Annotated in this window: 52 protein-coding genes and 1 pseudogene (2 of these 53 running past the window's edge); 42 read left to right on the top strand and 11 right to left on the bottom strand. The window is 65.1% G+C overall.

Going from position 1 to position 57,671, the window contains the following annotated elements:
• A protein-coding gene (locus tag FJV43_RS07810) for a hydantoinase B/oxoprolinase family protein (protein ID WP_239625924.1) crosses the window boundary here: on the top strand, window positions 1-153 show its 3' end. Its footprint begins 1,485 nt before the window's first position; the window shows 153 of its 1,638 coding nt (coding positions 1,486-1,638); its start codon lies off the left edge, out of view; its stop codon occupies window positions 151-153.
• A complete protein-coding gene (locus FJV43_RS07805) occupies window positions 150-1,136 on the top strand; it encodes a tripartite tricarboxylate transporter substrate binding protein (protein WP_239625922.1) in 987 nt (328 codons plus the stop codon). The genes FJV43_RS07810 and FJV43_RS07805 overlap by 4 nt, the downstream gene beginning before the upstream one ends.
• Window positions 1,137-1,704: 568 nt before the next feature.
• Here FJV43_RS07805 and FJV43_RS07800 read toward each other — a convergent pair.
• Window positions 1,705-1,842: a transposase gene (locus tag FJV43_RS07800; RefSeq protein WP_239625921.1), complete on the bottom strand. Its 138-nt coding sequence runs from the start codon at window positions 1,840-1,842 to the stop codon at window positions 1,705-1,707.
• Window positions 1,843-2,312: 470 nt separating this feature from the next.
• On the opposite strand from FJV43_RS07800, the gene FJV43_RS07795 reads away from it, so the two are divergent.
• The 24 genes and pseudogenes from FJV43_RS07795 (at window position 2,313) to FJV43_RS07680 (ending at window position 26,237) form a co-directional block, all read left to right on the top strand.
• Window positions 2,313-3,359, top strand: a complete 1,047-nt coding sequence (locus FJV43_RS07795; RefSeq protein ID WP_239625919.1) for a HoxN/HupN/NixA family nickel/cobalt transporter — start codon at window positions 2,313-2,315, stop codon at window positions 3,357-3,359.
• 90 nt (window positions 3,360-3,449) lie between these two features.
• Window positions 3,450-3,771: pseudogene (locus FJV43_RS07790) on the top strand (TonB-dependent receptor); the annotation flags it as partial.
• Window positions 3,772-3,778: 7 nt separating this feature from the next.
• On the top strand, window positions 3,779-5,098 hold the full coding sequence (locus FJV43_RS07785) for a DUF3422 domain-containing protein (protein WP_239625917.1): 1,320 nt from the start codon (window positions 3,779-3,781) through the stop codon (window positions 5,096-5,098).
• A 67-nt stretch (window positions 5,099-5,165) separates the two neighbouring features.
• Window positions 5,166-6,182, top strand: coding sequence for a HupU protein (locus FJV43_RS07780; protein WP_239625915.1), 1,017 nt, complete (start codon window positions 5,166-5,168; stop codon window positions 6,180-6,182).
• Window positions 6,179-7,618, top strand: a complete 1,440-nt coding sequence (locus FJV43_RS07775; RefSeq protein WP_239625913.1) for a nickel-dependent hydrogenase large subunit — start codon at window positions 6,179-6,181, stop codon at window positions 7,616-7,618. The genes FJV43_RS07780 and FJV43_RS07775 overlap by 4 nt, the downstream gene beginning before the upstream one ends.
• Window positions 7,619-7,816: 198 nt before the next feature.
• A complete protein-coding gene (locus FJV43_RS07770; protein ID WP_194392650.1) occupies window positions 7,817-8,908 on the top strand; it encodes a hydrogenase small subunit in 1,092 nt (363 codons plus the stop codon).
• A gap of 29 nt (window positions 8,909-8,937) precedes the next feature.
• On the top strand, window positions 8,938-10,728 hold the full coding sequence (locus FJV43_RS07765; RefSeq protein WP_239625911.1) for a nickel-dependent hydrogenase large subunit: 1,791 nt from the start codon (window positions 8,938-8,940) through the stop codon (window positions 10,726-10,728).
• Window positions 10,729-10,737: 9 nt separating this feature from the next.
• A complete protein-coding gene (cybH, locus tag FJV43_RS07760; RefSeq protein ID WP_239625909.1) occupies window positions 10,738-11,481 on the top strand; it encodes a Ni/Fe-hydrogenase, b-type cytochrome subunit in 744 nt (247 codons plus the stop codon).
• Window positions 11,482-11,498: 17 nt separating this feature from the next.
• Window positions 11,499-12,077, top strand: coding sequence for a HyaD/HybD family hydrogenase maturation endopeptidase (locus FJV43_RS07755; protein ID WP_239625907.1), 579 nt, complete (start codon window positions 11,499-11,501; stop codon window positions 12,075-12,077).
• Between the two features lie 27 nt (window positions 12,078-12,104).
• A complete protein-coding gene (locus tag FJV43_RS07750; RefSeq protein WP_194392654.1) occupies window positions 12,105-12,401 on the top strand; it encodes a HypC/HybG/HupF family hydrogenase formation chaperone in 297 nt (98 codons plus the stop codon).
• 276 nt (window positions 12,402-12,677) lie between these two features.
• Window positions 12,678-13,124, top strand: coding sequence for a hydrogenase accessory protein (locus tag FJV43_RS07745; protein ID WP_239625905.1), 447 nt, complete (start codon window positions 12,678-12,680; stop codon window positions 13,122-13,124).
• The gene (locus FJV43_RS07740; RefSeq protein WP_239625903.1) at window positions 13,121-13,984 is read left to right on the top strand and encodes a hydrogenase expression/formation protein; all 864 of its coding nucleotides are present in this window, start codon (window positions 13,121-13,123) and stop codon (window positions 13,982-13,984) included. Before FJV43_RS07745 ends, FJV43_RS07740 begins: the two co-directional genes overlap by 4 nt.
• Complete coding sequence (locus FJV43_RS07735) at window positions 13,981-14,190, top strand: rubredoxin (RefSeq protein ID WP_239625902.1); 210 nt, start codon at window positions 13,981-13,983, stop codon at window positions 14,188-14,190. Before FJV43_RS07740 ends, FJV43_RS07735 begins: the two co-directional genes overlap by 4 nt.
• Entirely contained in the window at window positions 14,187-14,714 is a 528-nt protein-coding gene (gene hybE / locus FJV43_RS07730; protein ID WP_239625900.1) for a [NiFe]-hydrogenase assembly chaperone HybE, read from the top strand. Before FJV43_RS07735 ends, hybE begins: the two co-directional genes overlap by 4 nt.
• Complete coding sequence (locus FJV43_RS07725) at window positions 14,711-15,805, top strand: nickel-dependent hydrogenase large subunit (protein WP_239625898.1); 1,095 nt, start codon at window positions 14,711-14,713, stop codon at window positions 15,803-15,805. The genes hybE and FJV43_RS07725 overlap by 4 nt, the downstream gene beginning before the upstream one ends.
• On the top strand, window positions 15,798-16,139 hold the full coding sequence (gene hypA / locus FJV43_RS07720) for a hydrogenase maturation nickel metallochaperone HypA (protein WP_239625896.1): 342 nt from the start codon (window positions 15,798-15,800) through the stop codon (window positions 16,137-16,139). The genes FJV43_RS07725 and hypA overlap by 8 nt, the downstream gene beginning before the upstream one ends.
• Window positions 16,139-17,065 carry a hydrogenase nickel incorporation protein HypB gene (hypB, locus tag FJV43_RS07715; RefSeq protein WP_239625895.1) on the top strand — a complete coding sequence of 309 codons (927 nt, stop codon included), beginning with the start codon at window positions 16,139-16,141 and terminating at the stop codon, window positions 17,063-17,065. The genes hypA and hypB overlap by 1 nt, the downstream gene beginning before the upstream one ends.
• A 2-nt stretch (window positions 17,066-17,067) precedes the next feature.
• The gene (gene hypF, locus FJV43_RS07710) at window positions 17,068-19,320 is read left to right on the top strand and encodes a carbamoyltransferase HypF (RefSeq protein ID WP_239625893.1); all 2,253 of its coding nucleotides are present in this window, start codon (window positions 17,068-17,070) and stop codon (window positions 19,318-19,320) included.
• Window positions 19,320-19,556, top strand: a complete 237-nt coding sequence (locus tag FJV43_RS07705) for a HypC/HybG/HupF family hydrogenase formation chaperone (RefSeq protein ID WP_239625891.1) — start codon at window positions 19,320-19,322, stop codon at window positions 19,554-19,556. Before hypF ends, FJV43_RS07705 begins: the two co-directional genes overlap by 1 nt.
• Complete coding sequence (gene hypD, locus FJV43_RS07700; protein WP_239625889.1) at window positions 19,553-20,695, top strand: hydrogenase formation protein HypD; 1,143 nt, start codon at window positions 19,553-19,555, stop codon at window positions 20,693-20,695. The genes FJV43_RS07705 and hypD overlap by 4 nt, the downstream gene beginning before the upstream one ends.
• On the top strand, window positions 20,692-21,732 hold the full coding sequence (hypE, locus tag FJV43_RS07695) for a hydrogenase expression/formation protein HypE (RefSeq protein ID WP_239625887.1): 1,041 nt from the start codon (window positions 20,692-20,694) through the stop codon (window positions 21,730-21,732). The genes hypD and hypE overlap by 4 nt, the downstream gene beginning before the upstream one ends.
• 8 nt (window positions 21,733-21,740) lie before the next feature.
• A complete protein-coding gene (locus tag FJV43_RS07690) occupies window positions 21,741-23,441 on the top strand; it encodes a hydrogenase maturation protein (RefSeq protein ID WP_239625885.1) in 1,701 nt (566 codons plus the stop codon).
• On the top strand, window positions 23,438-24,895 hold the full coding sequence (locus tag FJV43_RS07685) for a sigma-54 dependent transcriptional regulator (protein ID WP_239625883.1): 1,458 nt from the start codon (window positions 23,438-23,440) through the stop codon (window positions 24,893-24,895). The genes FJV43_RS07690 and FJV43_RS07685 overlap by 4 nt, the downstream gene beginning before the upstream one ends.
• On the top strand, window positions 24,870-26,237 hold the full coding sequence (locus FJV43_RS07680; protein WP_239625881.1) for an ATP-binding protein: 1,368 nt from the start codon (window positions 24,870-24,872) through the stop codon (window positions 26,235-26,237). Before FJV43_RS07685 ends, FJV43_RS07680 begins: the two co-directional genes overlap by 26 nt.
• An 84-nt stretch (window positions 26,238-26,321) precedes the next feature.
• Here the strand turns inward: FJV43_RS07680 and FJV43_RS07675 are convergent, their stop codons facing one another.
• From FJV43_RS07675 to FJV43_RS07650, 6 genes are all read right to left on the bottom strand, one after another.
• The gene (locus FJV43_RS07675) at window positions 26,322-27,638 is read right to left on the bottom strand and encodes an ATP-binding protein (RefSeq protein WP_239625879.1); all 1,317 of its coding nucleotides are present in this window, start codon (window positions 27,636-27,638) and stop codon (window positions 26,322-26,324) included.
• On the bottom strand, window positions 27,635-28,348 hold the full coding sequence (locus FJV43_RS07670) for a response regulator (protein WP_239625877.1): 714 nt from the start codon (window positions 28,346-28,348) through the stop codon (window positions 27,635-27,637). The genes FJV43_RS07675 and FJV43_RS07670 overlap by 4 nt, the downstream gene beginning before the upstream one ends.
• 91 nt (window positions 28,349-28,439) lie before the next feature.
• Window positions 28,440-30,401, bottom strand: coding sequence for a MacB family efflux pump subunit (locus FJV43_RS07665; RefSeq protein WP_239625875.1), 1,962 nt, complete (start codon window positions 30,399-30,401; stop codon window positions 28,440-28,442).
• A gap of 1 nt (window position 30,402) precedes the next feature.
• Entirely contained in the window at window positions 30,403-31,635 is a 1,233-nt protein-coding gene (locus tag FJV43_RS07660) for an efflux RND transporter periplasmic adaptor subunit (RefSeq protein WP_239625873.1), read from the bottom strand.
• The gene (locus FJV43_RS07655; RefSeq protein ID WP_239625871.1) at window positions 31,632-33,179 is read right to left on the bottom strand and encodes an efflux transporter outer membrane subunit; all 1,548 of its coding nucleotides are present in this window, start codon (window positions 33,177-33,179) and stop codon (window positions 31,632-31,634) included. The genes FJV43_RS07660 and FJV43_RS07655 overlap by 4 nt, the downstream gene beginning before the upstream one ends.
• Before the next feature lie 1,160 nt (window positions 33,180-34,339).
• Window positions 34,340-34,708, bottom strand: coding sequence for a hypothetical protein (locus FJV43_RS07650; protein WP_239625869.1), 369 nt, complete (start codon window positions 34,706-34,708; stop codon window positions 34,340-34,342).
• A 293-nt stretch (window positions 34,709-35,001) separates the two neighbouring features.
• Between FJV43_RS07650 and bamA the strand changes: the two genes are divergently transcribed.
• Window positions 35,002-37,515, top strand: a complete 2,514-nt coding sequence (bamA, locus tag FJV43_RS07645; protein WP_239625866.1) for an outer membrane protein assembly factor BamA — start codon at window positions 35,002-35,004, stop codon at window positions 37,513-37,515.
• Window positions 37,516-37,635: 120 nt separating this feature from the next.
• On the opposite strand, the gene FJV43_RS07640 is transcribed toward bamA, so the two are convergent.
• Genes FJV43_RS07640 through FJV43_RS07630 form a run of 3 tightly spaced genes read right to left on the bottom strand, consistent with a single transcriptional unit; the run spans window position 37,636 to window position 41,734 of the window.
• Entirely contained in the window at window positions 37,636-38,172 is a 537-nt protein-coding gene (locus tag FJV43_RS07640) for a hypothetical protein (RefSeq protein WP_239625864.1), read from the bottom strand.
• 13 nt (window positions 38,173-38,185) lie between these two features.
• A complete protein-coding gene (locus tag FJV43_RS07635) occupies window positions 38,186-39,493 on the bottom strand; it encodes a hypothetical protein (protein WP_239625862.1) in 1,308 nt (435 codons plus the stop codon).
• Window positions 39,494-39,553: 60 nt separating this feature from the next.
• On the bottom strand, window positions 39,554-41,734 hold the full coding sequence (locus FJV43_RS07630; RefSeq protein WP_345946180.1) for a hypothetical protein: 2,181 nt from the start codon (window positions 41,732-41,734) through the stop codon (window positions 39,554-39,556).
• A 747-nt stretch (window positions 41,735-42,481) separates the two neighbouring features.
• Between FJV43_RS07630 and FJV43_RS07625 the strand changes: the two genes are divergently transcribed.
• The 11 genes from FJV43_RS07625 (at window position 42,482) to FJV43_RS07575 (ending at window position 52,775) form a co-directional block, all read left to right on the top strand.
• Window positions 42,482-43,180 (top strand): RNA polymerase sigma factor, encoded by a 699-nt coding sequence (locus tag FJV43_RS07625; protein WP_239625858.1) that lies wholly within the window; start codon window positions 42,482-42,484, stop codon window positions 43,178-43,180.
• 143 nt (window positions 43,181-43,323) lie between these two features.
• The gene (locus FJV43_RS07620) at window positions 43,324-44,148 is read left to right on the top strand and encodes a flagellin (RefSeq protein WP_239625856.1); all 825 of its coding nucleotides are present in this window, start codon (window positions 43,324-43,326) and stop codon (window positions 44,146-44,148) included.
• A 61-nt stretch (window positions 44,149-44,209) separates the two neighbouring features.
• A complete protein-coding gene (gene fliD, locus FJV43_RS07615) occupies window positions 44,210-45,889 on the top strand; it encodes a flagellar filament capping protein FliD (RefSeq protein WP_239625854.1) in 1,680 nt (559 codons plus the stop codon).
• Entirely contained in the window at window positions 45,889-46,317 is a 429-nt protein-coding gene (locus FJV43_RS07610) for a flagellar export chaperone FliS (RefSeq protein WP_239625852.1), read from the top strand. The genes fliD and FJV43_RS07610 overlap by 1 nt, the downstream gene beginning before the upstream one ends.
• A gap of 170 nt (window positions 46,318-46,487) precedes the next feature.
• Window positions 46,488-46,760 (top strand): hypothetical protein, encoded by a 273-nt coding sequence (locus FJV43_RS07605; RefSeq protein ID WP_239625850.1) that lies wholly within the window; start codon window positions 46,488-46,490, stop codon window positions 46,758-46,760.
• A 579-nt stretch (window positions 46,761-47,339) separates the two neighbouring features.
• Entirely contained in the window at window positions 47,340-48,008 is a 669-nt protein-coding gene (locus tag FJV43_RS07600) for a FlgD immunoglobulin-like domain containing protein (RefSeq protein WP_239625848.1), read from the top strand.
• 31 nt (window positions 48,009-48,039) lie between these two features.
• A complete protein-coding gene (flgE, locus tag FJV43_RS07595; RefSeq protein WP_239625846.1) occupies window positions 48,040-49,305 on the top strand; it encodes a flagellar hook protein FlgE in 1,266 nt (421 codons plus the stop codon).
• Window positions 49,306-49,308: 3 nt separating this feature from the next.
• Window positions 49,309-49,569: a hypothetical protein gene (locus FJV43_RS07590; protein WP_239625844.1), complete on the top strand. Its 261-nt coding sequence runs from the start codon at window positions 49,309-49,311 to the stop codon at window positions 49,567-49,569.
• A 9-nt stretch (window positions 49,570-49,578) separates the two neighbouring features.
• On the top strand, window positions 49,579-50,055 hold the full coding sequence (locus FJV43_RS07585) for a flagellar protein FlgN (RefSeq protein WP_239625842.1): 477 nt from the start codon (window positions 49,579-49,581) through the stop codon (window positions 50,053-50,055).
• 19 nt (window positions 50,056-50,074) lie between these two features.
• Window positions 50,075-51,850 (top strand): flagellar hook-associated protein FlgK, encoded by a 1,776-nt coding sequence (flgK, locus tag FJV43_RS07580; RefSeq protein ID WP_239625840.1) that lies wholly within the window; start codon window positions 50,075-50,077, stop codon window positions 51,848-51,850.
• A 13-nt stretch (window positions 51,851-51,863) separates the two neighbouring features.
• Window positions 51,864-52,775 carry a flagellin gene (locus FJV43_RS07575; protein ID WP_239625838.1) on the top strand — a complete coding sequence of 304 codons (912 nt, stop codon included), beginning with the start codon at window positions 51,864-51,866 and terminating at the stop codon, window positions 52,773-52,775.
• A gap of 153 nt (window positions 52,776-52,928) precedes the next feature.
• Here the strand turns inward: FJV43_RS07575 and FJV43_RS07570 are convergent, their stop codons facing one another.
• Window positions 52,929-53,867 (bottom strand): LysR family transcriptional regulator, encoded by a 939-nt coding sequence (locus FJV43_RS07570; RefSeq protein ID WP_239625836.1) that lies wholly within the window; start codon window positions 53,865-53,867, stop codon window positions 52,929-52,931.
• 210 nt (window positions 53,868-54,077) lie between these two features.
• Here FJV43_RS07570 and FJV43_RS07565 point away from each other — a divergent pair, with 210 nt between their 5' ends.
• The 4 genes in view from FJV43_RS07565 to FJV43_RS07550 are tightly spaced (at most 34 nt apart) and all read left to right on the top strand, a layout consistent with a single transcriptional unit that may run on beyond the window.
• The gene (locus FJV43_RS07565) at window positions 54,078-55,157 is read left to right on the top strand and encodes an ABC transporter ATP-binding protein (protein WP_239625835.1); all 1,080 of its coding nucleotides are present in this window, start codon (window positions 54,078-54,080) and stop codon (window positions 55,155-55,157) included.
• A 34-nt stretch (window positions 55,158-55,191) separates the two neighbouring features.
• On the top strand, window positions 55,192-55,908 hold the full coding sequence (locus FJV43_RS07560) for an HAD family hydrolase (RefSeq protein ID WP_239625833.1): 717 nt from the start codon (window positions 55,192-55,194) through the stop codon (window positions 55,906-55,908).
• A 16-nt stretch (window positions 55,909-55,924) separates the two neighbouring features.
• Window positions 55,925-57,232: an FAD-binding oxidoreductase gene (locus FJV43_RS07555; protein WP_239625831.1), complete on the top strand. Its 1,308-nt coding sequence runs from the start codon at window positions 55,925-55,927 to the stop codon at window positions 57,230-57,232.
• A 28-nt stretch (window positions 57,233-57,260) separates the two neighbouring features.
• Window positions 57,261-57,671: the 5' end (the start) of an ABC transporter substrate-binding protein gene (locus tag FJV43_RS07550; RefSeq protein WP_239625829.1), read on the top strand. It continues 639 nt past the right edge of the window; the window shows 411 of its 1,050 coding nt (coding positions 1-411); its start codon is at window positions 57,261-57,263; the stop codon falls past the right edge of the window.

Below are 57,671 nucleotides of genomic sequence, written 5' to 3'. Positions count from 1 at the left end.
CGTGTGGACGGAGCGGTCGAGCTCTTGCCTGCGCGCGCCCGCATCGCGTGGTCCGCCGGCGACCGCCTGATTATCGAAACCGCTGGCGGCGGCGGCTGGGGATCCCTGGCTTCAGCCGAAGCCGCCAATCCACCCACAAGGAGTTGCCCATGATCCGCTTCCTGATTTCGCGCCGCGCGATGCTGGCGTTGACCGGCCTCGCGATGCTGATGCCCGCGCCGGGTCATTCGCAAGCCAACTACCCGAACAAGGCGATCCACATCGTCGTGCCTTTCGCACCGGGCGGCAGCACCGACGTGCTCGCGCGTCGTGTGGGCGACAAGCTCGCCGCGGCCTTGGGCCAGCCGGTCGTGGTCGACAATCGACCCGGCGCCGGCGGCGCGCTGGGCGCCGACTTCGTGGCCAAATCCGCACCCGACGGCTACACCTTGCTGGCCGGCGTCACCGGCAGCAACGCCATCGCGCAGGCGCTGTACGCCAAATTGCCCTACGACGTGATCAAGGACTTCGCGCCGCTGTCGACGCTGGTGACTGCGCCGCTGGTGCTGGCCGTCAACCCCGACGTGAAGGCGAACACGGCAGCCGAGTTTCTCGCCCTCGCCAAGTCGAAACCGGGCGAGTTGAGTTTCGGCTCGGCCGGCAACGGCACGTCGATGCATCTCACTGGCGAGATGTACAAGCAGGCGGCCGATGTCTCGATGGTGCACGTTCCCTACCGCGGCAGCGCCGCCATGCTTACCGACCTGATGAGCGGTCAGATCCAGGTTACGTTCGGCGACGTCCTGGTGCTGATGCCGCAGCTTCAGGCCGGAAAGATTCGCGCACTGGCCGTCACCTCGAAAACCAGGCATCCCCTGCTGCCGGACGTGCCGACGCTGGATGAAGCGGGACTGAAGGGTTTCGAGGCGCTGTCATGGCAAGGCTTGTTTGCGCCGGCCGGCACGCCGCCCGAGGTGGTCGAAAAGCTGAGCGCGGAAGTGAACAAGGCGCTGCAATCTCCTGACGTCAAGGACTACTTTGCGGCGCAGGGCTTCATCGTCCAGGGCTCGACCCCTGAGGCCTTCAAGGCCTTTATCGCGAGCGAGGTGAAGAAGTGGACGCCGATTGTGAAGTACTCGGGTGCCCAGGTGAATTGAGCTGGCGCCGCCGGCGCGGTGCCAATTGGAATTCGCCTGCGGCAAAGGACTTTCGACCCTGTCCCTTCGCTTGCTGAGGTCGGTGCAACGGGTCGTCCGGCGGCATCAGCCTGCGGGGCGCACCATTGCCTCGCGGGAATGCCGTCGGGCAAAACACCCGCCAACCCCTCCCTGCGAAAATATTCTCCGTTACCGAAATGCGGATTTCTCGTATGTGTCGCCCATCCCGGCTCATCCTTGAGGGGCGATCGTGTGGTCGTCATTGTCGCGAGCCGGGCTTGCGGTGGACGCGGCAGCGTCGTGCACGAGAGGTGAAGGGCCGGGCGGATTGCTCTCCGTGAGCCCGAAACTGCGTGCGGACGAGCGGCGCTGCTAGGCTTCGTCTCGCCTGTAAGTTTCCGGCTCCGTCGACAGGGCTGGGAAAACTGCGGCGAAATGGCGAACCGCGCGTACGGCAAAACCGTGTGGTCCTGGCCGTCGTTGCTACGGTCAAGCTCTTGCGGAGGCGGCAGTCGCGTCAACCGGCGCGGGCGCCGCAGCGCCGCCGCCGGCTGCCACCGCCGCTCCTTCACCATCGGCTGAGCACGGAGCCATCAAGCCCGAGTTCCTTCGAGATCGACTTCGCCGAGCGGCCGCTCGACAAAACCAGATCAACTGCCTGCCGCTTGTATTCGTCCGAATAGGACCGACGCTGCCGTTTCGTCATCTGACACCTCTCAATGCCTAAGCTATAGGTGTCCACCGATTTAGGGGAAGCTCAACTCTCTCCCAGTCTTTCCAAAGTGCTGGCGAAGAAGCTGAGGCGCCGCCGGTCGCATCGCCCGTTGCGCCGACCGACGATCCGCGTTTTCCGATGGCCTGATGCAAGCGCGCGAGCCGTCGTGCTGGCTAGCTATGATGACAGCATTTCGCGACCAAGCATCAAACTATGTTTGCGCTTTTGGTTAGTTGGTTTCCAGGGCTGCGCATCGTGAGCTCAGAGCTTCAAAAGTGCCAGCAAGGGCAATTCTTCTCGTAAGACAAAAACTTGGGTCCGGAAACCAGGCGCCTCGGAACGGCGGTTGCCGTCTGGCCCAAATATTGCCCCTTGGTATGACGGGTTGATGCAAAGATCATACGAGAGGAGCTCAGGTCTTGGCTAGAGTGCATCGCGCGAGGAAAGGCTCTCGACGCGCGTTGGCTGCCAATCCCATTTTGCTGTTCGGTGGGCTTGTCACGGCCAACATCGCCGCATGGACCTGGGCTTTCGCGCTGTTCGGCGACCGGCCGACGGTGATGGCGACCGCGTTGCTTGCCTGGGTGTTCGGGTTGCGCCATGCTGTTGATGCCGACCACATCGCTGCCATCGACAACGTCGTGCGAAAGCTGATGCAGGCGGGACAGGCGCCCCGGTCCGCGGGCCTATATTTCGCACTGGGCCATGCCAGCGTCGTCGTGGTTGCGACGATGTTGCTTGCGCTCGGCATGGTGAGCCTTGGCGGCGACAGTCTGCTCAAGGAGGTTGGCGGCCTGATCGGAACCTCGGTGTCGGCGCTGTTCTTGCTGGTGGTCGCAGTCGTCAATCTGGTGCTCTTCGCAGGCCTGTGGCGAACGCTGCGCGAGGTGCGCGAGCAAGGGATCCATGACGCCGCACGGCTCGATGCGCAGCTCGCGGCCCGCGGACTTCTAGCGCGATGTCTCGGTCCGATGTTCCGCCTGGTGACGAGATCCTGGCACATGTACCCGCTCGGCCTGCTGTTCGGGCTCGGCTTCGACACGGCGACCGAGATCGGCTTGCTCGGCATCGCCGCCACGGAAGCTGCGCGCAGCGTCTCTCTCGTGCACGTGCTGGTCTTTCCGGTGCTGTTTGCCGCCGGCATGGCGCTGGTCGACACCGCCGATTCGGCGCTGATGGTCAGCGCCTATCGCTGGGCCTACGTCGATCCCCTGCGAAAGCTCTGGTACAACCTGACGATCACCGGCGCCTCCGTGGCGGTCGCGCTGTTCATCGGCGGCATCGAGGCGCTCGGGTTGGTCGGCGACCGCTTCGGCCTTTCCGGCGGCGCATGGGCGCTGGTCGACGGCCTCAACGAGTCGCTTGCGAACGTCGGTTTCGCCGTTGTCGCCCTGTTCGCGATCGCCTGGCTCGTCTCGGTCGTGACCTATCGCCGGATGTTTGCCGATGACGCGCGCGCTGCGGCGCCAGAAGTGCTGGAATGCGTCGATGCGACCGAGGCGGCCTGAGTTTGGCCGGCGCCGACGTCGCGCGTATGCCGAACGGTTCATTCGCGGGCCTGCCGGCGCAGACCACCCGGCAGCTACATTCCGAATGCGCCGCTGACCGAGGACAATGCGTTCCGTTCATCCGCGACCAGAGTCGTCAACGGGCGCGTCAGCTACCGCGCCGACAGCGGCTTGCGCGTCCAGCTCGACGGGCTCAATCTCTTCAACAGCAGAGCGAACCAGATCACTTTGTGCCTATGGTTCCCTGCTCAGGACCGATACGCTCTACAATCTCTGCTCCGGTGGCGTCGCGCCGACGGCGGTCTGCCAGAACGGCGTGATGGACTATGTGATGCATCCGGTCGGGCCGCTGACGTTCCGCTTGAACTGGTACGGTCTAGGAGAAACAAGCTGTGCAGCGAAAAGCAGATGATCCGTCGATGAGCCCTGGTCTGGACCTCGCCTGCTTTCAGTTGCATCCGCAGCGGGGCGCGGTGTTGAGTGAGGTCCATGCGCGCCCGTTCACTCGGCTGACCGGGCCGCTCGCCGTGCTGCGCTTTGCATTTCTCAGCCAGGGCGATACGGCGACCGCTGATCGGCAGAGCTTTGCGTCCTTTTGCGCCGCACATGGACTGGCAGCGCCGGATGCATCCGCAAAACACCATCACGTGACGGTCGGCACCGTCACTTTGCGCTGGGAGCAACATTCCGAGTTCACGACCTTCACCTGGATCAGAAGGCGTGCGGGCGCCTCGCGTCCGTTTGGTGATGTGGACGACGAGCTTGCTGCGCTGATCGGGTCGCTTCCTCAGGCCGGACAATTGCTGGTCGCACTCAAACTCGAGGTCGAGGAGACATCTGCTGCGGTTGATCGCGCCGAACAGTTGTTCGAGAAAGGCAGCCTTGCCATGGTCAACGTTCGAAGCGGCCAGGCTGTGGTCGCTTCCGACTTCCGGGTGGACGAGCAGGGCTTCGTGCGGATCCTGGTCTGCAACAACGGTCTTTCTTCAGGCCGTCTGGGTGCTCTGGTGCAGCGCGTGCTCGAGATCGAGACCTATCGCACGCTGGCGCTGCTCGGTTTACCGGCTGCGCTTGCGCTCGCACCATCTGCTGATCACATCGGGCGACGGCTGGTCGAGGTGCTCGAGGAGATGCAGGGCGCGGCAGACTTCAAGCTCAACAATCATCTGTTGACCGAGCTGACCGCGCTCGCCGCCTCGCTCGAGCGCGGCGCCGCCGGCAGCCTCTTCAGATTTGGGGCCAGCCGGGCCTATTACGATATCGTGCAGGCTCGGCTCGGGGTGGTCGAAGGCGGCGAGATCGCGGGCTATCCGACCTGGTCGTCGTTTCTCGCCCGCCGGATGGCGCCGGCGATGCGGACCTGCGCCGCTCTGGAGGAGCGTCAGGCCAATTTGTCGATCAAGCTTGCGCGCGCCGCCGACCTCCTGCGCACCCGCGTCGACGTCGAACTGGAGGAGCAGAACCGCGACCTCTTGCGCTCGATGAACGAGCGTACCAAGCTGCAGCTGCGCCTGCAAAGTACGGTCGAGGGGCTGTCGGTGGCAGCGATCGGCTATTACGTTGTCAGCCTGTTCGGCTATGTTGCCAAGGGCGCGCATGACGGCGGCGTGCATGTCGAGCCGTCGCTCGCGACTGCGCTCTTCGTGCCGGTCGCCATCGGCGTTACCTGGATTGTCACGCACCGGATTCGCAGGCGGCACTTGAAGCATGACGGCGGGACGTCGGCCAGGCAAGATTGAGTTACTTGAAGCCAAAGCCGTGCTCGTGTGCTACGAGCGGCCGATGCTTGGAGGCTGAGGAGGAGCCATGAGCGGATCGGGTGGAATGACCAACGTGCTCTGGCTGCAGGGTGCCAGTTGCGGCGGCTGCACGATGTCGATCCTCGAAAGCGGTGCCTCCGGCTGGTTCGACGAGCTCAGGCAGTTCGGCATCAACTTGCTATGGCATCCGTCGGTCAGCGAAGAGACCGGCGAGGAGGCGGTCGAGGTGCTGCAGTCCGTGCTCGACGGCAAGGTGCGGCTCGACCTGCTCCTGCTGGAAGGATCAGTGGCGCGGGGGCCGAACGACACCGGCCGCTTCAACATGCTCGCCGGCACCAACCGTTCGGTCTATCGCTGGATGCTCGATCTTGCGCCGCGCGCCGACTATGTCGTCGCGGTCGGAAGCTGTGCGGCCTATGGCGGCGTGCCGGCCGCCGGGTCGAACCCGACCGATGCGGTCGGCTTGCAATTCGAAGGGTCCGACAGCGGCGGTGCGCTGGGCGCGGGCTTCCGCTCCCGGCTCGGTCTTCCCGTCATCAACGTTGCGGGTTGCGCGCCGCATCCGGGCTGGATGATGGAAACCATCCTGGCACTGACCACCAAGGACCTGACCGCCACCGACCTCGATTCCTACGGGCGGCCCAAATTCGTCGCCAATCACCTTGCCCATCACGGCTGCTCGCGCAACGAGTTCTACGAGTTCAAGGCCAGCGCCGAGACCATGTCGGAGCGTGGCTGCCTCATGGAGCATCTCGGCTGCAAGGCGACGCAGGCGGTAGGCGACTGCAACCAGCGCTCCTGGAACGGCGGCGGATCCTGCACCAAGGGCGGCTATGCTTGCATCGCCTGCACGTCGCCGGGCTTCGAAGGGGCGCAGAACTTTCTGGAGACCGCCAAGCTCGCGGGCATTCCGGTCGGGCTCCCGACCGACATGCCGAAGGCGTGGTTCGTCGCACTCGCCGCGTTGTCGAAGTCCGCGACGCCGCGCCGCGTGCGGCTGAACGCGACCGCCGACCATGTGGTCGTGCCGCCGGGTCGCGCGACGACGAAGAACAAGCCATGACGCGGATCACGATCGGCCCGTTCAACCGCGTCGAGGGCGATCTCGAAGTCCGCCTCGATGTCGAGAGCGGCCGCGTCGTGCGTGCCGAGGTGACGGCACCGCTCTACCGAGGTTTCGAGCAGATCCTGGAAGGTCGGCCGCCGCTTGATGCGCTGGCGCTGGCACCGCGCATCTGCGGCATCTGTTCGGTCTCGCAATCGGTCGCGGCTGCGGCCGCCCTGCGCGCCGCCATGTCGATCGAGGCGGCACCCAACGGGCTGCTCGCCACCAACATCGCCCATGCCGCGGAGAACGCGGCCGACCATCTGACCCATTTCTACATCTTCTTCATGCCGGACTTTGCCCGCGAGGCCTATGCCGCCCATGGCTGGCACGAGGAGGCGCGCGAGCGCTTTGCCGCCACCCGCGGCAGCGCGGCGCGCGATGCCTTGCCGGCGCGGGCGCGGCTGCTCGAGACCATGGGCATCATTGCCGGAAAATGGCCGCACAGCCTGGCGTTCCAGCCCGGCGGCACCACGCGCGCCATCGATCTCGGCGAGCGGATCCGGCTCTTGTCGATTGTGACGGCGTTTCGAGCCTTCCTTGAGCGCGTCGTCTTCGCGGATTCGCTGGAGAACGTGCTGGCGATCGCAACCGCCGACGAGCTGGACGGCTGGCGCGATGGCCGTGGCGGCGACTTCGCGCATTTCCTGCGGCTGGCGGACAGTCTGGCATTGACCGGGCTCGGCCGGGGGGCGGGGCTGATGATGAGCTACGGCGCCTATCATGGTGTCGACGGCGAGTTGTTTCCGCGCGGCCTGTTCGGCCCGCGCGCAATCGTCGAACCCCTGCCGCTGACGCAAATCACCGAGGACGTCTCGCATGCCTGGATGCGGAATTCCTCCGCGGATCCCGCCCATAGCAGCACAGTCCCGGATCCCGACAAGCCGGCGGCCTACAGTTGGTGCAAGGCGCCGCGTTTGTCGGGCCAGCCGATCGAGGTCGGCGCGATCGCGCGGCAGACGGTGGCGGGCCAGGCATTGATCACGGATCTGGTCGCGCGGGACGGCACCAACGTGCGCAGCCGCGTGATCGCGCGGCTGATCGAGACCGCGCGCATCGCGCTTGCCATGGAGCAGTGGACGCGCGCGCTGCGGCTGTCGGAGCCGTTCTGCCACAATTCGCGCGAGTTCCCGGACGGAAGCTGTGTCGGGTTGGTCGAGGCCGCCCGCGGCAGTCTCGGGCACTGGATGGCGGTGCGCGACGGCAAGATCGAGCGCTACCAGATCATCGCGCCGACCACCTGGAATTTCTCGCCGCGCGATTCCTTCGACGTCGGCGGCCCGCTGGAGCAGGCGCTGGTCGGCACCGATGTCGGCGAGGCCGGGCCGCGTGCGGTTGCGATCCAGCACATCGTGCGCTCGTTCGATCCCTGCATGGTGTGCACCGCGCATTGACCGGAAACTTCGTTGCCGGCTGCAAATCGAATTGTTTCCGCTTCTCGTGTTGGCAGCGTCCTCACGTACCGTTCATGACGGTGGTTCAAAGCCGCAACGTTCTGGAATCTCTCCAGTTTTGAATCGCTCCAGGCTGTTGGCCTGCTTCTTGCTGTCCTTTGCGTCATCGAAAAGTCAAAGCCGAAGGCGGGAGGATTCATGGGCGCGGCGACGGAAACGTTCTACAGCGTGATCAGGCGGCAAGGCATCACGCGTCGGAGCTTTCATAAATTCTGCAGCCTGACGGCGACGAGCCTCGGCCTCGGACCGCTGGCGGCGAGCCGCATTGCTAACGCGCTCGAGACCAAACCGCGCGTGCCCGTGATCTGGATGCACGGTCTCGAATGCACCTGTTGCTCGGAGAGCTTCATCCGCTCCGCGCATCCGCTGGTCAAGGATGCGGTGCTGTCGATGATCTCGCTCGACTACGACGACACCATCATGGCAGCTGCGGGCCATCAGGCCGAAGCCATCCTCGAGGAGACCCGCGCCAAGCACAAAGGCCAGTATATCCTCGCGGTCGAAGGCAATCCGCCGCTGAACGAGGGCGGGATGTTTTGCATCGACGGCGGCAAGCCGTTCGTCGAGAAGCTGAAGATGATGGCCGAGGACGCGATGGCGATCATCGCCTGGGGTGCCTGCGCCTCCTGGGGCTGCGTGCAGGCGGCAAAGCCCAATCCGACACAGGCAACTCCGATCGACAAGGTGATCACCAACAAGCCCATCATCAAGGTGCCGGGATGCCCCCCGATCGCCGAGGTGATGACCGGCGTCGTCACCTTCATCACGACCTTCGGCAAGTTGCCCGAGCTCGATCGCCAGGGTCGGCCGAAGATGTTCTACTCGCAGCGCATTCATGACAAGTGCTACCGGCGCCCGCATTTCGATGCGGGGCAGTTCGTCGAGGAGTGGGACGACGAGTCCGCGCGCAAGGGCTACTGCCTCTACAAGATGGGCTGCAAGGGGCCGACCACCTACAACGCCTGCTCGACCGTGCGCTGGAACGGCGGCGTGTCCTTCCCGATCCAGTCGGGTCACGGCTGCATCGGCTGCTCGGAGGACGGCTTCTGGGACAAGGGCTCGTTCTACGATCGTCTCACCAACATCAAGCAGTTCGGCATCGAGAAGAACGCCGATCAGATCGGCATGGTGGCGGCCGGCGCCGTCGGCGCCGCGGTGGCTGCGCATGCGGCTGTGACCGCTGTCAAGCGGCTCGCGACCAAGCGCGAAGACGCCGACCACAATAGCTGATCGAAAAGACACGGCAGGGCAGGACAATCATGGGTATCCAGACTCCCAACGGCTTCAATCTCGACAATTCCGGCAAGCGCATCGTCGTGGACCCGGTGACCCGTATCGAAGGTCACATGCGGGTCGAGGTCAATGTCGACGCCGACAACGTCATCCGCAACGCGGTCTCCACTGGCACGATGTGGCGCGGCATCGAGGTGATCCTGAAGAACCGCGATCCGCGCGACGCCTGGGCGTTCACCGAACGGATCTGCGGCGTCTGCACCGGCACGCACGCGCTGACCTCGGTGCGCGCGGTCGAGAACGCGCTCGGGATCACCATCCCGGAGAACGCCAATTCGATCCGCAACCTGATGCAGCTTGCCCTGCAGGTGCACGACCACGTCGTCCATTTCTATCACCTTCACGCGCTGGACTGGGTCGACGTCGTTTCCGCGCTCTCGGCCGATCCGCGGGCGACCTCGACGCTGGCGCAGTCGATCTCGAGCTGGCCACTGTCGTCGCCCGGCTACTTCAAGGATCTGCAGACCCGGCTGAAGAAGTTCGTCGAGTCCGGACAGCTCGGTCCGTTCAAGAATGGATATTGGGGCAGCAAGGCCTACAGGCTGCCGCCCGAAGCCAATCTGATGGCGGTGGCGCATTATCTGGAGGCGCTCGATTTCCAGAAGGAGATCGTCAAGGTTCACACCATCTTCGGCGGCAAGAACCCGCATCCCAACTGGCTCGTCGGCGGCGTGCCCTGTCCGATCAATGTCGACGGCACCGGCGCTGTCGGCGCCATCAACATTGAACGGCTGAACCTGATCTCCTCGATCATCGACCGCCTGATCGAGTTCAACGAAATGGTCTATCTGCCCGACGTGGCCGCGATCGGCTCATTCTACAAGGATTGGCTCTATGGCGGCGGCCTTTCGAGCCAGAGCGTGCTCTCGTATGGCGACGTGCCCGAACATGCCAACGACTATTCCGCCAAGAGCCTGAAGCTGCCGCGCGGCGCCATCATCAACGGCAATCTGTCCGAGGTGTTTCCGGTCGATCACGCCAATCCCGACGAGATCCAGGAGTTCGTGGTGCACTCCTGGTACAAATATCCCGACGAGACCAAGGGACTTCATCCCTGGGACGGTGTCACCGAGCCGAATTACGTGCTGGGACCCAACGCGAAGGGCACCAAGACGGCGATCGAGCAGCTCGACGAAGGCGGCAAGTACTCCTGGATCAAGGCGCCGCGCTGGCGCGGTCACGCCATGGAGGTCGGCCCGCTGGCGCGCTGGGTCGTCGGCTACGCGCAGAACAAGGCGGAGTTCAAGGATCCCGTCGACAAGTTCCTTCGGGATCTGAACCTGCCGATGTCAGCGCTGTTTTCGACGCTCGGCCGCACTGCGGCGCGTGCGCTCGAATCCGTCTGGGCCGGACGTCAGATGCGCTACTTCCAGGACAAGCTCGTCGCCAACATCAAGGCCGGCGACAGCTCGACCGCCAATGTCGACAAGTGGAAGCCGGAGAGCTGGCCGAAGGAGGCCAAGGGAGTCGGCTTCACCGAGGCGCCGCGCGGCGCGCTCGCGCACTGGGTCAAGATCAAGGACACCAAGATCGACAACTACCAGTGCGTGGTGCCGACGACCTGGAACGGCTCGCCGCGCGACCCCAAGGGAAATATCGGCGCCTTCGAGGCGTCGCTGATGAACACGCCGATGGTCAATCCCGAGCAGCCGCTGGAGATCCTGCGCACCATCCATTCCTTCGATCCGTGCCTGGCCTGTTCGACGCACGTCATGAGCCCGGACGGCCAGGAACTCGCCAAGGTCAAGGTCAGGTAGGAGAGGGTCATGATGGATGCAGTTGCTCCCGCCTCGGACGCCAGGCCCGACCTCGCGGCGATCGCAGCCGATGCTTCCGGGGAACGTGCGGTGGGTCGTCCCACCGTCTATGTCTATGAGGCTCCGGTACGGATCTGTCACTGGGTGAACGCGTTCTCGATCATCGTGCTCATGGTGACCGGCTATCTGATCGGAACGCCGTTGCCGACGGTCGCGGGCGAGGCGTCCGACAATTTCGTGATGGGCTACATCCGCTTCGCCCATTTCGCCGCGGGGCAGGTGCTCGCGGTCTTCTTCCTCACGCGCATCCTGTGGGCTTTTGTCGGCAACCACCATTCCCGGCAGATCTTCTACATCCCGGTTCACCGCAAGCAGTTCTGGAAGGAAGTGCTGCACGAAATCCGCTGGTATGCGTTCCTGGAGCGCGAGCCCAAGATGTATGTCGGCCACAATCCGCTGGCGCAGACCGCGATGTTCACCGGCTTCACGCTGTTCGTGGCCTTCATGATCGTCACCGGCTTTGCACTATATTCGGAAGGGCAGGGCATCGACAGCTGGCAGTACAAGCTGTTCGGCTGGGTGTTTGCGATTTGGCCGAACAGCCAGGACGTTCATACCTGGCATCACCTCGGCATGTGGGCGCTGGTCGTGTTCGTGACGGTGCACATCTACGCCGCGATCCGCGAAGACATCATGTCGCGCCAGAGCATCATCTCCTCGATGATCTCGGGCGAACGGCAATTCCGCGACTGAGACGGGAACGCCAAGTGATGCCGACATTCTCACATGACGATCGCATCCTGGTGCTCGGCATCGGCAATATCCTGTGGGCCGACGAAGGGTTTGGCGTGCGCACGGTGGAGGAGTTCCACCGCCGCTACGTCGTGCCGGACAATGTCACCATCCTCGATGGCGGCACCCAGGGGCTCTATCTCGTCAACTATCTGGAAGAGGCGGACCGCCTGATCGTGTTCGACGCGATCGACTATGGCCTCGAGCCCGGCCAGTTGAAGCTTGTGCGTGACGACGAGGTGCCGCGTTTCACCGGCGCCAAGAAGATGAGCCTGCACCAGACCGGCTTCCAGGAAGTGATCAGCGCGGCCGACCTGCTCGGCCGGTGCCCGAAATATCTGGTGCTGATCGGCTGCCAGCCGCTCGATCTCGAAGACTGGGGCGGGCCGCTGACGCCGCCGGTGCGCGACCAGATCGCGCCGGCGATCAATCTCGCTTGCGCCATCCTGGCCGAATGGGGCGCCACGGTGAGCCAACGCGCCGAGCCATTGGCAGATGCCGAGCGGCTGCTCGCCAATGACATCGATCATCTCCACTACGAGACGCGGCCGGCCTGATCGGCCACACTGCCGGAGATTTTGTCCATGTGCCTCGGCCTGCCCATGACGATTGTCGAGACCGACGGAGTGTCGGCGCTGTGCGCGTATCGCGGCGAACAGCGCCGGGTCTCTGTGCTGCTGCTCTCGAATCCGCCGGTCGGCGCCAAGGTGCTGGTCTATATCGACACCGCGATCCGGCTGCTGGACGAGGACGAGGCGCGCCTCATCGCGAATGCGATCGAAGGCCTCAGCGCGGCGCTCGACGGCGAGGATTGCGACCGCTTCTTCGCCGACCTCATCGACCGCGAGCCGCAACTACCGGAGCACCTCCGGTCCAGCTAGCAGCGCCGCTGCATCTCCCGATGAATGCATTGACGACACCCGGGACCGGCCGGCCTCGGCGGCCACCGTACGCCTGGAAGGTCGATTTCTACCTGCAAAGCTAGCTATCACCAGATATGACAAGTATCTTTCCATAGAAGCTTGGCTTGCAGTCGATGTCAGGAAATAGATGATACAGATCAATTGGATAAATCCGGACAGGTGATAACCAATCCTGGCACGTGCCTTGCTAACCTCTAGTCCGAGCAAAAACACAAGCTTGTCAGGGGAGGTTCGATGGAATTCCAGGTGGGAAAGCATGATCCGGCGCGGACTGGCCTGCCCGAGGTCGATGCTGCGACGGTCGATCATTTCCTTGGCGGAGCGGACGAGGCCGGAGCGGTCGCGGTGCTGCTGTCGGCGGGCGATCCCAACCGCTTTCCGGAGGCAATCGATGTCGCCGTGGTGCTGCCCGAACTCATCGCGGCGTTCGGTAATCGGCTGCGCGGTGCGATCATCGCGCGCAGCGACGAGAGCGCGCTCGGCCAGCGCTTCGGCGTGCGCGTGCAGCCGACGCTGATCTTCGTCGCCAAGGGCGAGACGCTGGGACTGATCGCCAAGATCCAGGACTGGTCGGTCTATGTCGACCGCATCACCAAGCTGATCGACCGGCCGCGCGGGCAAGGCGCCGCAGTCGCCGTCACCATCGTTCCCCAGCATCGCGCACAAGAGGTCGGGCTATGAAGGCCGGCTTCTGGGACGCGCCCGAAGGCGCCGAGCAACCGGTCAACGTGTTTCCGATCGGCGACGAGAGTCTCAATGCAGCGAAGGGCAGCCTGACGGCGGCCGGCGCGCTGGCAAAGCTTGCAACGCTCGACAGTGCGGAGCTTGCAAAGAGCTGCCCGAACGCGGTCGCGCTGCTCTCGAGGATCGCGGGTGCCATTGAAGGCCAGAAGGCGGAGGCGCCGACGCAATTGTTCCGGCTCGCCAATCTCAACGAGCTCGAGAGCAAGCTGGTGGCCGACGTGCTCGGCGAAGGCGAGGTCGCCGGCGTCGTCGCGCTGCCGGACGGATCGCTGGCGCAGATCCAGGAATCGGTGCTGGCGGGAATATGGCGTGTGCGGCTCGAGACCGACGCCGCTTCCGAGTATCTCGAGATCGGGGCGATTCCGGAGATCGTCAAACGCGCGGCGGCCGACCTGACATCCGCCGATTTCGAGATCGGGCAGGTGCCGGAGGGCGCGATGAACGTGCTGCCGGTGCTCGCCGAGATCCGCGAGCGGGCACAGGCCTGGCGGCCCGGCCTTCGCTCGCAGATCATCAATTTCACGCTGCTGCCGATGAGCCCGGTCGACATGAGCTTCCTGCAGGACACGATCCGCAACGGACCGATCCAGCTCGTGTCGCGCGGCTACGGCACCTGCCGGGTGCTCTCCACCGGCATCCGCAATGTCTGGTCGGTGCAGTTCTTCAACGCCATGGACACCATCATTCTCGATACGCTCGAAGTCGGCGGCGTGCCGACGGTTGCGCTGGCAGCGGACGAGGATTTCGAGGATTCCGCCGAGCGGCTGCAGGAAATCATCGAGGCCTACTTCAAATGAGCGCCTTCGAGAATTTTGGCGTGCGCCAGGACGTTGCCGACGTCACGCGGCTGGAATGCGGCATCTGCTGGACCGTCTACGATCCGGCGGATGGCGATGAGGTAGCGCAGATCGCACCGGGCACGCCGTTCGCGGCGCTGCCGGAGGAGTGGCACTGCCCGAACTGCGACGCGCCAAAATCCAAGTTCATGGCGATCGAAACATGACCGGCAGCGCGCCAGCGAGTACATCAGGTCCTGCCGGCGGCGCCGACGCGGCGGCGTGGGGCGAGCTTCTGGCCGCAAGCTACCGGGAGATCGGCGAGCGCGCGATGCGCGATCTGCCCATCTACAACGATGCGCTCGGCGTCGAGGCGGTCGGTTTCCGTCCCTACGACGACACGATCGTCGGCATCATGGTCACGCCGTGGTTCATGAACGTGGTGATACCGGCGGGCGCTATTGCGCCAGCCACCTCGGGCGCGAACGTGCGAATGCGTTTTCCCGCGGGCGATATCGAATTCATCCTCAGCGAGGTCGCCCGGGTCGGCCGGATCGCGAGCTGCTCGCTGTTCTCGCCGATGTTCCAGTTTTCCGACATGGATGCCGCGCGAGCGACAGCCGAAGCCGCGCTTGCCGAAATGATGCTGCCGGCGGACAGCGAGGAGGCGGTTCGCCGCCGCGAGCCCGCGACAAGCCCGATCGATCGGCGTAACTTCCTGCGGGGTGCCCTGACGGAGCGGCGCGGATGAACCTCTCGTTCCGCAATGAGATCGATATCACGGTGCTGTTGTCCGGCGCCACGATCGCCGACGTCGCGATCAAGCCGCGCAGCCGACCACCGCTGACGCGGCTGTTTGCGGGAAAGCCCGCCGCTTCGCTGCTTCCGGTGCTGCCGCGTCTGTTCTCGCTGTGCTCGGTCGCCCATCACGTGGCGTTCCAGTCGGCGGTGGAAGCCGCACAAGGGCGGCAGGCGCCTCCCGCAACAGTGCGGCGCCGCGTCACCGCAGTCGTCGTCGAGCGGCTGACCGAACTGCTGCGCGGCCTGTTCGTCGGACGGCTCGCGCTCGACGGCACAAACGCGCCGGCGGTGCGCGCCGCAATGCAGGCAAGCGTGCTGCTCGGCCGTGCGGACGAGGCCGTCCCACCGGCCTTGCATCGCGACGCGGTGGAGCAGATCAAGGCTGCGCTCGGCGCGATGGGGATCGCCGGCGAAGAAGACGGGACGCTCGCGCCGGGCAGCGCGCTCGCCGCCTCCGTCGCGGGATGCAATGGCAGGCTGGTGTCACAGCCGGAGGCCGATCCATCCTTCCTGACGGTGGCGGACGATCGAGACATCGTCACGCGTCTGCTGGCGGACGGTGCGGCCTATTCCGATGCGCCGGACCTCTGCGGCCGGATTCCGGAAACTGGGGTCTGGGCGCGCAGGGCGCGCCGTGAAGCGCCCTCGCCGGCGGAAGCTGGCCCCGCCGCGCGTCTGAAGGCGCGGGTTGCCGAGGTCGCGCGGCTCTGCGCATGGCTCGATCGTGGCGATGCGGACCTCGATGAGGGCGTCGTCGCGAGCTACCGGCTCGGCGCGGGCAAGGGGGCGGCCGCTGTCGAATGCGCACGCGGGCGCCTCCATCATGCCGTCGTCCTGGACGACGAGGATCGCATCGTCAAGTTCGAGTTCCTGGCACCGACCGAGTGGAATTTTCACGCCCGCGGACCGCTGGTCAGGAGCCTCAAGGGCGCGACGCTCGCGGCCGGCCGGCAGGGACAGGACGCGGTTCGCGCGCTGGTCGGCTCCTTCGATCCCTGCGTCGGCTTCCGCCTGAATTTTCGCGAGGCGGCCCATGCATGAGATGGCGCTGTGCGAAGGCATCATTGGTATCGTCGAGGAGGAAGCGCGCAAGCGCGCCTTCACCAAAGTGAACGTCGTCTGTCTGGAGATCGGTGCGCTGAGCCATGTCGCGCCGGAGGCGCTGAAATTCTGCTTCGAGGCCGTCGCCGCGCGGACCATCGCGCAAGGCGCGCGGCTCGAGATCGTCGAGACGCCCGGCACGGCCTGGTGCATGGCCTGTTCCAAAACCGTCGAGATCGGGCAGCGCTACGAGCCGTGCCCGTCCTGCGGCGGCTACCAATTGCAGGTGACGGGCGGCGAAGAGATGCGCGTAAGGGAATTGGAGGTCGACTGATGTGTACGGTCTGCGGCTGCGGCGACGGCAAGGCATCGATCGAACATGCGCATGATCATCATCATGATCACGGTGATGGCCATGAGCACGGCGGGCACCACCATCATCATCACCACCACGGTCAGGGCCACGGTCATGGTCACCACCATCACCACGGTGGTGACCACGACCCAGCTCCCGATGAGCCCGGGCTGCTCGACTGCGGCGCCAATCCCGCGGGCCAGAAGATCGCCGGCATGAGCAGCGACCGCATCATCCAGGTCGAGCGCGACATTCTCGGCAAGAACGACCGACTTGCGGCCGACAACCGCGCCCGCTTCGCGGCCGACGGCGTGCTCGCCTTCAACCTGGTCTCAAGCCCCGGCGCCGGCAAGACCTCGCTGCTGGTCCGCGCTGTGTCCGAGTTGAAGGCAAGCTTTGCGATCGGCGTGATCGAAGGCGACCAGCAGACCTCCAACGATGCCGAGCGCATTCGCGCCTCCGGCGTGCCGGCGATCCAGGTCAACACCGGCAAGGGCTGTCACCTCGATGCCGCCATGGTCGGCGATGCCTATGACCGGCTGCCCTGGCTCAACGGCGGCCTGCTCTTCATCGAGAATGTCGGCAATCTGGTCTGCCCGGCGGCGTTCGATCTCGGCGAGGCCTGCAAGATCGTGGTGTTCTCGACCACCGAGGGCGAGGACAAGCCGCTGAAATACCCCGACATGTTCGCAGCCTCGTCGCTGATGCTGATCAACAAGATCGACCTCGCGCCCGTGCTCGACTTCGACCTGGCGAAGACCATCGAATATGCGCGCCGGGTCAACCCGAAGATCGAGGTGCTGACGGTGTCGGCACGCACCGGCGAGGGGTTTGCAACGTTCTATGCCTGGATCCGCAAGCGGATGGCGGCGATGAAGCCGGCCGCGATGACGGCGGCGGAGTGACGATGGGCGGCGAGGCCACAGCGCGGGACGGACGGCGGCTGCGCCTGCATGTGCGCGGCGCGGTGCAGGGCGTCGGCTTTCGCCCCTATGTCTACGGTCTTGCCACGCGCTACCGCCTGGGCGGTTTCGTCGCCAACGATTCCCATGGCGTCGTCATCGAGGTCGAGGGCGAGCGCGCGTCCGATTTCGTCGCGGCGTTGCCGCTGGAAAAACCGCCGCTCGCCCGCATCGACGAGATCTCGGTGCAGCTGGTCGGGGCGGTGGCGAGCGACGGGTTCCATATCCGCGGCAGCGAGCAGGGCAGGGTGTCGACGCGCATCGTCGCCGATGCCGCGACCTGCGAGGAATGCCTGCGCGAGCTGTTCGATCCAGCCAGCCGGTTCTATCGCTATCCCTTCATCAACTGCACCCATTGCGGTCCGCGCTATACCATCGCCGAGCGGCTTCCTTACGACCGCGCGACCACGGCCATGAAGCGCTTTGCGATGTGCAAGGCCTGTGCGGGCGACTATGCCGATCCCGACAGTCGCCGTTTCCATGCCGAGGCGATTGCTTGCCCGCAATGCGGCCCGCAGCTCAGCCATGGCATTGCGGAGATCGCGGCTGCGATCGCCGTGGGCCGGATCGTGGCGATCAAGGGGCTCGGCGGCTATCAGCTGCTCTGCGATGCGCGCGACGATGAAGCCGTCGCGCGGCTGCGGCAACGCAAGCATCGTGACCAGAAGCCGTTCGCGGTGATGGTCGCCTCGCGCGACGACGTCGGCGGGATCGCCGACGCCAGTGCTGCCGAGCTTGCCTTGCTCGAAACGACGGCGCGGCCGATCGTACTGATGACGTCGCACAGGCGCCTCGCGGGCGCGATCGCGCCAAAACTGTCACGGATCGGCGTCATGCTGCCCCTCGCGCCGATCCACCACCTGATCTTCGAGGTACTGAACACGGCGCATCAGCGGCCCGGCGAAAGCTGGGCAATCGTCGCCACCAGCGCCAATCCCGGCGGCGAGCCGCTTCTGATCGACAATCACGAGGCGGAGCTGCGGCTTTCCGGCATCGCCGACCTCGTCGTCACGCATGATCGCGACATCGTCACGCGTGCCGACGATTCCGTGGCCATGGTCGTTGCCGGCCGGACGCAGTTCATCCGCCGGGCCCGCGGCTACGTGCCCGAGCCGGTGAGACTTCCGCGGACTGTGCCGCCGATCCTTGCGGTCGGCGGGGCGCTGAAGTCGACCGTGACGGTGATGCGCGGCAACGAGGCCTTCGTCTCCCAGCATATCGGCGACCTCGACACCGCCGAAGGCTTTCGCTTTTTCGAGGAAACCGTCAGCCATCTGCTCTCGACCCTTGATGTCGAGCCGGTCGTCGTCGCCCATGATCTGCACCCGAACATGGCCTCGACTCATTTCGCCGAAGCGAGCGGACGGCGGCCGATCGCGGTTCAGCACCATCATGCCCATGCTGCTTCCGTCATGGCGGAACATGGCGTCACGGGCGCTGCCCTGGCGCTCGTGCTCGACGGCTTCGGCCACGGCAGCGACGGTGGCAATTGGGGCGGCGAGCTCCTGCTGTGCGAGGGGGCGACGTTCCGGCGGCTCGGCCATCTGGCGCCGATGAAGATGGCGGGCGGAGATCGCGCCGCCCGCGAACCGTGGCGCATGGCCGCAAGCGCATTGCATGAGCTGGCCCGCGGCAACGCGATCGCGACCCGGTTTGCGGCGCAGCCGCAGGCTGCGCGTCTCCATGTCCTGCTCGACCAGCCGGGTGTGCCGGTGACGACCAGCGCCGGCAGGCTGTTCGACGCGGCGGCGGGGCTGCTGGGTCTTTGTCAGGTGCAGAGCTATGAGGGCGAAGCCGCGATGAAACTGGAGGCGCGGGTTCGCGCGCCGTGCTCGATGAAAGACGGCTGGTCAATCGAGGATGGGATGCTGTCCCTGTTTCCGTTGCTTGCGCGCCTTGCGGCCGAGGACATCGATCCGGTCGAGGGGGCCGGGCTGTTCCATGGCACGCTCGCCGTTGCCTGCGTCGACTGGATCGGCCGCGCGGCGCGCGAGACCGGCGTCACGACCGTCGCCCTGAGCGGCGGCTGCTTTCTCAACGCGATCCTCAGTTCCGAGATCGAGCGCGGCTGTATCGCCGCCGGTCTCTTGCCGCTGCTGCCGCGGCAATTGCCGCCAAATGACGGCGGTCTCAGCCTGGGCCAGGCCTGGATCGCCGCGCTCCGGCTCGAACAATCCGGCCTGGAAGGAACAGCCTGATGTGTCTCGCGATACCTGCTGAGGTCACGAAGCTCCTGCCCGACGAGATGGCGATCGTCGCCATCGACGGCGTCAGCAAGGAGATTTCCGTCGCCTTGATCGAGGATCTCGCCGTCGGCGACTACGTGATCATCCATGTCGGCTATGCCCTGACGAAGATCGATCCGGAGGAGGCGAGGCGGACGCTCGAGCTGCTGCGCGAGCTCAGCGCCGAGGGGCAGGGAGCGGCGTCATGAAATATGCCGATGAGTTTCGCGACAAGGAGATCGCGCTCGGGCTCGCGAAAGCGATCCGCGCGGAAGCCGATCCGCAAAAGCCCTATCGCTTCATGGAATTCTGCGGCGGCCATACCCACGCGATCTCGCGCTACGGCCTCGAGGACATGCTGCCGAGGAACGTGCGGATGATCCATGGACCCGGCTGTCCGGTGTGCGTGCTGCCGGCCGGACGTATCGACATGGCGATCCGGCTCGCCGAGCGGCCGGACGTCATCCTGTGCATCTATGGCGACCTGATGCGCGTTCCCGGCTCGCAGGGCGCATCGCTGTTGAAGGCGAAGGCGCGGGGCGCCGACATCCGCATGGTCTATTCCACCATCGACGTTATCCGGATCGCCGGGGACAATCCCGGGCGTGAGGTGGTGTTCTTCGCCATCGGTTTCGAGACCACGACGCCGCCGACTGCCGTCATGATCCGGCTGGCGGAGAAGAAGCAGCTCGAAAACTTCTCCGTGTTCTGCAACCACGTGCTGACGCCGCCGGCGATGCAGAACATCCTGGAAAGTCCCGACATCCGCAACATCGGCCGGGTCGAGATCGACGGTTTCGTCGGGCCGGCCCATGTCTCGACGATCATCGGCACGGCCCCTTACGAGTTCTTTGCCGAGGAGTTCGGCAAGCCCGTGGTGATCGCGGGCTTCGAGCCGCTCGACATGATGCAGGCGATCCTGATGTTGGTGCGGCAGGTCAACGAGGACAGGCATGAGGTCGAGAACCAGTACAGCCGCGCGGTGAACCGCGACGGCAATCTGCGCGCCAAGGAGGAGGTCTCCGACATCTTCGAGCTGCGCGATCAGTTCGAATGGCGGGGGCTCGGACAGGTTCCCTATAGCGGGCTGAAGCTGAAGCGCGCCTACGCCAGATACGACGCCGAGGCGCGCTTCGACATGCACGAGCTGCGCGTCGACGACAATCCCGCGTGCGAATGCGGCGCCATCCTGCGCGGCGTGAAGAAGCCGGTCGACTGCAAGCTGTTCGGCACCGTCTGCACGCCGGAGACGCCCATGGGCTCCTGCATGGTCTCCTCCGAAGGCGCCTGCGCCGCACACTGGACCTATGGCCGCTTCCGCGACCATCAGCAAAGGCGCGCGTCATGAAGGCCTACCAGCGCAAGCTCGACATCAGGAACGGCTGCGTCGACCTGTCCCACGGCTCGGGCGGCCGGGCCATGGCGCAGTTGATCTCGGGTCTGTTCCACGAGGCCTTCGGCAATGAATGGCTGGCGCGCGGCAACGACCAATCGGCATTCGACGTCGGTGCCGGGCGCATGGTGATGACGACCGACGGCTATGTGGTCTCGCCCCTGTTCTTCCCCGGCGGCAATATCGGCTCGCTTGCAGTGCACGGCACCGTCAACGATATCGCCATGGCCGGTGCACGCCCGCTCTACCTCTCTGCAAGCTTCATCATCGAGGAAGGCTTCCGCTTCGCCGACCTCAAGATGATCGCGGAATCGATGGGCGAGGCGGCGCGCACGGCCGGCGTTCACATCATCACCGGCGACACCAAGGTGGTCGAGCGCGGCAAGGCCGACGGCCTGTTCATCTCGACCGCCGGCGTCGGGGTCGTGCCCGACGGGCTCGATCTCTCGGCGGAGAATGCCCGCGCCGGCGATCGCGTCCTGATCTCGGGCACGCTCGGCGATCACGGCGTGGCGATCATGTCGAAGCGGCAGAATCTCGCCTTCGAGACCGAGATCGTCTCGGATTCGGCGGCGCTGAACGACCTCGTCGCGAAGATGGTCGAAGCCGGCGGCCGCGGCATCCGCCTGATGCGCGATCCCACCCGCGGCGGCCTTGCCGCCACGCTGAACGAGATCGCCCGGCAGTCCGACCTCGGCTTCCATCTTCGCGAGGAGGCGATCCCCGTCAAGCCGGGTGTGGCGGCAGCGTGCGAGCTGCTCGGGCTCGATCCGCTCCATGTCGCCAATGAGGGCAAGCTGGTCGCGATCGTCGCGCCGGAGCTTGCCGGTGCGGTGCTGGCCGCGATGCGGGCGCATCCGCTCGGCCGCGATGCCGCCGACATCGGCGAGGCCGTGGCCGACGATCATCATTTCGTGCAGATGGCCACGAGCTTCGGCGGCGGGAGGATCGTCGACTGGCTGTCGGGCGAGCAATTGCCGAGAATCTGTTAGGGCCCATCATGCGCATTCTGCTCCTGTCGCATTCCTTCAATAGCCTGACGCAGCGGCTCCATGTCGAGCTCAGGGAGCGAGGCCACGATGTCGCGGTAGAGCTCGACATCCATGCCGAGGTCACGCGCGAGAGCGTGGCGCTGCATCGGCCGGACCTTGTGATCGCGCCGTTCCTGAAGCGGGCAATTCCCGATGACGTCTGGCGCGGCGTGCGTTGTCTGGTCGTTCATCCCGGTCCGCCCGGCGACCGCGGTCCGGCGGCGCTCGACTGGGCGATTCTGGATGGAGCAGGCGAGTGGGGCGTCACGGTCTTGCAGGCGGATGGCGAGTTCGATGCCGGTCCGGTCTGGGCGTTCCGCAGCTTCCCGATGCGGCGCGCAGCCAAGTCCAGCATCTACCGCAACGAGGTGACCTGCTGCGCGGTCGCGGCGGTGCTCGAGGCGGTCGCGGCGATCGAATCCGGATGGCCTGCCCCGCAGCCGATGGACGCGGACGACCCGCGCATTCGCGTGCGCGGGCCTTGCCGCCGGGCGGACCGGGCGATCGACTGGCAGCACGACACCACCGCGACCGTGCTGCGCAAGATCGACAGCGCCGACGGCATGCCGGGCCTGGTCGACAGCCTGTTCTTCCAGGAGGTCAGGCTGTTCGATGCGCATGAGGCGCACGGCATCTCCGGCGTGCCCGGCACCGTCGTCGCGCAATGCGACGGCGCGCTGGCGCGCGCCACGGTCGATGGTGCGGTCTGGATCGGGCATGTCAGGAAGCTCGCTCCGAAGAGCCTGAAGCTGCCGGCCGCGAAAGTCTTCGCCGCCGAGGCGGCGCAACTGCCGCGCCGGCCCGGCTGCGGCTACGCCCCGATCCGGTATCGCGAGCATGGCGAGGTCGGCGAGCTCGCGTTCTCCTTCTACAACGGCGCCATGGCGACTGCCGATTGCGAGGCCCTGCTCGAGGCCTATCGCGCGGCGCTGGCGCGCCCGACCAGGGTGCTGCTCCTGACCGGTGGCCGGGACTATTGGTCGAACGGCATTCATCTTGCAGAAATTGAGGCGGCCGACAGCCCCGCGGATGAGTCCTGGCGCAACATCAATGCGATCGACGATCTTGCCCGCGCGATCATCGAGACCACCGACCGCCTGGTCGTCTCGGTCATTCGCGGCAACGCGGGTGCGGGCGGCGTCTTCCTGAGTCTCGCCGCCGACGAGGTCTGGGCGAGCGACCAGATCGTCCTCAATCCGCATTACAAGGACATGGGCAATCTTTACGGCTCGGAATACTGGACCTATCTGCTGCCGCGCCGTGCGGGCGCCGCGAACGCGACCCGGATCACGCAATGCCGGCTCCCGATGGGTGTGGCGGAGGCCCGGCGTCTCGGCATCGTCGATCGCGTGCTGTCGGGCGAGGCGCTCGCCGATGCAAGCCTCGTGGAGTTCGGCGCTGCCATGGCGTCGGATGCCGGCTTTGCCTCGCGCCTCGCCGCCAAGCGGCAGCGGCGCGCCGCCGACGAGGCCGAGAAGCCCCTGCAATCCTACCGCGACGAGGAGCTGCGGCGGATGAAGCTGAATTTCTACGGCTTCGATCCGAGCTACCACGTCGCGCGCTACAATTTCATCCACAAGGTGCCGAAGTCGCGCACGCCGCTGACCATCGCTGGTCACCGTATCAGGCGTGCGCCAGATCGGCCTGTCGGCATGGCGGTGCCATCGTGAGCATTCAGGGAACCATTCTCGTCATCGACGACGAGGTCCGTTCGCAGGAAGCGCTGCGGCGCGTGCTCAGGGAGGATTTCGAGGTGCTCTGCGTCGGCAATGCGACCGATGCGGAGAAGCTGCTGGAGGGCGAGATCGTCCACGCGATCCTCTGCGACCAGCGGATGCCGCACGAATCCGGCGTGAGCTTCCTGAAGCGCGTCCGCGAGCTCTGGCCGGATCCGGTGCGGATGATCATCTCCGGCTATTCGGAGTCCGAGGACATCATCGCAGGATTGAACGAGGCCGGCATCTATCAATACATCACCAAGCCCTGGCAGCCGGACCAGCTGGTCGAAACCGTCAAGGAGGCGGTTCAGCTCTATCGGCTGCAGAAGGAGACCGAGACCGCCGGCGTCGACGTCAAGGCGACCTCGGGGCACATCAAGAAGGTCGTCTCGGTCAAGCGCGGCGTGGCCAAGCAGCTCTACGATTTCGACCGTATCGTGCATTCGACGGAAAGCCCGATGCACGCCGTGATCGAGCTCGGCAGGCGCGCCGCCGACTACGATATCTCGGTTCTGATCACCGGCGAGTCCGGCACCGGCAAGGAGCTTCTGGCCCGAGCGATCCATTACGGCTCGGCGCGGGCCAACAAGGCGTTCGTGGTCGAGAACTGCGGCGCGCTGCCGGACGAGCTCCTGGAAAGCGAGCTGTTCGGTTGCAAGAAGGGCGCCTTCACCGGCGCCTACCAGGATCGCATCGGCCTGTTCGAGGTCGCCGATGGCGGCACGATCTTCCTCGACGAGATCGGCGAGACCTCGCCGGCGTTCCAGGTCAAGCTGCTGCGTGTGCTGCAGGAGAGCGAGATACGGCCGCTCGGCGCGCAGCGCGTGCGCAAGGTCGACGTTCGCGTGGTGGCGGCGACCAATCGCGACCTGGAGGCGGAGGTCGAGGCCGGTCGCTTCCGGCGCGACCTGTACTACCGCCTCGCCGCATTCCCGGTGCACATGCCGGCGCTGCGCGAGCGCCCGATGGACATCCCGCTGATTGCGGAGGGCGTGCTGTCGGCGGTCAAGAGTTCCTTCAACCGGCCGAATCTGCGCTTTGCGCGTTCGGCGCTGGATGAATTCGGCAAATATCACTGGCCGGGCAACGTACGCGAGCTCCAGAACGAGATCCAGCGCATGGTCGTGCTCGCCGACCGGGACGAGCTGCGCGCGCCGCCGCTGCTTGGCCGCCGCAACGGGAGGCGTTCCGCGCCGCTGCCGACCCACGGCAAACTGAACGGATCGGCCTCGCTGAAAGACAAGGTGGAGGATCTCGAGAAGTCGGTTATCATGAACTGCCTGGAGAGGAACGACGGAAACATCAGTCGTGTCGCCAGCGAGCTGGGTCTCTCGCGGGTAGGGCTCAGGAACAAGCTGACCAGGTATGATCTGAGAAAAAATGCCAAAGGCGACGCATTCTCCTGAAGCGAGTGAGGCGGATTCACTGCTCAAGCTGGTCACCAGCGGCGGTGCGATCGAGTTCGACCGCGAGCGCGAAGGCGCCTGGATCGAAGTCATCCGCAAGATGGACGAGGTTTATTCGGACCTGTTGCGCTATGAGGTCGACCTCGAGCACAAGAACGCGGAGCTGGAGGAGGCGCAGGCCTTCGTCACCAACGTCATCGAATCGGTCTCGGACATCCTGATCGTCTGCGACGCCAAGGGAATGGTGCAGCAGGTCAATTCCGCGTTCCAGCATGCGCTCGGCCGCAGCGTCGGGGACGTGGTCGGCAGGAACATTGCCGACGTCATCGATGGCGCCGACGGCGCCAAGCTGCTGCCGCTGTTGAAGCCGCGCGGCACGCCGGACGTCGTCGACGGTGAATTGCGGTTCGCGACCGACGACGGCAGCACCGATCTGTTCGCAATCAATAGCTCGCCGCGCCACGATCATCGCGGCCGCTTTATCGGCGTGGTGCTGACGGGGCGGCCGATCGGCGAGCTGCGCCGCGCCTATGAGGCGCTGCACAAGGCCCATCACGAATTGCAGCGCGCCCAGCGGCAACTGGTCGAGCAGGAGAAGATGGCGAGCCTCGGCCGTCTCGTCGCCGGCGTCGCGCACGAGCTGAACAATCCGATCAGCTTCGTCTACGGTAACATCCACACCTTGATCCGCTACCGCGCGGCCATCGTCGCCTATCTCGACGCGATCCACGGCAAGGGTCGGGTGAGCGACCTCGCCGCACTGAAGAAGAGCCTGCGCATCGACGAGGTCATGGAGGATTTCGGCCCGCTGATCGAGGGCACCATGGAGGGGGCGGTCCGGATCAGCGAGATCGTGAAGAATCTGCGCCGACTCTCCTTCAGCAAGCTCGGCGAGGTCGAGCGTGTCAATATCGAGCGTTTGATCAACACCGCAGTGATGTGGGCCGTCCGCACCAAGCAGGTGCGGATCGACCTGCAGATGGAGCTCGAGCCGGAACTCTGGATCTCCGGCAACGAAGGACAGTTGCACCAGGTCATCGTCAATCTCGTCGAGAACGCGATCGACGCGATGCGCGGCACCGAGTTGCCGCGGCTGGTCGTTTCGGCGGCGCGCAAGGGCAACGAGATCCTGTTCCGGATTTCGGACAACGGTCCGGGAATCGACAAGGATCACATCAGCCACATCTTCGAGCCGTTCTTCACGACCAAGCGAGTCGGCGAGGGCACGGGGCTCGGCCTCTGGATCAGTTACGGCATTGTGCGCGAGCACGGCGGCGAGCTTCTCGCCGCGAATGATCCGGACGGCGGCGCGACGTTCTCTTTTGCTTTGCCGGCAGCGTAGACCGGCGCCGCCAACCGCCTTCCTCCCAGAGGCGCGGGAATCCAAGACTAGCGCGGAGAGTTCCCCTGATGCGGATCGGCAGCTTCAGGCGTGGCTACGGTCTTCATTGGAAAGCAGCAGGCGAACGCGAAGACCCCTCGGTTCATTGTCGAGCAGCAGCAGCCTTCCGCCATGCGCGGTCACGATCGCCTGCGTGATCGAGAGGCCGAGGCCAAATCCCGCCGTTTCGTCCATGGTGCGGGCTTCCTCTCCTCGCACGAAGGGTTCCAGCATCGCCGCCTTCCTCTCATCGGGTATTCCAGGGCCGTCGTCGACGACGTCGATGACGATCTGGTTTCCGGAGATGAGGAGCTCGACGCCGACTTCGGTTCCGAAGCGTGTGGCGTTCTCGACCAGGTTTGTGACCGCGCGGATGATCTCGTCCGGCCGGACGATGAATGCGGCTCTGTCCGGACCAAGATAGTGCACCGCGTAGCCGCTATCGGAGAACTGGTCGCAAACCATCTGGAGCAGCGCGGCAACGTCGACCAGTGTCGGTCTGGCAGCGCTTTCACTGCGCAGCAGCGAGAGCACCGACTCCAGCATCGACTGCATCTGATCGAGGTCGCGTACGGTCTGGGTGCGCTGTGCCGGATCCTCGATGTATTCCGAGCGTAGCCGCAGGCGCGTGATCGGGGTGCGCAGGTCGTGGCTGATGGCGGCCAGCATTCGAGTTCTATCGTTCATCAGTGCGGTGACGCGCTCGCGCATCCGGTTGAGCGCTCTCGCCGCGGATCTGATTTCCTCCGGGCCGTTTTCAGGCAACGGCTCGGACGAGCGATTCAAGCTGAAGTCCTCCGCTGCGCGCGCGAAGGCCGACAGGGGCGAACTGAGCGCGCGGCCGGCCCAGACGCCGAGCAGCGTCACGCTTGCCACCAGGAACAGGAGCGTGCTCGTCCAGAGGCCGCTCACGAAGGCAGGCATCTTGAATGTCCCGATCGTCGCCTCGAGCACGTCGCCGTTTGCCAGATAGAACCAGAGGCGATTGTCTTCCGGTGTGGGACCGCGAATGAGATCGACCGGGCCTTCAATAGTCGAGGGGGTGGCCATGCGCGTCCGCTCCGGCAATGGAGCGGTGGAGGCGGAAACATCCTTTCTCAATTGCAGCTTCAGCGCCGGAAAGGTACGGCTGACGTTCTCGAGAACGACATCTCGCTGTTCCTGCGGCGTATTGACGATGATCCTCACAACCAGCTCGAACTGCTCCAAGGGGCTGTCCGTCAGAACGTTCGGCCGGTTGAGCAGAAAATATCCGGCAATCAGCAAATGGATCAGGATCAATGATCCCAGAACCAGGGCCGCGATCTGGCCGCTGATTCGCCTGAAGCTGAACAGCGCGACGATGTCGGCGGCGCGTCTCATGCTTCCTCCACCACCGGCGTGAAGATGTAGCCGCCGGTGCGGACGGTCTTGATCACGGACGTGTCTTGGGTGCGGTCGAGCTTGCGGCGCAACCGGCTGACCAGCACGTCGATGCTGCGGCCGAAGCTGCCGCCGGGCCGGCCGCGCGTCACGCTCAGGAGATTGTCGCGGGTGAGGATGCGTCCGGCCCGTTCGCAGAAAGCCTGCAGCAGATCGAACTCGGCGCTGGTCAGCGGCACCTGCGCGCCCTCGGGGTCGCGCAATTCCCGCAAACGAAGATCGATGATCCAGCCCAGGAATTTCAGGCGTGTCGCCGCGCCGCCGGCGGCACGGCCGCTCGCCTGGCGGCGCAGCACAGCGTTGATCCTGGCGAGAAGCTCGCGCGGGTTGAACGGCTTCGGCAGATAGTCGTCTGCCCCCATCTCGAGACCGAGGATCCGGTCGAGATCCTCGCCCTTCGCGGTGAGGATGATGATCGGCGTCATGGATTCCATGCGCACGCGGCGGCAGAGGCTCAGACCGTCCTCGCCCGGCAGCATCAGGTCGAGCACGATCAGGTCCACCCGGTTCTGCGAGAGATGCCGGTCCATCTCCCTGCCGTTCGTGACCAGGTGAACCTCGAACGAATGCTCGCGCAGATAGCGCGCGATGAGGTCGCGGGTCTGGCGGTCATCCTCGACGATCAGGATGTTCTGCGTGCCGTTGGTCATGTTTGAGATCGCATCGGGGTTGCCGATCGTTGATCGATTTGCGGACGATTGTCTCGCCCGAAGAACTACGGTCATGTCTGCAATCCTACGGTCAGTCACGGCTCAACGCCACCACGGGATCCAGGAAGGCGGCGCGGCGGGCGGGGAAGAAACCGAAGGCCACCCCGATCCCGGTCGAGGTCAGGAATGCCGCGCCGATCGAGAACGTCGAATAGCTGACCTCAAAGCCGGGCACGGCAAGGTTGATGGCAAGGCCGAGCAGCATCGCGACGAGAATGCCGGCGATGCCGCCGATCGACGAAATCAGGGTCGCCTCCACCAGGAACTGCTGGAGGATGTCGCTGCGCCTGGCGCCGACCGCCATGCGCACGCCGATCTCGCTGATCCGTTCCGACACGGAGACCAGCATGATGTTCATGACGCCGATGCCGCCGACGACCAGCGAGATCACCGCGATCGCCGCCACCAGGAACGCCAGCGTCTGCGTCGTGCTGGTGATGGTGCGGCGGATGTCGTCGGTATTGAGGATGACGAAATCCCTGGTATTGTGCCGCTTCGTCAAGAGCGTGGTGACCGCATCCTGAGCCAGCGTGGTCGAGATCTCGTCGCTGATCCGGAGCAGGATGCTGCGAAGCGAGCGGTCGCCCGTGAATTGCGCCTGCACGGTGGTGTAGGGAAGATAGACCGAGAGGTTCTGGTTCGAGCCGAAGCCGCCCTGCTGCTGGGCGATGACGCCGACGATGCGGCAGGGCACCTTGCCGAGCCAGATGACGCGGCCGATCCCCGAGGTCTGGTCGTCGGCGAAGAAGGTCTTGCGGGTGTTGTCGTCGATGACGGCTTGCCGCTCGATGTTGCGCACCGCGTCGGAGTCGAACAGGCGGCCTTTCGCCAGCTTGGCGCCCTTGACCTGGAAATAGCTCTCGCCGACGCCGTTCACGAGCACGTTGGACTCGCTGCCGCGATAGCGCACCGTCGTGCTGGTCGACACCGTCGGGGTGACACCGGCAATGAATTCCTGCCGGCCGAGCGCGCGGGCATCGTCCAGCACGAGGGTCTTGATCTTGCCGGCGCGCGCGTCACCAAAATCCTTGCCCGGAAACACCTCGATCGTGTTGGTGCCGAGATTCGAGATGTCCGACAGCACCTTGCGCTGTGAGGCGTTGCCGAGCGCAACCACGGAGGACACTGCCGCGATGCCGATGATGATTCCGAGCATGGTCAGGAAGGCGCGCAGCCGGTGCGCGGCCATCGCCACCAGCGCCATCCGCGTGGCTTCCCGCAGGCGCCGCAGCGCGCCGGGCCAGCCGGGGCTGCTATCCGATGCGGCACGAGCCGCCGCAACAGGCGGCGCCGATGCGCCCGCGGTCTCGGTGCGGCGATCGGAAACGATCCTGCCGTCGCGCAGCTCGATGATGCGCTCGGCCCGCGCGGCGACGTCGGCATCGTGGGTAACGATGATGATCGTCCGTCCCTCGCCGTGCAGCTCCTTCAGGATCTTCAGGACCTCCTCGCCGCTGCGCCGGTCGAGCGCGCCGGTCGGCTCGTCCGCCAGGATGACTTCGGCGCCGTTGATCAGCGCCCGTGCGATCGAGACGCGCTGCTGCTGGCCGCCCGATAGCTGGTTCGGGCGGTGGCCGCGCCGGTCGTCCACGGCAAGCCTTGCGAGCAGCTGCTCTGCGCGCGTGCGGCGCTCCCGGGCTTTCATCCCGGCATAGATCGCCGGGATCTCGACGTTCTCGGCCGCGGAGAGGTCGCCGAGCAAATGATAGCGCTGGAAGATGAAGCCGAAATGCTCGCGCCGCAGTGCCGCCAGCTCGTCTGCGTCGAGTTCGGAGGCGTTCTTGCCGGCGACGCGATAGGTGCCGGAGGTCGGGCGGTCGAGGCAGCCAAGGATGTTGAGCAGCGTCGATTTGCCCGATCCGGACGAGCCGATGATCGCCACCATCTCGCCGGGCTGGATGCTCAGCGACAAATCGTCGAGCGCAACCACGCGCGTGTCGCCGGCCGAGAATTCCCGCCTGACGTTCTCGAGAGCGATGATCGGATCGGCCATCTCAGGGACCTCCCGGCGGGCCGCCGGGTATGCTGCGCGATGCGGTCTGCTCGCTGGCTTCTCCGGTGACGACCCGGTCGCCCTCATCGAGGCCGGACCTGATCTCGACCGTGGTGCGGTCATTGAGGCCGGTCTTGACCTCGCGCTCGCGCACGTCACCCGACGCATCGAGGGTGCGGACGGTGCTGCGGCCGTCGGATTTCCGCATCAGCGCGAGCGCGGGGATGACCTTCACGCGCTTGGCCTCACCGGTGATGATGTGCACCTCGGCGGTCATGTAGGTCCGCAGCGAAAGGTCCTTGTTGGGGACGTTGAAGACGCCGATGTAGTAGATGGCGGTGCTGGTGGAGCTCGATGAACTCGAACTCGTGCTCGAACTCGACGTGGTGGTCGAGGAGAAGCTGGCGTCGCTCTTGATCGATTCGGGCGCCGGCTCGATCTGTTCCAGCCTGGACTCGTAGCGATGGTCCTGGTCGCCGAGGATGGTGAAATACAGCGCCTGGCCCGGCTTGACCTTGACGATGTCGGCCTCGGAGATCTCCGCCCGCACCGTCATGGTCTCGAGCTGGCCGAGCACGACGATGGTCGGGGCGGACTGTACCGCGTTGACCGTCTGTCCCTCCTGCACCACGGTGGCGAGCACCGTGCCGTCGATGGGCGCGGTGATCCTGGTGTAGTCGAGGTTGACCCGCGCCGTCTCGACGCTGGCTTCGGCTCCCACGATCAGAGCTTCGAGCGCGGTAATCTGGGCGCGGGTCTGCCGCACCGTCGAATCCGCGCTGTCGAAATCGCTGCGCGAGGTGGCACGCTGCGCCAGTGTCGCCTGCTGCCGCGCGAGGTTGGCTTCCGCCAGCACCAACGCGGCTTCCTTCTCGAGTTTCTGAGCGCGGTAGTTCTTGAGCGAAGCTTCCGAACTGCGCAGATCGTTCTGCTTGGTGACGGGGTCGATCTGGGCGATGACGTCGCCGGCCTTGACCGTGTCGCCGACGCGGACATTGAGGGCGGTGATCCGGCCCGACACCTGCGCGCCGACGGCAGTCAGGCGTGCCGGCTTGAGCGTGCCGCTGGCGAGCACCTCCTCGCGCAGATCGCTGACGGTGACCGGCGCGGTGATATAGGACTGTGCCTTGCTCGACGTCGCCGGAAAGCGCATGGCGGCCACCACCCCGGTCGCCACGACGGCAACCACCGCGGCGGCAATCTTCACGCGCTTGGCGGTGATGATATCAGTCACTTCACCGTCTCCCGGAAGTGTGGTCCTGTATTGGTGTCCACGATGATCGGCGTCGATGTGTCGACCGGATCGGACCAGCCGCCGCCGAGCGCCTTCGCGAGCGAAATGTAATCCTTGGCCGCGGACACCTTGCTCTGGATCAGCGAATCCTCAGCCGAGTAGAGAGAGCGTTCGGCGTCCAGCACGTCGATGAAGCTGGCGCTGCCGGTCTCGAACAGCGATCGCGACAGCCGGGCGGCCTCGCGATAGTTCTTTGCTGCCTCGGCCAGCTTGACCCCGCGAACGCGCTCCTGCGAAATCGACACCAGCGCGTTCTCGACGTCTTCAAAGGCGGTGAGCAGGGTCGAATGGAACGTCGCGAACGCCTGGTCGCGTTGTGCTTCGGCGATCTTGACGGTCGCCAGGCGCTTGCCCGCGTCGAACACCGGCACCGTGACCGAGGGGCCCACCGACCAGCTCACGTTGGAATATTTTGCGAGATCGCCGGCGCGCAGCGCAGAGGTGCCGACCGAGCCGGTCAGCGACACCGCAGGATAGCGGTCGGCCTCGGCCGCGCCGATCTTGGCGGTAGCCTGGGCGAGCTTGCGCTCGGCGCTGGCGACGTCGGGGCGGCTCATGAGGAGATCGGCGGGCAGGCCCGTGGGCAGCGGCATGCGCGGTGCAGGCACGGGCGCGGACCGTGCCATCAGCGAAGCGACGCCGTCAGGCGGTCGTCCGAGCAGGATGCCGAGCCGGTGAATGTCGGCCGCGAGCGCCGCCTGATAGGTCGGAACGTTCGCCTCCGTGCTCGCCGCTTGTGCGGTCGCCTTGGCGAGATCGACGGCGTTGCCGCTGCCGGCCTCGTATTTGCTGCGGGTAAGCTTTTCGGTGTCGCGCTGCGAGACCGATGTTCGCTGCGCCAGCGCGATCCGCGCCTGGTAGCCGCGCGCCTCCACGTAATAGGCGGCAACGTCGCCGATCAGCGTGACGAGGCTGTCGCGCAGATCCTCCTCGGCCGATTGCTGCCCACGCACCGCTGCCTCGATGCTCCGTTGCGTGCCGCCGAACAGGTCGAGCTCCCAGCTCGAATCGAAGCTCGCCTGGTGCAGCGCGTAGGGCGCTGTGTCGACGACGGCCGAGGCGGAGCCCGCGCTGGTCTTGTTGTTGGTCACCGAGGCCGAGCCGCTGACGGAGGGAAACAGGCCGGCGCCGGTCTGTTGCACCGTTGCGCGCGCCTCGCGCACGACCGCCTTGGCCTTGGCGACATCGGGGTTGGCATCGACCGCCTGTTCGATCAGCTGGTTGAGCAGGGGGTCGCGCAGCCGCAGCCACCAGCGATCCAGCGTGCCGGCTTGCCGCCGGGACGTGGGTCGCACGCTCCAGTGCGACGGCATGTCCAGCCCGGGCGGCCCGGCATAATCCGGCCCGACGGCGCAGCCAGCCAATGTGGCACCCAGCATCAGCGCGACGCAGGCCGATCCGGCGCGCGACAGGCCGGCGCGCAGTGGGGGCGGCGTCGGGTGATGGTTCTCCTCTGTGGATGGCGTGAGAACTGCGGCGAACAAGTGTGACGGCATCAAATCGGTTGAGATCCATGGGCCTTGCCGCGGGACGTGCGGTGCCCATGGCCTTCGGAAGGGTACGACGAACAGGGCCCACTAGCCGCGCGATCGTGGCCTTTCGGCAGCCGGAATGTTGCTGGATGTAAACAGATGTTGCGGGGCATCTCGGGCCCGCCGCACGGTGCCTGCCGGGCCGGACATCGACCCTGTTTTGCCGCTGCGTCAAGCCCTCCTTGCAAAAACATTCCGCTTTACCGAAATTCGGATTTGACGCATGTGTCGCCCATCCCGGCTCATTCTTGAGGGGCGATCGTGTGGTCGTCATTGTCGCGAGCCGGGCTTGCGGTGGACGCGGCAGCGTCGTGCACGAGAGGTGAAGGCAGGGCGGATTGCTCTCCGTGAGCCCGAAACTGCGTGCGGACGAGCGGCGCTGCTAGGCTTCGTCGTGCCAGCATTTCGGCGGCAAAGTGCACAACGCCGTCGAACCCTGTGGCGCCAACGAACCGCGCGTACGGCAAAACCGTGTGGTCCTGGCCGTCGTTGCTACGGTCAAGCTCTTGCGGAGGCGGCAGTCGCGTCAACCGGCGCGGCGCCGGTGGATTTCGCGAGAGTGAGGGAGGCCAGAACGAACTCGGCTCCCGGGAGAGCACGGCATAAGCCGTCCGACCATCGCGCAGGGAAGGCCGTGTGTTGGGCTTCACCTGTATGCTGCTGTGCGGTTTTCTGCGTGTGCTCTATGCGCAGCAGACCGCGGGTGCCGCCGGCACTCGGCCTTCCCTGCGCCCTCTTGGCTCGAGAGGGTGGAACGACGAAGCAAAGCTCGGGCGGAATGAGCTGCGAGGATGCGAAGCCGTGTCTGCGATACAACATGCGTGTTGGAAGAGCGGCACCGCCGCCTCATTCTCTCATTGCGAGCGCAGCGAAGCAATCCAGAATCCCTCCGCGGTGACAGCCTGGATTGCTTCGCTGCGCTCGCAATGACGACGTCGACAGAGCGTGCGCCATACTCCATTCTCGTGCCCCGGACGCAGCGCAGCGCTCCTTCAGCGGTGCGCTGCAGAGCCGGGGTCCACGTCGCCGCGCCGTGCCGCCTGGCCCTGGGTCCCGGCTCTGCGCCGCAACGCATGCGCGTTGCGGCTTGTCCGGGACACCAGAGCGCCGGATCACCACGAAATCGGAATCCTCTGTGCAAATCCGCCCAGGTCCGAATCCGGGCTCAGCGGTTGACGGTCGAGCGGCCGGTTGTTGTTCCCGCGTGCGAACGAGGTGCCGGGCGGCAAGGCGTAGTCGGTGAACTTACGCTCCCCGGGAAGCACTTCGGTCCCGCCATCCAGCCACGACCGCTTGCTCACATAGATGCGCGTATGCGGGCCGGACTGGTAGGATCGATTGGGCCCGTGCGGACCATACTCATAGACGATATCATGCGTCGCTTGCTGTCGATCGCGCTTGCGCGTGGCTGCGGCATGAGCGGTGAGGGTCGAGGTGAGGAGGACGACCAGCACCGTTCTGGTCATGACAAGCGCGTTCATCGGCAAATGCCCCGTGCGAATTCCTGATGCCGTCGCCTCTCGCACCGACTTCAGAGGCTGTAAAGAATTCAGGCGTTGCGGGATGTTGCTGCGCGCTTGCCTGGTCGGCCCGTACGAGACCGTCCGCACGTCGGCCGCTGGCCGCGGAAGGCTCGCGCGGTCGTCAGGGCGCCGTATTCGCGCGGCCGACCCGCCAATCAATTTCAACGACCGGAAACAGTACAGCAATCTCAAAGCCACATCGCGGCCACAGCCGTTTCGTTTCAGAGCAAGAGGTGCTCTTGAGGTGTGGAATGTCGGTGTTGCGGGGCTTGCTGATCGCGGTGGCGATGAGTGGTGTATCGATTGCGAGTTCAATTCCCGTCGTGCTGTTGCCGCAGCCGGCGGCTGCACAGAGCGTGGAGACGATCGTGGTCGAAGGCAATCGCCGCGTGGCGGCCGAGACGGTCCGCTCGTATTTCAAACCCGGCCCCGGCGGTCGCCTCGATCAATCCGCCCTCGATGACGGACTCAAGGCGTTGATCGGGACAGGCCTGTTCCAGGACGTGAAGATCAGTCAGTCCGGCGGCCGCCTCGTGGTGTCCGTGGTGGAAAATGCCGTGATCGGCCGCGTTGCCTTCGAGGGCAACAAGAAGATCAAGGACGAGCAGCTCTCGGCCGAGATCCAGACCAAGCCGCGCGGGACCTTCTCGCGGGCGCTGGTACAATCCGACACGCTGCGCATCGCCGAGATCTATCGCCGGTCCGGCCGCTACGACGTGCGCGTCACGCCTGAGATCATCGAGCAGCCTAGCAATCGCGTCGATCTCATCTTCACGATCGAGGAGGGCGCCAAGACCCCGGTCAAGTCCGTCGAGTTCATCGGCAACAGCGCCTTCTCGGCCTCGCGACTGCGCGACATCATCAAGACGCATGAAAGCAATCTGCTCAGCTTTCTCGGCAGCAACGACATCTATGATCCAGACCGCGTCGAGGCCGACCGCGACCTGATCCGCCGCTTCTACCTCAAGAACGGCTTCGCCGACGTCCAGGTCGTCGCCGCGCTCACCGAATACGATCCCGAGAAGAAGGGTTTTCTCGTCACCTTCAAGATCGAGGAGGGCGCGCAGTATCGTGTCGGCGCGGTCGACTTCCGCTCGAGCATTCCGAACTTCGATCCAACCTCGATGCGCGTCTATTCGCGCGTCCATGTCGGTTCGCTCTACAACGTCGAATCGGTCGAGAAGTCGACCGAAGACATGCAGATCGAGGCCTCGCGCCGCGGCTATGCCTTTGCCCTGGTCCGTCCCGGCGGCGACCGCAATTTCGAGGCGCGCACCGTCTCCGTCGTGTTCAGCGTCGACGAGGGCCCGCGCACCTATATCGAGCGCATCAACCTGCGCGGTAACACCCGCACGCGCGATTACGTGATCCGCCGCGAATTCGATCTCTCGGAGGGGGACGCCTACAACCGCGCGCTGGTCGACCGTGCCGAGCGGCGGCTGAAGAACCTCGACTATTTCAAGAGCGTGAAGATCACGGCCGAGCCGGGCTCGTCGAGCGACCGCGTCATCCTGATCGTGGACATGGAAGAGAAATCGACCGGCGACTTCTCGATCTCGGGCGGCTACTCCACCACCGACGGTGCGCTGGCCGAGGTGTCGGTCTCCGAGCGCAACCTGCTCGGCAAAGGGCTCTACGGCAAGGCGACCGTCAGCTACGGCCAGTATTCGCGCGGCATATCGCTGTCCTTCGTCGAGCCCTATCTGCTCGACTACCGGCTGGCGCTCGGATTCGACACCTATTGGCGCCAGCAATTGGCGAACAGCTACACGAGCTACGGCGTGACGACGCTGGGCTTTTCTCCGCGCCTGGGCTTTGCGTTGCGCGAGGACCTATCACTCCAGCTCCGCTATTCGCTCTATCAGCAGAGCATCACGCTCGCCAGCGCCTACAACAATTGCAACAACAACGCATCGAACACGTCGCTGGCCTTCAATCCGACGCCGGCCTACATCAGGAGCGTTCTGGGCGGCGTGGACCCGACCAATTCCACGGATTCGGGCGTTTACGGATACGGCTGCTATGGCGACGGTGAGTCGAGTCTGCCGGTCCGGAGAGAGCTGGCGAACGGCGCGACCTGGACGTCGGCGCTCGGCTACACGCTGAACTACAACACGCTCGACAACACGAAGAATCCCACGGACGGGTTGCTGGTCGACTTCAAGCAGGATTTCGCGGGTGTCGGCGGTGACGTCACCTATCTGAAGACGGCGTTGGATACCAAATACTACACGGCGCTCGTGTCCGACATCGTCAGCGTGATCCATCTCCAGGGCGGTCTCCTGAGCAAGCTCGGCAACCAGGACCTGCGCATGCTGGATCACTTCCAGATGGGGCCGAACCTCGTGCGCGGCTTCGCGTCCAACGGTATCGGTCCGCGCGACATCACCTATTGGAGCCTGGGCTCGAGCGGGGATGCCCTTGGCGGCACGAAATACTGGGGCGCGTCGATGGAGTTGCAGATGCCGTTCTGGTTCCTGCCCAAGGAAGTCGGCCTGAAGGGCGCGGTCTACGCCGATGCCGGATCGCTCTGGGGCTACCAGGGGCCGACCTCCTGGTCGGCCACGGGCGAGGTCAACACCAAGGCCTGCCCGACCTGCGGACTGCAATACGACGACGGCAATCTGGTGCGGTCGTCCGTCGGCGTCGGTCTGATCTGGGCCTCGCCGTTCGGGCCACTGCGCTTCGACTACGCCGTTCCGCTGACGAAAGGCAAATACGATACGGTTCAGGAGTTCAGGTTTGGGGGCGGCACTTCGTTCTAGTTGGGCGCCCGCCGCCGTGCGCGGCGGCGGCCTTGCCGTGCGGGGGGCGCTGGACGATGCGATCGCGGTGCCGGAGCAGCGCCGGGCGCTCTCGGTCGCCTCGCACCGCGCTAGCTGCGTTTAGTTCATCATCGCGGGCGCTGGACGCCGGTTTTCACTGGACTCGATGATGCCAGGGAGATCGATGGCCTCGCCGGCGATCATGCCCGACATCTGCCAGAACAGGTGCGCGAGGCGAGAGAACACCATCCGCTCGCGCTCGGCATCAGAGGTGCCGTCGGGAATCGTCACGGTCTCCAGGCCGACCACCTTCTTGAAATCCGGCCAGATCGTCATCGACTGCGCGATCACGGAATAGCAGCGCGGATCCTCGTCGCTCTCGTCGGGCGCCGGCGGCAGGCCCGGATACTGCGTCGGCGCGGCGTAGAATTTGTAGGCACCATAGCCGAGCCGGAGCAGGAATTTTTCCGGGGCGGCGACGTCGGCGGCAAACGACACCAGCCGAGCCTTGCTCAGCACGTCGGCTTCGATCGCGCCGAGGTCGGACGCGCGCAGCGCCGAGCAGAAGGTGAGATCGCGATTGTGTTCGCGGAGCAGACTGGCCAGCGGCCGCTGCTGTTGCACGGTGTCGGTGAGCAGGATGATGGTCTTGAGCATCGTGAGGTGTCCGTCAGGGGAAGAGATGGCGGGCGGTCATGACCGCTTCGTCGGAAGCGTGGGTCGCAAAGAAGTCGTTGGCGATGCGCTGTCCCGGCGCGATCTCCAGGATGCGGCAGCGCGCCTGGGCGGCGGCTTCGCGGGCGGCGCCGACGTCGTCCTGCCAGGCGCAGAGGGACAGTTCGAGCCGGCCGTAGCCGCCGCAATTGGCGGTATAGGCGCCCGTCACGGCTTCCACGGTCGCAGCCACCGCGCCGGCGTCACTGGCGGAGACGTCCCGCAGGATCACGGCGATGCCGGGGCCCGTCTCGGCTTTCGACGTCATGACCATGAAGGCGTCGCGAGCGCCGGTCCGTCCGGCGCGGCGGGCTGCGCGCGCGATGCCGGCAAAGGCGGGATCTGGACCGAGCTCCAGCGTCGTCGTTTGCTGGTCGTGCAGGATTGTGGCACGCATCGCGCCGAGGTCACCCTGGAGCGCGTGGTAGGAGCGTGGCAGCCAGACGGTGTCGAGGGGCGCTTGCGAGGATGTCAGGCTCCAGGCCTGGTCGAGCAGATAGCCTTCCCAGATCGCAGGATAGGACGCGGCGAGCTGCTGCCAGGCGCGCAGCATCATCTCCGCAGCCTTGGTGCGGCCGAGATAGAGCGTGCGCGCCGACATCTCCCAGCGATTCCACTTGTGCAGGGCCACGTCGCAGCCGAGGAAGGACGGCAGCAGCGGCGCCTCGCGCACCACCGCGCCGGCTTCGACGAACAGCAGCGGCTCGCGGTACTTGTTCCACATCCGCATCATGAACTCGGACTTCTCGAAGCAGAGGATGCGTTCGCCGAGCTGGGTGTCGATCGGCTCGATGTGGCAGGCGAGGTCAAACCGTTCGAGCGAATGCCGGAGCGCGAAGGCCGCGGTGGCGTCGCCGCCGCGTGGGTAGCAGGAGACGATCCGCGGACGGACGGTGGATGAATCGGTGGCGGCGAGGAATTTCGACCATCCGATCCCGCCCCACCACATTTCATGCGGGCCGTCCGCGCCGCAGGGGCCGACAGTGCCGAACTCGGTCAGCTTGGACTTGAGGAAGTCGAAGCCGGGGTTTTCGCTTCTGGGAATGACGACGGCGCAGGCGGGCGTCAGCGAGCGGTAGAACAGCTCGGCGACCGCACCGCTTGGCGGCTCCTTGAGGATGATGACGCCGCTCCGCCGGCACTCGCTGAAATCGTCGCGCGGCGCACCATACTGCTTGAACAGCCAGTCCAGGCGGTCGCGTTGGGCCCGGCCGAGCCTCACGCCGCCGGACTGCAACAGCCGATCAAGGTCTTCGTCCGTCAATTCCGTACCCCCCGGTCTCAGCCCTGGACTTCAACGGTCGAGGCGATGCGATCAGGCGGGCTATTTGGGATGGGCGCCAAGCGGCGCAATTGCCACGGAGTAGATCGCGATATCCTCGGTCATGGGGGCGACCGGGATCAGCAGGCAGCCATCCTCGCTTTCGGCGCGATAATGGTCGCCGTTCCGCTCTATCCCGGCGAAGACCAGGCTCTCGGCCGCGATGCCGACCACGCTCTGGCTTTCCGCGGCGTCGCGGACATCGGCGGCGCTCTGGATCGTCACGCCATGCAGCAGACCTTCGGCGGCGAACTTGGGCAGCGGCAGGACGATCGTGGCGATACCCATCGCACGCGAGACCGGAATACGGACGCGCAGCTCGCCGAGGCCGTTGTGGTGAACTGTCACCGTCTCCAGCGTCGCTTCGCCGTTCCCGCGAAACAGTCCGACCTGGACCGGGCCGCGGGGCCTTTCCTCGAAGACGTCGGCCGGCAGGCGGTTGGCGCCGAACAGCGTGTAGAGATAGGAGTGAGACGCCGACAGGCGCGCAAAGCAGCCTGCAAGCCACATCGGCGGTGCCGATGTCGTGCAGGCGGCTGAGAGACCGCGGGCGGTGATCTGCCGACGGATGTAGTCGCCGTCGATCATTGGCGCCAGCGCATGGGTGCCGAGATTGACGTCATGCTTCAGTTCGCCCAGCAGCGCCAGCTCGTCCTCATCAGGCAGCAGCAGAAGCCGGGCCAAGGTCGCCGCGCACCAGCGCGCGGCGACGTCGGGCGCGGCATAGGGGCTCAGACGAAAATCCACCGCGACCTGTTCGGCGCATTCCGCAAAGGCCAGCGTGCCGGCCTGGATGTTTGCCGCCAGCGTGATCTGGCTGATGGGTCGCGGATTGATCTCCCGCAGCACCGTGCCGCCGTCATAGTCCCGGACCGAACCGTCGGCCGAACAGCAGACCTGCTCCAGCAGCGCAATGTTGCGGATCAGCATGCGCTTCACATGGGGCGTGACGACGAGATCGGAGATGAAGCCCGTGGCGCTGTCCTCCTCCGCGACGTCGTCGAAGGCGTCATCGAGCGAGATCAGATAGGCGCCGTGGAGGCGTATGTTGAGGCCTTCCAGCTCGAAGATCCGACGCAGCGCCTTCTGCACGCTCCCGGAATAGCCGAGATCGGCGAGCACGAGATCGGTGCAGTCGTCGAAGCCGGGAATCACGTGGCGCAGATGGGAAAGCAACCTCGCGCGCAAGCCGGCCGCGAGCTCGCCGATCTCATCCGCTCCCATCAGCTCGGGTAGCGCCTCGGCAATCTCGAGGCCGGTCACGATCCCGTCGGGCGACTTCGCAAAGAACGCGGCGACCTTCGGCGGCAGGATCTTCATCATGTCGTGAAAGGTCGGAGCGTCGATCTTCAGGATCTTGCCCAGAAGATCGATGATCGGCTGCATCGTGTCGGCGGAGGCGATCAGGCTGACGCGGCGGTTGATCTCGACATAGGCCGAAGTCATGCCGTGCAGCTGCTGCCAGATCCGGTGCGGCAGAAAGCCGTCGCGGCCGAGGAAGCCGAGGGCGACCTTTCGGCCGGGACCTGCGACCTCTTCGCAGCGCCGTGCAACAAAGGCATCGAATGCCTTCATCACCGGGCCGAGCACCGTCACTCCCAGATGGAAGGCCGGAGACCTCTCGGCGCTGCGCGCGACGACCATGCGCCGCAGGGTGCGTGCGCCGTGATCGAGCCGAGACGGCGCACCCGTGCACAACAGCTCGAACAGCGCGGTCTCGCGCTGAAACCTCGCTGCAAGCTCGGCGGTGGCCTGCGGGTAGTAGCGCGGGCGAATACCGTGGCGCTTCGCGCCCCTGATGTCGGCCTTCTCATTGTCGCCGACGTGAAAGGAGGCGCTGGCGTCGATGCTCTGCTCCGACAGATACGTCGCGAACAGCGCCTCGCTCTTGCTGCTGCCGTGGTCGCAGGATGCGTAGAGAAAGTCCCAGCTCAGGCCGGGATGACAAGCCCGCAGCAATCGCGCCAGCCGGTCGGAATCCCAATAGGTGTCGGAGATGAATCCCACGCGGTGGCCCGCGCGCTTCATGTCCTGATATTGCCGAAGCATGTCCGGATTGGCGCGGCAGAGCTTGATCTCCGCCGCAAACTCCGATTCGACCAGATCTGTCAGATCGCCGCGCGCCAGACCGAAGAGCCTGAATGGAAAATAGGAATAGATCTCGTCGATGTGCACTTCGCCCACGCCGCGTTTCTCCTTCGCGGTCCGGCGTGCACGCGATTCGGCCTGGATACGATGCTGAACGAAACTCGCGGAAACATTCGGACAAGATCGTGAAATGCCCGAAAGCTCGTAAGCCCTTTCAAACACGCCATCTGGCGTCGTGCAGGCGCGAAGCAGAAATGTATCGAAAACATCGAACGACCAAGCAGAAACAATTTGCGCGCGGCGCGCTGCGCCAGTCGTTGTGATCGTCATGCCAGCAATCCCCGCCAATCAGAGCGATTAACGTGCGTGCGCATGAGGTCAGGCGCCACGGGAGCGAAAAAAGTTCACGCGTGATTCAAAATCGCATTCGTCGTGACTGACAGATTCAAAAAAATCGCTAGGTTCGCAAAAGGTGATTCGGAAAAAATTGCCGGGTGCGAAAGTCGTCTCGCGTTCATTCACACTCGGAAACAATTGTCTCTTCACGCACCGAGCGCGTATCGCGTTTGATCACCTAGTGCCGCGTAATGTCAGCGTTTTCTCTCGACGACATCTGCTCAGGATGAACGATCCGCCATGGCGCGAGACGATGTGATGATTGCAGGTACGACGCGCAAGATGATCGCGCGACCGGCAATTATTGCCCGATACTCGGCAAAAATGACCAGGTAACATCTTGAAAAACAACGGAAATTCACCGCCTGGATTGCTTTTGTCCCGCGTTCAACGCTTGGAAGCCGTGTGGCATGGGCGCCGCGGGCATTGCGGGTTGGAGGTTGCGGGATGAGTTACGCTGCTGATGTCTGGGCTCCCGCCGAGGCCGAGATCGCGACGACGGTGCCGGCCGAAGAGACGGTGCCGATGATGCCGTCCGCGCCGCTCGCGCCGGGCGGCGCGCCTGATGCCGCCGATGTCGTCTACGACGAGGACAGCGAACTCTTGGACAAGCTCGCCACCGGCGACGAAGTCGCATTCCGCATGCTGGTCGAGCGTCACATCGATCGCGCCTATGCCATTGCGCTGCGTATCGTCGGCAACGCCGCGGACGCCGAGGACGTGGTGCAGGATTCCATGCTCAAGATCTGGAGCCATCGCGGACGATGGCAGCACGGCCGCGCCAAATTCTCGACCTGGCTCTACCGTGTCATCTCCAACCGCTGCATCGATCTGCGTCGCAAGCCGCGCACCGAGAACGTCGAGGCCGTGCCGGAAGTCGCCGACAATCAGCCCGGCGCCGTCGAGCTCATCGAGCGCAACGAGCTGAACGACATGCTGGAGCTCGCGATGCAGCGCCTGCCCGAGCAACAGCGCGTCGCGGTGATCCTGTCCTACCACGAAAACATGAGCAACGGCGAGATTGCCCAGGTGATGGATACAACCGTCGCCGCCGTCGAGTCGCTGCTCAAGCGCGGCCGCCAGCAGCTTCGCCAGCTCCTGCGCAAGCACGAGCGCGACATCCGCACCGCGTTTACCGACTGCTAACCATAAAAATCGCCTCGCAAAGATTTTCGCGCCTGATCTCCTCGCGCTCCGCCGTTTGAGCGAACGGACGGGGCTGCGGTCCGCGTCGTCGTAAGTCGAGTCCCACGAAGCGGCACGCCGTGCCCATCAAACAGGAGCTTCAGATGCCCGCAATCAACACCAACACTGCCGCCAATGCGGCAGTCCGCTATCTCAACATCAACTCCGCGCAGGAAACCAGCTCGCTGTCGAAGCTGTCGAGCGGCTCGCGGATCACCTCCGCATCCGACGACGCCGCCGGTCTCGCGATCTCCACCCGCATCTCTTCGGACGTCACCACGCTGCAGCAGGCCGCGACCAACGCCTCGCAGGCGACCGCGATTCTCCAGACCGCCGACGGCGGCGCCTCCAACATCTCCGACATTCTCGCACGCATGAAGTCGCTGGCTTCGGAATCGGCTTCGGGCACCACGACCGACTCCAGCCGCGCCTACATCAATTCGGAGTTCACGCAGCTCACGGCCGAAATCGACTCGATCGCGTCCGGCACCCGCTATTCCAGCCAAAGCCTGCTCGACGGCTCGAGCGTGTTCGCCTCCGGCGTCTCCGTTCTGGTCGGCTCCTCGGGCTCGGATACCATCACCATCACTCTCACGAGCCTCACGGCCTCTTCGCTCGGCGTGTCTTCGCTCGACGTGAGCACGCTGTCGGACGCGACCTCGGCGTTGACCGCGCTGGATACTGCGATCGACACGGTCTCCGCGGCCCGTGCCAGCATCGGCGCCCAGGAGTCCCGCTTCAATTTCAGCGCCGACTCGATCTCGACCCAGACCCAGAACCTGCAGTCGGCGAACTCGGCGATCAAGGACGTCGATATCGCGGCCGAGCAGTCCAAGCTCTCCTCCGCGGAAGTGAAGACCCAGGCCGCGGTGTCGGCGCTGGCGGCGGCGAACCAGATGCCGCAATACCTGCTCAAGTTGCTGGGCTGATGAAGATCCGAACGGGCCGGCATGATGCCGGCCCGTCCACTATCAGGGACCTCGTCGCAAAGTGGCCACCGTCAGTTCGAGCACCAGCAGCGCAAGTTCGGCAGTCTCCGTCACCACGAGCGGGACCACCAATTCGAGCAGTATCGACTGGTCCGCGCTGATCCAGGCCGCCGTCGATGCGAAGACCGCGCAGGCGGACACGATCTCGACGACGATCACGAACAACGAGGCCAAGATCTCGGCCTACCAGACGCTCCAGAGCGATCTGAAGACGCTGTATTCCGGCTTGGCGTCGCTTTCGACTGCGGTGGTCAACTCGCTGTCCACAAGCGCCTTTGCGACGCGCTCGGCGAGCATCGGCTCGACCGGCGACGTCAGCGCCTCCTCGGCGCTCTCGATGAGCATCAAGAGCGGGGCCGCGATCGGCGACCACACGCTGACGATCAGCCAGATCGCCACCGCGCAGAAGGTGTCCGGTGCCTCGCAATCGAGCCAGACCGACGAGCTCGGCTATTCCGGCACGTTTTCCATCGGTCTGGAGGGCGGGGCTACGTCCGACATCACGGTCACCAGCACGATGTCGCTACAGGACGTCGTCGATGCCATCAATGCGCAGACCTCGACCACCAACGTCCAGGCCTCCATCGTGCAGGTGTCCAGCACGTCATTTCAGATGGTGCTGACCGGCACCGCGGATGCGGCGGACATCACCTATTCCAGCACGTCCGGCGACGACATCATGAACGAGCTCGGCGTGACCGACAGCTCGGGCAGCTTCACCAACGTCATTCAGGAGGCACAGTCGGCCGAATTCACGCTGGACGGCATTTCGATGACCCGCGACACCAACGACATCACCGACGTTCTGAGCGGGGTCACCTTCAGCCTGCTCCAGGCGACGCCGGACGGAACCTCGCTGAACATCAGTATCGAGACCGACACCAGCCAGATCCAATCGGCGCTGGAGACCTTCGTCACGAACTACAATGCCTTTCGCGACGAGGTCATCGCCCAGCAGACGACCGCGACCGACGGCACCGCAGATTCGAGCGCGGTCCTGTTCGGCGACGGAACCATGCGCAACATCATGGATGCGCTCCAGAACGCCCTGAACAGCACCGTGGGCGGCATGACGATGGCCGATCTCGGCCTGTCCTTCAACGAGAAGAACGAGCTCGAGCTCGACACCAGCACGTTGTCGGAGATCCTGAGCACCAACCTGAGCGGCGTGACCGAACTGCTGTCGGCGCAAACCACGACGTCGTCGAGCCAGCTCAGCGTCGTCAACACCGGGACGTCGCCGCAATCCTTCACCCTGGAACTGACCGTCGATTCCGACGGCAACCTGTCCGCGGCCTCGGTCGGCGGCGACTCCTCGCTGTTTACCGTCAGCGGCACCACGATCATCGGTGCGTCCGGCTCGATCTATGCCGGCATGGCCTTCACCTATAGCGGCTCGACCTCGCAGTCGATCACGGTAACCTCGACCACCGGGATTGCATCGCAGATCTACGAGATTGCGAAGAACTATTCGTCATCGACCGGCGCACTGCAGACGCAAATCACCAGCCTGACGACGCGCGACGACGAGCTCCAGCAAAAGGTCGATGACATCAACAGCGCCGCGGCGACGCTGCAGTCGCAGCTGCAGACGCAGTACGCGAAATACCAAGCCGCGATCGAGAGTGCGAACAGCACGCTCGATTATCTCAAGGCCCTGCTCAACAGCTCGAGTGATTGATGATGCATAATCCGATGACGTACATGGCCAACCAGGCCTATCGGGGAACGGCAACGACTGTACCGCCGCTCAAGGCGGTCTCGATGCTGCTCGGCGGCACGATCACGTCTCTCCAGAAATCGCTCGCCGCCCAGGAGGCAAGGCGTTTCGAGGAAGGGCACGAGCACCTGATGAAGGCGACCGCGATCCTGCGTGGGCTCAGCCACAACCTCGATTTCGCCAAAGGCGGCGACGTGGCGGAGCGGCTGTTCCAGACCTACAACGCGATGATCCTGGCGAGCCACAAGGCCTATGGCCGTCCGCACGCCCGCCAAAGTTTCGGCCGCATCATCGCCGGGCTGACCGAGCTGCGGGAGGCCTGGGAGTTCGTCGACACGACCGTGCGGGGCGGCAAGCCTGGGCCAGCCGATTCGGCCCGCAAGGGCTGAAGACGTTTGCCCCAATGCGACGCGGAGGAGGGCAGGCGTCATCCAGCCCGCCGTTTCCGTCGCTTTCCACAGTGCTGCGGCGCTTTCGGCGGCCGAGGCCGCCGAAATCCGGTTTCCGCCGCGCCCGCAATGCTTTATGACGGGCCTGACCGAGGCGGGATCGGCGGGCGATGGACGTCACCGAGTTTGAGGAACTGATCGATCGGCTGGGCGAGGATCTCTCCCTCTGGCCCGACGACCGGCGCTTGCCCGCCGAAGAGCTGCTGTCGCGATCGTCCGCTGCTCAGGCCCTGCTGGAAGAGGCGCGCGCCCTGCGCCTTGCGCTCGCGGCACCGCCGGTGCGCGCGCCGGCAGGCCTCGCCGACCGCATCGTCGCTGCGGCCGCGAAAACGAAAGATGACACTGCCGAGCCGCGCACCGAAGGCGAGACGGCGGAGAGCTGATCAGCTTCGAGTGAATCTCGTTGCTGGCTCAATGTCTCGCCGCTTGCGGCAGGGCTATCGCATTTGAGAGCTTTTCCTGCGGCCATCCTTCGAGACGCCCGCCTTTGGCGGGCCCTCAGGATGAGGACTGAGAGCGCGGCAGCAATTTCAGCGGGCGCCGATGCCACTCAGCCTCATCCTGAGGAGACTGCGAAGTGGTCGTCTCGAAGGACGAGGCGCTCGCTCAGGCCCTCGCCAAGAACTCATATGCGATAGCCCTGCCGCTCGCGGGAAGAGATCGAACTCGGATGAGGAGGACTCTGCGCGAGTCCAACTGCCACCGTCCTCGCGGCGACTTCTCCTCATCCTCATCCGCACCCTCTCCCCGCAGGCGGGGCGAGGGAACGCGCCGCCACCGTCGCCGCAAATCAGCTTGAGCCAGCCGCATTTCAAACGCGGGCACACGGCAGATTTTGCCGTGTCGAAAGCCGCGTGAATCGCCGCCTGAATCCGCACGCCCACCCGTTTCATCAGCACACAGATTTCATGCGCCGCGAGCCGACACTGGTCGCCGGCAGCAAGAGAAGGCCGGAGTCTCCGATGACCGTTTCCGCCGTGAGTTCTGCAACGACTGCGACCACCACGACATCGTCGTCGTCGAGCGCGTCGTCCAATTCGACGCTGACATCCAGCGATTTCCTGACCCTGCTGGTCAGCGAGCTGCAGAACCAGAATCCGCTGGATGCGACCTCGACCACCGACCTCGTCAATCAGCTCACCTCCTACGCCAATTTCACCTCGCAGCAGTCGATCAACTCCAACTTGTCGTCGCTGGCGAGCTCGTTCTCGAGCCTCGTGACGCTGAACTCGGTGAACTATATCGGCCACACCGTCGAGGCGAAGTCCGATACGGCGACCTTGAGCAACGGCGCGGCGACCTATGGCTACTCGCTGTCGTCGACCGCTTCGGACGTCTCGATCAGCATCTCGGATTCCTCCGGGAATGTCGTCTACACCGGCACCGGCACCGGCAACTCCGGCTCCAACAGCTTCACCTGGGACGGCAAGGACTCAAGCGGCAACCAGCTCTCCGACGGTGGCAAGTACACCATCTCGGTGACGGCGACGGACACTGCCGGCAACTCGGTTCTCAATTACACGACTGTCAGCGGCACGGTGACCGGCATCGACACCTCGACGTCCACGCCCTCGCTCACGGTGAACGGTGTCGCGGTCAGCGCCGCCAACATCCTCGGCGTCACATCCTGATCTCACGTCCTGATTTCCTCGGAGCTTCATCATGAGTCTCACCGGCGCATTGTCCTCGGCGATCTCGGCGCTCAACGCCCAGAGCCAGTCCCTGTCGATGATCAGCGACAACATCGCCAACTCCGACACCACCGGCTACAAGACCACCTCGGCGATGTTCGACTCGCTCGTGACCGCCTCCAGCAATACGACCTCCTACGCTTCCGGCGGCGTCACCGTCTCGGGCCGCGCCAACATCACCCAGCAGGGCCTGCTCGCCGCGACCTCCAACGCCACGGACGTGGCAATCCAGGGCTCCGGCTTCTTCGTGGTGACCGACGCCAAGTCGGGCGGCACGGTCGCCTATACCCGCAACGGCGCCTTCACGACCGACAATGCCGGCTATCTCCAGAACAACGGCTACTATCTCGAGGGATGGCGCACCGATGCCGATGGCAATGTCGTCGGCAATGAATCGGCGAGCAATCTCGAAGCCATCAACACCCAGGTCGCCTCGACCAGCGGCAGCGCCACCACCAAGACCACGATCGCTGCGAACCTGCCGTCGGACGCCGCGACGGGCGACACCTACACCAGTTCGGTGACGGTCTACGATTCGCTCGGCGCGGCGAATTCGATGCAGGTTACCTGGACCAAGAGTGGTACCAACACCTGGAGCGCGAGCTTCGCCAATCCGACCTCGCCGTCGGATACCACGACTGCGACCGGCACGGCGTCAGGCACGATCGACATCACTTTCAACAGCGACGGTTCGCTCGCCAGCACCAATCCTGATCCGGCCACCATCTCGATCACCGGCTGGACCGACGGTGCAGCGGACAGCACCATCACCATGAATCTCGGAACCGCCGGCAAGACCGACGGCCTCACGCAATATGCCTCGGGTGAAACCACGCCGTCAGTCAACGTCACCAGCATCGATTCGGATGGCCTGTCCTACGGCAAGCTGTCGAGCATCTCGATCGGTGACGACGGCATCGTCAACGCGACCTATTCCAACGGCCAGACCATCGCGATCTACAAGATCGCGGTGGCGACCTTCGCCGATCCCAACGGGCTCGCCGCCTCCAGCAACGGCATCTATTCAGCGACGGTGACGTCGGGCAACGCCGCGCTGCAGGGTTCCGGGGAGAACGGCGCGGGCACGATCTACGGCAGCGAGCTGGAGTCCTCGACCACCGACACCTCCAGCCAGTTCTCGAGCATGATCTCGGCGCAACAGGCGTACTCCGCCGCGTCCCAGGTCGTCTCCACCGTCAACAAGATGTACGACACCCTGATCTCGGCGATGAGGTGAGCGATGCCAGGCGAAAAGGCAAACGCCGTCGGCGAGGCTCTGCTGCTCCGGCTACGGCGGCTCCTGGCGCGGACCGCGACGGTCAAGAGCAGCGACCGCAGGCAATTGCTCGCGCTGCTCGACGATCTGGAGACGACGCGGCGCGGTCTCCTGCGGCAGGCCGCGGAGATCGAGAGCGAAATGAGGCAGGCAACCGTCAGGACGACCGCGATCGGCGCGTATTTGCGCAGCTCGCAGGCCGACCGCGGCAAACGGCACAACTAGAAGAAGGCGATGACCATGAGTGTAGCCCAAGCCAACAGGCAAGCCACCAGCACGAACGCCGCGAGCGGCGATAGCAGCATCAAGTCGCTGATCGCGCTGATCGACACGCTGACCGCGCTGGTTGCCGAGGAGAACGCCGAGCTCGCCAAAGGCCTGCCGGCCTCCCGCCTGAAGCAGGTCGACGAGAAGAACAAGCTCGCGGAGATTTTCGAGCGGACCGTCGCCGAGTGCGCGGCGGGAACGACGAGCCTGACCGTCACGGATCGCATCCTGCGCGAGCAGCTTCTGGACAAGATCCTGAAGCTGCGTGCGGCGATGGACGAGAATCTGGTGCGCCTGCGCGCGGCGATCGAGGCCAGCAACCGCCGGATCGAGGCCGTCATGCAGGCGATCCGCGAGCAGATCGCGGCGGTGTCGCCCTATGGCGCATCCGGTCGCGTTGCCGCCGCCCGCACGGTCTCCAGCGGCACCAGCCGCAGCGTCTGACGGAACGAGGGAAGCCGCCGTGTCGCTCGACATCGCACGATCGATCGCCTTCAGCGGATTGTCCGCGACGTCCGTGCAGATCAGCGTGACGTCGTCGAATATTTCGAACGCCGATACGACCGGCTATACCAAGAAGTCCGCGACCCAGTCGAGCAGCGTCACCAACGGCGTCGGTACCGGCGTCACGGTGACGGGTATCACCTCGACGGTGGACAAGCTGCTGTTGAAGTCGCTGGTTAGCGCGGATTCCGATCTCGGCGCGGCCGACACCACCAGTACCTATCTGACGTCGCTCCAGAAGCTCTACGGCTCGATCAGCAGCAGCGGCGATTCGTCGTCGGGGACCTCACTCGCCAACAGCATCGCCTCGCTGGAGTCGGCGCTGTCGTCGCTGGCGAGCACGCCGAGCAGCGCCTCGCTGCAATCCAACGTCGTCAGTGCGCTGGATGACGTTGCCAGCCAGCTGCGTGAGACCTCGAGCGGGATCCAGAAGCTCCGGTCGGATGCCGACCAGGACATCTCCTCGTCGATCGACGACGTCAACGCGGACCTGGAGCAGATCGCGGACCTCAATGCTCAGATCAAGCAGACGGCGGCGACCGGCCAGTCGACCTCTGATCTCGAGGACCAGCGCAATACCGCGCTCCAGGACCTCGCCTCGAAGATGAACATCAGCTATTTCACGGCGTCGAACGGCGATCTCCAGATCTACACCACGTCAGGCCAGGCGCTGGTGGACTCTTCCGCGCATACGATCAGCTATACGGCGGCCGCCAATGTGACGGCGTCGACGACCTACACCGCCGGCTCCTCGTCGAGCGGCTTCAGCGCGATCACCGTGAACGGAGTGGACATCACCTCCCAGATCACCGGTGGGGACATCGGCGCACTCATCACGCTCCGTGACGACACTTTGCCGGACGCGCAGTCCCAGCTCGACCAGCTGGCGCAGCAGCTTGCGTCCGTGATGAACAGCGTCTCGAACAGCGCCTCTTCGGTGCCGGCGCCGACCAGCCTGACCGGGACGACGGCCGTCACGAGCAGTTCTGCCCTGTCCGCCTCTGGCTCGGTGCGTATCGCGGCCACCGACCAGAGCGGCAACCTGGTCTCCTACGCCGATCTCGACCTGTCGTCCTACGCCACGGTCGGCGATCTCGTCACCGCCATCAACGGCATTTCCGGCTTGTTCGCCTCGGTCGATTCGGACGGCCATCTCTCGATCACGGCGACCGGCTCCGGCAACGGCGTCGCCATCAACGAGATGACGAGCTCGGTCGGAAGCTCCAGCGAGGGAGTCTCCGAATATTTCGGCCTCAATGATCTCGTGACCGGAACGAGTGCCTCGGACATCGCGGTCAACAGCAAGATCCTGTCCGGGACGAACGAACTGCAGCTCGCGACGCTGGATTCGTCTTCGAGCCTGACGGTCGGCAGTTCGGTGCTGTCGTCGGGCTCGGCCACCGTGGTCAATGCCTTGTACGATGCGCTGACGGACTCGCGGACTTTCGCGTCGACCGGCGGGCTTGCCGCCACCACGGGTTCGCTGGCCGACTACGCCTCGGCCATCGTGTCCGACGTCTCCAGCAAGGCCTCGCAGGCGTCTACCGACTACACGGCCAAGGAAACCGCTCAGTCGACCTACGCGAACTCGCTGGCGTCGCAGTCCGGCGTCAACCTCGACGAAGAGTCAGCCAATCTGAGCACGCTTCAGAACAAATATTCGGCGGCGTCAGCCCTGATCCAGGCCATCAACTCCATGTACTCGGCGATGCTCACCGCCGTGCAGTCGACGTAGCGGGGGCGCGCTGATGGTCGCGATGCGGGTTGCCACCTTCGCCCAGTCGAACCGGATGATCGCCGACGCGATGCGCGTGGAATCGGTCATGGCCAACATGCAGATCCAGGAATCCTCTGGCGTCGTCTCGACCGATTTCGGCGGCTACGGCTCGGATGCGCAGCACGTCGTCAACCTCCAGGTTTCGGTGACGCGCGCGCAATCCTATATCGATGCCGCCACGCTCGCCGACAGCAAGGTCCAGGTGATGTATTCGGCGGTCGGCTCGGTGACGGACATCCTCACCCAGCTCCGGTCCCAGCTCACCGCCGCCTCGACGGGAAGTTCGACCGAGGTGAATTCGGTGATCAGCTCCGCTCAGCAGATGCTGGAGCAGATGGGCTCGCTGATGAACACGCAATATGACGGCCAGTACGTCTTCGCCGGCGGCAAGACGGACACCGCACCGGTCGATCTCACGGGCTTTTCGTCCGGCACTGGTTCGACCACGACTGCGGACACCAGCTATTACAATGGCGACAACGAAATCGCTTCGGTGCGGGTCGCCGACGACGAAACCGTATCATACGGCGTCACCGCGGACAATTCGGCGTTCGAGGAGGTGATGCGCGTGCTGAAGTTCGTTGCCAACAGCACCACGCTGTCGTCTTCGGACATCACCAGCGCGCTCGACCTCGCCAGCACGGCGCTCGACGACACCGCCGCCGTGCAGGCAAAGCTGTCGAGCTCGTCGTCCTCGATCGAGACCGCGAGCGCTCGCCAGGCCGAGTACAAGAGCTATGCGGAGACCTTGTCGAATGACCTGACCAGCGTCGACGTCGCCGCCATCACGGCGCAGCTTTCGACTTACCAGACGCAACTCACGGCGTCCTATTCTGCTCTCGGGAAGATCTTGAGCCTGAATCTTGCGAGCTATCTGAAGTGAAGCAAGGCTTTATGGGCGCGCCCCGATCATTTGCCGTGCTCCACCCGCACCTCTCGGAGCGTCAGGTCAATGCCGGACTCCGTTCGGCTCGGTCTGCGATGCGAGAATCAAAACCAGAGCCAGCCGAGCGGCAGTACGATCCGCGCGATCACCTCAATAGCACGCAGCCATCGCGCCGAGCTTCGGATAAAGCCGATCGATCGCGGCGATCTCGCTCTTCATCTGCGCGGTGATCCAGTCGCGGATCTCGGCGGCGATCGGGCGCATCGGCCGGTTGCGCGGCGGCAGGAATTCGCAGATGCGGCGCGTGGTGGTGAGCGTGTCGGAGGCCGGCACCAGCGCGCCGGTGAGCAGCCAATGCGAGGTGACCGTCAGCCAGCCGAGCGCAATGCCCTGACCGAGCAGCGCAGCCTGCACCACGACGGCATAGTCGGTGAAGCTCAGCGCTTTGGCCGCGCCGCGGCGCCCGGTGAGCAGCGAGGCGTAATCCGCGGCCCAGTCGCCCGGCGTCTCGGCGAGACGAATGATGGTGTTGCCCTCCGTTGGATCGGTCTCGCCGAGATAGCCCGGGCTGCACATGGGCAGCATGACTTCCTTCATCACCAAGGTGCCGCCGGATGACGGCTCGTCGCGATCGCGGAAGCGCATGCCGAGATCGACGTTCTCCACCGGTCCGCGTAGCGCACCAGAGATGAGCTGGAAGCGCAGATCGGCTTGCGGGAACTGCTTCTGCAGCTTGTCGATGCGCGGCATCAGCCAGTGTGTGGTGAAGGCGGACGAGACCGACAGCGTCACCGTCTCGGTGCCCTTGCGGCGCCGCTCGATCTCGACGAGCCCGCTCTCGATGCTGCGAAAGCCCTCGAGCACGCGGCGATAGAGCAGCTCGCCGTCCTCGGTGAGCACCGCGCGTCCCGCTGTGCGGTCGAACAGGCGCACGCCGAGATGCTCCTCGAGCTGACCGAGCATGCGGCTCACCGCCGGTTGCGTGACGTTCAATTCGGCGGCTGCCGCGGTGAAGCTGCCATTGCGCGCCGCTGCGTCGAAGACGAACAGGGCGTTACTGGACGGCAGCATCCGGCGCAACTCAGGCATAACGTCATGTTATGAGGCCCGTAATAATTTGGCAATTGCCGGGTTTTGCCAAGTCTGTTGTCATTGGCATCACAGCCTAAAGACAGGGCTCGCGAGAGAAGGTTAGGTGCACTGCACGCTTCAGCCGTGAGTGCTCAGAATCCCTGTCTATAAAGCAGGCTTATGGCGCGCAGTGAGGCACGCCATTGCAGGGATGGGTGAGGTCGGTCGTTGGACAAGCGAGCGGAAAGCGTCGAGATCAGGTCCGCGAGCAAGGCGTATGGCGCCGTTCGCGCCCTGGACGACGTGTCCCTCGATGTCGGTGCCGGCGAGTTCGTCTCGCTGCTTGGTCCCTCAGGTTCCGGCAAGACCACGCTGCTCGGCATTCTCGGCGGCTTCATCCTGCCATCGTCGGGCTCGATCCATTTCGGCGGCCGGGACGTCACCTACATGCCGCCGCACAAGCGCGACATCGGGGTCGTGTTCCAGAACTACGCGCTGTTCCCGCATATGAGCGTCGGCGAGAATGTCGCCTTTCCGTTGCGCGCGCGGCGGCTGCCCAAGGCGACCTGGCCGGAGAAGGTGCGTGCGTCGCTCGCGATGGTGGGGCTCGCCGGTTATGAGGAGCGCGGCATCGCGCAGCTCTCGGGCGGCCAGCGCCAGCGCGTGGCCCTGGCGCGCGCGATGATCTTCGAGCCGCGCCTGATCCTGATGGACGAGCCGCTGTCGGCGCTCGACAAGCAGCTGCGCGAATCCATGCAGATCGAGCTGCGGGCGCTGCACAAGCGCATCGGTGCCACCATCATCTATGTCACGCATGACCAGCGCGAGGCGCTGACCATGAGCGACCGCGTCGCCGTGATGAAGGACGGCCGGCTGATCCAGATCGACACGCCCGAGCGGCTGCACGACCATCCCGCCGATTCCTTCGTGGCCAGCTTCATCGGCGAGGCGACCATGCTCCCGGTCCGTCGCGTCGACACCTCCAGTGTCGCACTCGGCAATGTGCTGCTGCGCAGTGCGCGCGCGCTTCCCGATGGCGACGCCCTGATGCTGGCGGTGCACAGCGAAAAGCTGCTGATCGACGACGGCGCGCAGGATCCCGCCTGCAACCGGCTGACCGGGACGGTCACCGACATCGTCTATCAGGGCGAGAGCCTGCGCATCTTCCTGGCGCTGGAAGGCGGCATCGAGCTCAGCCTGCGCCAGCCGGCCTATCACCAGGCCTACAGCCGGATTCCGCCGCTCGGCGGCGGCCTCACCGTCACCCTCCACCCCGAAGACACCATCGTCGTGCCCCGGGTGGACTGAACCCACGCCCGCTCAACCGAGAGAAGAAACGACCATGTCCACCCCAGCCGCATTCAGCCATTTCAAGGTCCTCACCTTCGACGTCGTCGGCACCTTGATCGATTTCGAGAGTGGCGTCCTCGCCGCGGTGCGCCGGATTTCGGGCAAGACCCCGGCCGAACTCAGCGACGACCGGATATTCGAGCCGTACAAGCGCGGCCGCGACAAGCATTATGGGCGCTCGAGCGAGGCGATGTTCCACGTCTATCGCCATCTCGCCCAGGAGCTTGGTCTGCCGGCCGATGATGCCGCCTGCGATGCGTTCCAGCTCTCGGTGCTGCGCTGGGGCCCCTTCGCCGATTCCGTCGAGGCCCTGAAGCGCCTGCGCACCAGATTCCGCCTGGTCGCGATGACCAACGCCGACCGCGTCGCGCTGTCCGCCTACGCCCATGCACTCGGCGATCCCTTCGACGACACCGTATGCGCCGACGATACCGGCGTTGCCAAGCCGAACCCCGAGTTCTTCGCCTACAACAAGGGGCGGCAGTCCGCCTTCGGCTACAAGCAGTCCGACATATTGCACGTCGCGCAGAGCCAGTATCACGACATCGGAATCGCCCGGAAGCTCGGCTACAAGGTGTGCTGGATCGAGCGCCGCCAGGGCATCGCCGGTTTCGGCGGCACGCCGGCCGTGGAGACGTTGACCCGGCCGGACTTCCATTTCCCGACCTTGAAGGCGCTGGCCGATGCGGCCATCGGGCCGGCGGCGTAAGGATGTGAGCGCGGGCATGACAGGGGAGTGGAGCGCGCTGCCATCGGCCAACTCGCTGTGGGCCGCCACGGCGGAGCCGGCGCGCGACTTTCCGGTGCTCGCGGGCGAGCATCAGGCGGACGTGGTGATCATCGGTGCGGGCTATACCGGCCTGTCCGCTGCGCACCACATCGCCCAAAGCGGCCTGTCACCGGTCGTGCTGGAAGCCAACCGTCCCGGCTGGGGCGCGAGCGGACGCAACGGCGGGGTGATCACCGCGAAATTCCGGCTGTCGTTCCGGCAGATCGACGCCGTGCATGGCCGCGATATGGCGCGGCGCATGTACGAGATCGCGCATGAATCGACCGACATCGTCGAGGAACTGGTCTCCGAATTCGGCATCACCAGCGCGAACCTGACGCGCACCGGCCAGGTCAAGGCCGCGCACAACGAGACGACGCTGCGGGCCGCGATCGACGAGGCCAACTGGATGACGCGCGAGATGGGCTCGGCCGAGGTCCGCATCCTCGACAGGGGCGGCGTGCGCGAGGAGACCGGCTCCGACATCTTCGTCGGCGGCGTGCTCAACCCAGGCTCGGGCGGCATTCATCCGCTGAACTATCTGCGCGGCCTCGCCGACGGCCTGGCGCGCAGCGGCGTTCCGATCTTTCAGGAATCGCCCGTGATGAAGCTCCGGCGGGACACCGACGGCATCGTCGCCGAAACGCCGCGAGGCGCCGTGCGGGCCAGGCAGGCGATCATCGCCACCAACAGCTATTCCGACCTCACCGGTGCGACGGCGCGTCTGCAGCGCACGCTGATCCCGTTCCGCAGCGCCATCATCGCAACCGACGAGCTGCCGCGTAACCTCGCCGGAAAGCTGATGCCGACGGGCCGCACCTACACCGAGACCAAGCGCATGATGCGCTGGTTCCGCATGGTCGACAACCGCGTGATCTTCGGCGGCCGCGGCGCCTTCGGCAAGCAGGACTCGCAAGCCGCATTCGACGCGCTGCGCAAGGCCATGGTCGGCATCTTCCCCGATCTCGCCGACGTTCCGCTCGCCTACACATGGTCCGGACTCGTCGGCATGACGCTGGATTCGGTGCCGCATATCGGCCGGCTCGACGACCGCACGCTGTTCTCGGTCGGCTACAACGGCGCCGGCGTCGCGATGTCGAGCCTGATGGGCCGCTATCTGGCCGCCCTCGTGCGCGGCGAGACGCCCGAGCTGGCGCTGCTCGATGCGCGGCGCATGAGAGCGATCCCGTTCTACCCGCTGCGCGAGCCGGCCGTCCGCATGGTCGCCGGCTGGTATCAGTTTCTCGACGCGATCGGTCAGTGACATTGTTTTGGCGATGGAGGAGGCGAGGATGACGACGACACGGACTTTTGGACTGGGCTGTGCCTTAGCGGGCGCAATTGCCCTCGGCGGCACGGCGGCGGCTGCCGCCGAGCAGATCACCTTCGTCTCGCAGGGCGGCGCCTATCAGCAGGCGCAGACGGTGGCGATCCTCGATCCCTCCGCCAAGAAGCTCGGCATCACCATCAACCAGGATTCCATTCCCGATGCCTGGCCTGCGATCAAGACCCAGGTCGGTAGCGGCAAGCCGATCTGGGACGTGGTCGACACGCCAACCGGCTATTGCCTGCGCGGTGGCGAGCAGGGGCTGATCGAGAAGCTCGACTTCTCCAGGATCCCGAACGCGGCGGCGATGCCGGAGGCCTATCGTAGCCCCTATTCGATCTCCTACGAATTCTATTCGAGCGTGCTGGCCTACAGC

Source organism: Bradyrhizobium sp. I71 (genome assembly GCF_022354745.1).
Taxonomy (GTDB): Bacteria; Pseudomonadota; Alphaproteobacteria; order Rhizobiales; family Xanthobacteraceae; genus Bradyrhizobium; species Bradyrhizobium liaoningense.
The sequence above is the reverse complement of the archived record's forward strand: the minus strand, read 5'-3'. Positions and strand labels throughout refer to the sequence as shown.

Excerpts from the sequence above, each read along its gene's own strand:
- FJV43_RS07625 (WP_239625858.1), top strand. The coding sequence starts at position 42,482 with ATGAGTTACGCTGCTGATGTCTGGGCTCCCGCCGAGGCCGAGATCGCG.
- hypA (WP_239625896.1), top strand. The coding sequence starts at position 15,798 with ATGCATGAGATGGCGCTGTGCGAAGGCATCATTGGTATCGTCGAGGAG.
- cybH (WP_239625909.1), top strand. The coding sequence starts at position 10,738 with ATGATGGATGCAGTTGCTCCCGCCTCGGACGCCAGGCCCGACCTCGCG.
- FJV43_RS07750 (WP_194392654.1), top strand. The coding sequence starts at position 12,105 with ATGTGCCTCGGCCTGCCCATGACGATTGTCGAGACCGACGGAGTGTCG.
- FJV43_RS07605 (WP_239625850.1), top strand. The coding sequence starts at position 46,488 with ATGGACGTCACCGAGTTTGAGGAACTGATCGATCGGCTGGGCGAGGAT.
- FJV43_RS07770 (WP_194392650.1), top strand. The coding sequence starts at position 7,817 with ATGGGCGCGGCGACGGAAACGTTCTACAGCGTGATCAGGCGGCAAGGC.
- FJV43_RS07735 (WP_239625902.1), top strand. The coding sequence starts at position 13,981 with ATGAGCGCCTTCGAGAATTTTGGCGTGCGCCAGGACGTTGCCGACGTC.
- hypD (WP_239625889.1), top strand. The coding sequence starts at position 19,553 with ATGAAATATGCCGATGAGTTTCGCGACAAGGAGATCGCGCTCGGGCTC.
- FJV43_RS07690 (WP_239625885.1), top strand. The coding sequence starts at position 21,741 with ATGCGCATTCTGCTCCTGTCGCATTCCTTCAATAGCCTGACGCAGCGG.
- hybE (WP_239625900.1), top strand. The coding sequence starts at position 14,187 with ATGACCGGCAGCGCGCCAGCGAGTACATCAGGTCCTGCCGGCGGCGCC.
- FJV43_RS07775 (WP_239625913.1), top strand. The coding sequence starts at position 6,179 with ATGACGCGGATCACGATCGGCCCGTTCAACCGCGTCGAGGGCGATCTC.
- FJV43_RS07665 (WP_239625875.1), bottom strand. The coding sequence starts at position 30,401 with ATGGCCGATCCGATCATCGCTCTCGAGAACGTCAGGCGGGAATTCTCG.
- FJV43_RS07600 (WP_239625848.1), top strand. The coding sequence starts at position 47,340 with ATGACCGTTTCCGCCGTGAGTTCTGCAACGACTGCGACCACCACGACA.
- bamA (WP_239625866.1), top strand. The coding sequence starts at position 35,002 with ATGTCGGTGTTGCGGGGCTTGCTGATCGCGGTGGCGATGAGTGGTGTA.
- FJV43_RS07745 (WP_239625905.1), top strand. The coding sequence starts at position 12,678 with ATGGAATTCCAGGTGGGAAAGCATGATCCGGCGCGGACTGGCCTGCCC.
- FJV43_RS07680 (WP_239625881.1), top strand. The coding sequence starts at position 24,870 with ATGCCAAAGGCGACGCATTCTCCTGAAGCGAGTGAGGCGGATTCACTG.
- FJV43_RS07640 (WP_239625864.1), bottom strand. The coding sequence starts at position 38,172 with ATGCTCAAGACCATCATCCTGCTCACCGACACCGTGCAACAGCAGCGG.
- FJV43_RS07805 (WP_239625922.1), top strand. The coding sequence starts at position 150 with ATGATCCGCTTCCTGATTTCGCGCCGCGCGATGCTGGCGTTGACCGGC.
- FJV43_RS07785 (WP_239625917.1), top strand. The coding sequence starts at position 3,779 with ATGAGCCCTGGTCTGGACCTCGCCTGCTTTCAGTTGCATCCGCAGCGG.
- flgE (WP_239625846.1), top strand. The coding sequence starts at position 48,040 with ATGAGTCTCACCGGCGCATTGTCCTCGGCGATCTCGGCGCTCAACGCC.
- FJV43_RS07570 (WP_239625836.1), bottom strand. The coding sequence starts at position 53,867 with ATGCCTGAGTTGCGCCGGATGCTGCCGTCCAGTAACGCCCTGTTCGTC.
- FJV43_RS07675 (WP_239625879.1), bottom strand. The coding sequence starts at position 27,638 with ATGAGACGCGCCGCCGACATCGTCGCGCTGTTCAGCTTCAGGCGAATC.
- FJV43_RS07560 (WP_239625833.1), top strand. The coding sequence starts at position 55,192 with ATGTCCACCCCAGCCGCATTCAGCCATTTCAAGGTCCTCACCTTCGAC.
- FJV43_RS07705 (WP_239625891.1), top strand. The coding sequence starts at position 19,320 with ATGTGTCTCGCGATACCTGCTGAGGTCACGAAGCTCCTGCCCGACGAG.
- FJV43_RS07650 (WP_239625869.1), bottom strand. The coding sequence starts at position 34,708 with ATGAACGCGCTTGTCATGACCAGAACGGTGCTGGTCGTCCTCCTCACC.
- FJV43_RS07725 (WP_239625898.1), top strand. The coding sequence starts at position 14,711 with ATGAACCTCTCGTTCCGCAATGAGATCGATATCACGGTGCTGTTGTCC.
- FJV43_RS07670 (WP_239625877.1), bottom strand. The coding sequence starts at position 28,348 with ATGACCAACGGCACGCAGAACATCCTGATCGTCGAGGATGACCGCCAG.
- FJV43_RS07620 (WP_239625856.1), top strand. The coding sequence starts at position 43,324 with ATGCCCGCAATCAACACCAACACTGCCGCCAATGCGGCAGTCCGCTAT.
- FJV43_RS07610 (WP_239625852.1), top strand. The coding sequence starts at position 45,889 with ATGATGCATAATCCGATGACGTACATGGCCAACCAGGCCTATCGGGGA.
- FJV43_RS07740 (WP_239625903.1), top strand. The coding sequence starts at position 13,121 with ATGAAGGCCGGCTTCTGGGACGCGCCCGAAGGCGCCGAGCAACCGGTC.
- FJV43_RS07575 (WP_239625838.1), top strand. The coding sequence starts at position 51,864 with ATGGTCGCGATGCGGGTTGCCACCTTCGCCCAGTCGAACCGGATGATC.
- hypF (WP_239625893.1), top strand. The coding sequence starts at position 17,068 with ATGGGCGGCGAGGCCACAGCGCGGGACGGACGGCGGCTGCGCCTGCAT.
- FJV43_RS07585 (WP_239625842.1), top strand. The coding sequence starts at position 49,579 with ATGACCATGAGTGTAGCCCAAGCCAACAGGCAAGCCACCAGCACGAAC.
- hypE (WP_239625887.1), top strand. The coding sequence starts at position 20,692 with ATGAAGGCCTACCAGCGCAAGCTCGACATCAGGAACGGCTGCGTCGAC.
- FJV43_RS07755 (WP_239625907.1), top strand. The coding sequence starts at position 11,499 with ATGCCGACATTCTCACATGACGATCGCATCCTGGTGCTCGGCATCGGC.
- FJV43_RS07590 (WP_239625844.1), top strand. The coding sequence starts at position 49,309 with ATGCCAGGCGAAAAGGCAAACGCCGTCGGCGAGGCTCTGCTGCTCCGG.
- FJV43_RS07800 (WP_239625921.1), bottom strand. The coding sequence starts at position 1,842 with ATGACGAAACGGCAGCGTCGGTCCTATTCGGACGAATACAAGCGGCAG.
- FJV43_RS07780 (WP_239625915.1), top strand. The coding sequence starts at position 5,166 with ATGAGCGGATCGGGTGGAATGACCAACGTGCTCTGGCTGCAGGGTGCC.
- hypB (WP_239625895.1), top strand. The coding sequence starts at position 16,139 with ATGTGTACGGTCTGCGGCTGCGGCGACGGCAAGGCATCGATCGAACAT.
- FJV43_RS07555 (WP_239625831.1), top strand. The coding sequence starts at position 55,925 with ATGACAGGGGAGTGGAGCGCGCTGCCATCGGCCAACTCGCTGTGGGCC.
- FJV43_RS07765 (WP_239625911.1), top strand. The coding sequence starts at position 8,938 with ATGGGTATCCAGACTCCCAACGGCTTCAATCTCGACAATTCCGGCAAG.